Below are 55,710 nucleotides of genomic sequence, written 5' to 3'. Positions count from 1 at the left end.
AATGCAAAGGCGGCGGTTTTCCCGGTCCCGGTCTGGGCTTGTCCCAACAGATCCCGGTTGGCCAGCAGCTCCGGAATGCAGGCAGCCTGGATGGGGGTGGGTGTTTCGTAGCCCTGCTCCTGAATGGCCTTAAGTACAGCTGGCGACAGACCAAATGAGTCGAAACCGGCAACGGCGGGTGCGGAGTCCATAGTGATAACCTCTGGAGGGTGTGGGATCCACCGAAGAAGCTCAATGGAGTCAAGATATGAAGAAGCCGCGGGATTGTACAGGCTTAGCGCCCGGATGTGTACCGCTATTCTCGGTTTGGTCAACGTTGGCAGAGCATATTAATCGCTAAATTACTCGCCCTTGCCTGAAAACAGCGCCTATCCTGAAACGCCTCTGGAGCATGCCGTCCCTGGAATCATGTGCTCCGCGGAATAAGCCCATCGATCACCGACAACACAGGGCAACCACAGGGGGTTGCCCCTACAGCCAACCTAAAATAACCACCCTCCGGCCCCGTAGGGGCAGGCCCCCGTGCCTGCCCACTCCCTGGACAGATCCGCCCCGCACCTCCTCCGGCTCGAGCCTTCTGCTTCGTTCTACCTCCTCCATCCCTGGAGTCGAGTGCTTCGCGGTATAAGTCCGTCCCTGGACAAATCCGCTCCCGCACATCCCTGTGCTTTGCGGTATAAGTCCGTCCCTGGACAAAAAACGGGGCCATCGGCCCCGTCTCATAAGGTTGGATCAACGATGCGATCAGGCATCAAACGGATGACGCACCACCACCGTCTCAACCCGATCCGGGCCGGTGGAGATCACATCGACCGGCACCCCGGTCAACTCCTCGATCTTGGCCAGATAGCGGCGGGCATTCTCCGGCAAGCCACCGACACCGGATACACCGATGGTGGATTCGTTCCATCCGGGCATCTCCATATAGATCGGCTCACACTTCTCAAAACCGTCTGCACCGACCGGCGGCACCTTTACTTCCTTTCCGTCCAGCTTATAAGCGACACAGATCTTCAGGGTTTCCAGCCCGTCCAGTACATCCAGTTTGGTGATGCACATGCCGGTTACGCTGTTGATCTCCAGGGAACGTTTTAGAGCCACCGCATCCAACCAGCCACAGCGACGTTTGCGACCGGTGGTAGCACCAAACTCGTGCCCCTTTTCGCCCAGGCGGTCACCCACGGCATCAAACAACTCTGTGGGGAACGGACCGGCACCTACACGGGTGGTGTAGGCTTTGACAATACCGAGCACGTAGTCGATGTGACAAGGACCGACACCACTGCCGCTGGCAGCCCCACCCGCCGTGGTATTGGATGAGGTGACGTAGGGATACGTACCGTGATCGATATCCAGCAAGGCGCCCTGGGCACCCTCAAACATGACATTACGCCCCTCTGCGCGCATCTGATGCAGGGTACCGGTTACATCCTCAATCAACGGAGTCAGGATCTCCGCCTGGGCCAGTGATTCGTCCAGCACCTTGTGATAATCAACGGCTTCAGCCTTGAAGTAATTGACCAGGGTGAAGTTGTGGTACTCCATCACTTCACGCAACCGCTCCTTGTAAACCTCTACATCACAGAGTTCACCGAAGCGGATTCCGCGGCGGGAGACCTTGTCCTCGTAGGCGGGCCCGATACCGCGACCGGTCGTGCCGATGGCCTTCTTACCACGCGCCGCCTCACGCGCCTGATCCAGGGCAATATGGTAAGGGAGAATCAGTGGACAGGACTCGCTAATGCCCAACCGCTCCAGAACCGGCACACCACTCTGCTTCAACACCTCCATCTCTTCCAGCAAAGCGGTGGGACAGAGCACAACACCGTTGCCAATGAGACAGCGGACGTTCTCCCGCAGAATCCCGGAAGGAATCAGGTGTAAAACCGTCTTCTTACCGTCTATTACCAAGGTATGGCCGGCATTGTGGCCACCCTGAAACCTCACTACAGCTTCAGCTCGATCGGTCAGCAGATCGACGATCTTACCCTTACCCTCATCACCCCATTGGGTGCCGATTACTACTACATTTTTACCCATGTTCGTACTCTTCAATACGTGATTCTACGAGTCTGGCAGCGGCTTTAGAGCGGCTTGACGACCCAGTTATCACCCTGTTTTACCAGGGCCTCCCCACAATTCATCGTGTTCGCGTCACCCGGCTGCCCAGGTAATGCGACGATTACGCGACGCCCTTCGCTACGCAATGTTTCCACGCGCTGGCGGAGGGCCGGATCATTGTCTGCCGGCGCAAAAATTCCGGTTTCAAATTGCTGGACTTCGGCCTGCCCCAAGCGCATCAGCATTTTCAAATCAGCGCTGAAACCGCAGGCCGGGCGCGCCCGACCAAATAGCTGCCCGATATCATCGTATCGTCCGCCGCGGGCAATCTCCTGTCCGAGGGACGGCACAAAGGCGGCGAATACAACCCCGGTATGATAGTGGTAACCGCGCAGTTCGGCCAGATCAAAATGCACCGGCACATCTGGCCGTTGTTCAAGCAAAAGCGCAGCCAGCCGCTCAAGCTGGGCCAGAGCCGACTGTACATCCGGTCCAGCGCCCTTGAGGGACTCCCGTGCCCGGACCAAGGCGTCATCACCACTCAGGCTGGCGAGGGATATCAACCTTTGGTGGGCCGCCGGATCTAACTCGTAACGCTCCAGCAGGGCGTTAATCTCCGGTACCGCCTTACGTTGCAGGGCATCAAACAGTGCCAGTTCCTGCTGTTTGTTCAGCCCGCTCTCTGCCGCCAGGGCACGAAAAATGCCCACATGACCGAGATCGAGATAGACGTTGTCGATTCCGGCCCGTTCCAGGGTCTTCAACATCAGGCAGAGTATTTCGTGTTCACTCTCTGCTCCGGAGTGCCCATAAAGTTCCGCGCCGATCTGTACCGGCGAACGGGAACCGGCAAAACCGTCATTGCGGGTGTTGAGCACCGTTCCGACATAGCAGAGTCGCGTAGGACCTTCCCGGCGTAACTGATGGGCATCGATGCGTGCCGCCTGGGGGGTAATATCGGCACGGATCCCCAAGGTTCGGCCGGTGATCTGGTCCGTCAATTTAAAGGTACGGAGATCCAGATCGCCTCCCGTACCAGTCAACAGCGATTCCAGATATTCAATAAAGGGGGGGAGTACCAGGTCGTATCCCCAGCTATCAAACAGGTCGAGAAGGTCCCGTCGCACCCGTTCCAGCTGGATCGCCTTTGGAGGAAGGAGTTCATCAATCCCCTCCGGCAACAACCAATGCGCATTGTTCATTATTTTCTCAATCTAATTAACCAGATAGAGGGCCAACACACCCAGGACCATACTCACCAATCCGCTGATCCGTAAGGATTTGTCGTCCATCTCGGCAACAGCCAACATCATACCCTTTGTGGCGCCGGGACTGAGGAAAGGGATAATCCCCTCAATCACCATCACCAGCGCCAAGGCAACCCACAAGTCGTGCCACATATCTCTGTCCACATACGCCGCCACAAATGGCGCCGTTCGCGTAGTTAAGTCCGTCCCGGGCAATAAAAAACCGGGGTCATAACCCGGCCAGAATATTCTGATTTGTTTGGACAGGGGGGCTGATTCTGCCAAACCGTGCCCCGATTGTCCATGTCCGACCTGGACCCAACCTGCCTGCGCAAAATAGCAGGCAGGTTGAATCTCGACCTCTATTTCTTACCTTCAGCGCTCTTGAAGTAACGGAAGAACTCCGAATCAGGGTCCAGTACCATCATGTTACCGCTGTTGTTGAATGTCTTTCCATAGGCATTCAGACTACGATAAAAGGCATAAAACTCCTTGTTCTCCTGGAACGCCTTGGCATAGATCTCGGCAGACCGGCCTTCGCCCTCACCGCGTGTCTCCTCGGACTCTTTGTAGGCGTTGGCAACAATCACGACGCGCTGGGCGTCGGCATTGGCACGAATCTTTTCCGCTGCCTCGGCACCTTGCGCCCGCAACTCGGCCGCCACGCGTTCACGTTCCGCACGCATACGATCATAAACAGATTGACTCACCTCTTTCGGCAGATCGATCTGTTTGACCCGTACGTCAAGTACTTCAATACCCAGCTCTGCCGCCTTCTCATCCGCATCCTTGGTCAGCAACGCCATGATCTCCGCACGCTCGCCTGAGATCACTTCCTGAATGGTGCGTTTACCGAACTCATCACGCAAACTGGTATTGATACGTTCAGATAGCAAGCGAGTGGCATTGGCCACATTGTCGCCGGTTGAACGGAAATACTGCGCGGCATTGGTAATGCGCCATTTGGCATAAGAGTTGACGATCACGTCCTTCTTCTCAATGGTCAGGAATCGCTCTGGATTTGAATCCATTGTCTGAATTCGACCATCAAACTTCTTGACGTTCTGAATCAACGGAATCTTGAAGTGAAGACCCGGTTCATAATCCGAATCCACAATCTTTCCGAATTGCAGCTTGATGGCCATCTCCCACTGATTGACAACGAACAGGGATGAGGTCGCCAGCACTATCAGCAGTACGACACCGACAAAATAGACTCCAAACTTACCACTGTTCATTAGCGAACCCTCCTGCCACGACTGTCTTCACGCCGTGAGGTATCCACTGACTCGGTTATGGCCGTCGATTGACTGCTGCTGCCGCTGCTGCGGTTGGCTTCCGGTCGCGCCTCCAATAGTTTGTCGATGGGCAGATACATCAGGCTGTTTCCAGATTTCACATCCATAATCACCTTATTGGTATTACCCATAACCTTTTCCAGCGTCTCCAGGTAGAGTCGTTGCCGAGTCACTTCAGGCGCCTTTTCATACTCTTTCATCACAGCCAGAAAACGAGACGTCTCACCTTCGGCTTCTGCGATCACCTGTTCTTTGTATGCCCTCGCTGCCGCCGTTATCCGGGAAGCGGCACCACGCGCTCTCGGCACCACGTCATTGGCGTAAGCTTCCGCCTGATTCTCCTGCCTGGCTTTATCCTCACGCGCCTTGATCGCATCATCAAACGCGCTCTTCACCGCCTCGGGTGGCTTGGCCGGCTGGGTATTGACACTGGTCACTTCGAGCCCGGTTTTGTAAAAGCTGATCAATTCCTGAATACGTCGTTTGATATCGCTGGCGATCGAACCACGCCCTTCGGTCAGAATGAAATCGAGTTTGCTTTTACCGATGGTTTCGCGCAACGCCGTCTCCGTTGCATCCCGGATGGTCTTATCCGGATTTCTATCCTGGAACAGGTAGTCCACCGGATCCTGCACCCTGAATTGAACCGTCAATTCGATATCAACAATATTCTCGTCCTTGGTCAGCATGGTCTCCTTTGACGGAAACGATGAGATCTGATCCACATTGACCTTGATCACATCATCCACAACCGGGATGAGAAAGTTAAGTCCGGGCTGGGTCACTTCATGATAGGCACCAAAACGCAGCACGACACCCCGCTCAGCAGGCGCCACGGTATAAAAACTCTTGAATGCCAGCAGCACGATCAGGCCTACAACTACCAGAGACACAATCCCTTTAGTGCCGGCGGGTCCGCCAACCGGGCCGCCCCCGGAACGGTTGCCGCCATTGCCGCCCTTGCCGCCAAACAGCCCCCCCAGCCTGTCCTGCATCTTCTTGACGACTTCATCCAGATCAGGCGGGCCTTGATCACCACCCTTGCCACTCCAGGGATCTTTATTGTCTCCCCCGGGTTCATTCCAGGCCATCGATAACTCCAGTGTTTTCTCGTATTGAATGTATACCCGGAGGATACTTCACAAACATCCGGGCAGCTAATTTTTCTTAACTTAACATCACTATGTCCAAGGTGACAGTCCATCCACTATCAGACTTGCCTGACCACCAAGCGACTTTCCAGGGCCGCTTCCTGCTGTAGCAGACGATCATAGGCAACTTTTGGCAGGTCAATCTCCATATCCCAGCCCCCTGTATCCGTTACCTTTTCCGAAATAACGCCGCCCAATTCAAAAAGCCGCGCCCGCAGGCGGCCGTCGGCTGGCTGCAGTTGCAGCAGTTTATGGACATGTTCCTGATGATAGAATTCAGCCAATGCCTCTTTCAGCAGTTCAATGCCTTGATGATTTAGCGCTGACAACCAAATGCGTTTGACCAGTCCATCCTCGCCTCGTTCAATCCGGGGACTTTCGGAATCGGTCAAATCGATTTTATTGTAGATCTCAATTTGAGGGATTTTATCCGCCCCAATCTGTTTCAACACATCATTAACTTCTGCCACACAGACAGCCCGCTGTGTGCTGGCAGAATCGATCACATGCAGCAGCAGCGACGCCTCAGTAGTCTCTTGCAGGGTCGACTTGAATGCCGCCACCAATTCATGGGGAAGATGAGAGATAAACCCGACCGTATCCGCCAGAATACAAGCCCCCTCTCCCGGCAATTCCAGTCGTCGTAGCGTTGGATCCAACGTAGCAAACAGTTGGTCCTGTGCATAAACTTCAGCATCCGTCAGCGTATTGAATAGCGTCGATTTGCCAGCATTGGTATAGCCCACCAATGAAACCGTGGGAATTTCGGCCTTGCTGCGCGCTTTGCGTCCCTGGTTTCGCTGACTGTCCACTTTCTCAAGGCGTCGACGAATCTGTGCAATGCGATGATTCAGTAACCGTCGATCTGTTTCCAACTGGGTTTCACCCGGCCCACGCAGGCCGATACCACCTTTTTGACGTTCAAGATGTGTCCAGCCTCTGACCAATCGGGTCGAGAGGTGTCTTAACTGCGCCAGCTCTACTTGCAACTTACCCTCAAACGACCGAGCACGTTGAGCAAAAATATCCAGAATCAGCCCTGTCCTATCGACCACCCGGCATTTAAATTCCCGTTCGAGGTTTCGCTCCTGACTGGGTGACAGCGCATGATTGAAAATCACCAGTTCAGCCTCTTCCGCCTGAATCAGATCACGCACTTCCTCGGCTTTTCCGCTTCCAATAAAAAAACGCGGGTCTGGCGAACGACGGCTTCCGGTCACTAGGCAGACCGGTGTCGCGCCGGCCGAGACAACCAGCTCACGAAACTCTTCAAGCTCTTCAGGATCCGCTTTGCTATCCCTATCCAGGTGAACCAAAACGGCCTTTTCACCTACTTTTGGACGTTCAAACACGGCACACCTCGTGCGACGGATGAGTCATCGACCGATAGGCATGTAAATCGGCACAAAAGCCACCTAAACCTGTAGTACGAATAGTCAGAGGCATAGTATCTGTTTAGATAGAGACAATGGATGAACGTGTTCTTGAAGGTATTGTGTCAGCATCTGTTCTGAAGAAATCCGCAAACAGTACGACCCCGGTCACAGAACGAAATGGAAAATAAGGTGTTCTGGATTATAAACCGAAACCCTAGACAGCGTTATATTCGGCAAATAGACACAATGACGCCTGCCGTTGCCACCACCACTATAACGGCAGGTCGTCGTTACTCTACCGTAATGATCAGCTGTTACCAGGCTCTGCAGGATCATCTCCAGTGGGCATTTGTAAACGCACATTCCGAGCGGGAACCACCGTCGAGATGGCGTGCTTGTATACCATTTGACTTACCGTGTTTTTTAACAACACGACAAATTGGTCAAATGATTCGATCTGCCCTTGTAACTTGATTCCATTCACCAGGAAGATCGACACGGGTATACGCTCTTTTCGTAGCGTGTTGAGGAAAGGGTCTTGTAGACTTTGCCCCTTAGACATCGGAGTTCTCCTTATTGTAGTATCGCGTCGGTAATTAAAAAATAGCTTATGGTACAAGCTTGTACCAGAAAAAAGTCCAATAATTCGCTAAAATTTTAGCACACAGCTCACACTGTCATTTCAAACTGAGGCCGGTGCGGAGTATTTTCAAGGCTTGCTGCAAAATATTACCTGCCTCTTCGTCCAGCCAATGCACATCCGGATAGGATCTGAGCCAGGTAAATTGCCGTTTTGCCAGTTGACGGGTGGCAATAATACCCCTTTCGATCATAGTTTCCCGATCCCACTCTCCTTGCAGATAGCGAATCATCTGACGATACCCCACCGAGCGCATGGCCGGCGTATCCGGGTGTAGATCAGGTCGTTGCAATAGACGACGCACCTCCTCTTCAAAACCCAATTCGAGCATTTTGTAAAATCGATCGGCTATGCGTTGATGCAACACGGCCCTATCGCTGGGAGCCCTGGCAAGTCTGACCAAATGATAAGGCAGGGCATCCTGTTCTTCTTGTCCATGCAGCCTGGATAAGGGTTGTCCGGTAAGCCGGTACACCTCCAGAGCACGTTGAATTCTCTGTGGATCATTGGGGTGAATCCGGGCCGCTGCCTCCGGATCGACGGATTCCAACTGCCGGTGCATCGTTTCCCACCCCAGGTCCGCTGCCTCCCGCTCCAATTCGGCACGTATCTCGGGATCGGCCTCCGGCAGTGGCGACAGCCCAAATTCCAGCGCCCTGAAGTAGAGCATGGTACCGCCAACCAATAGCGGGATACGTCCCTTAGCGCTGATATCGGCCATTTCACTTAGGGCATCTTGCCTGAAACGAGCCGCCGAATAGGCCTCGGAGGGATCACAAATGTCGATCAGTCGATGAGGCGCCTGGGACAGTTCTGCCGCATCCGGCTTGGCGGTCCCGATGTCCATACCGCGATACACCAACGCCGAATCGACGCTGATAATGTCGCAAGGCAGGTGTTGGACCAGCTCGATGGCCAGCGCCGTCTTGCCGGATGCCGTCGGTCCCATCAGAAAGATGGCAGGCGGCCCCCGCCTTTCTCTATCTTGCCAGGACACTATTGACCCCGCAAAAACAGCTTGTCGAGATTCGCCAAATCGAGTTGCACCCAGGTCGGGCGCCCATGATTACACTGGTCACTGCGTTCGGTCCGCTCCATATCCCGCAGCAGGGCATTCATCTCTTCATTTGTCAGCCGCCTGTTGGCCCGTACCGATCCGTGGCACGCCATGGTCGCCAACACCTCATTAATCTCATCTCTAAGGCGCTCACTGCTGCCATGCACCACGATGTCAGACAGGATATCCCGCAGCAATTTCTCGGCATCGGCTCCCTGCAACAGTACCGGTATGGCACGCACCAGCAGGGTCTCGGCGCCGAGCCGGTCGACTTCCATCCCCAGGTCGGTGAACAGCGACTGATGTCGCTCTGCCAAATCCGCTTCTCGGGCACTAACAGAGACGGAAACCGGTACCAGCAACGGCTGACGACTAACGCCACCCTCTGCGACGGCCCGCTTGAAGCGTTCATAGGTGATCCGTTCGTGAGCGGCATGCATATCCACCAGCACCAAACCGGCGCGGTTTTCGGAAAGAATATAGATCCCTTTCAATTGCGCCAGGGCAAAACCGAGTGGCGGCACCTCCTGTTCCGCCTCCTGTGTCACCGGTGCCGCCCCCGGTCCGGGTCGCTGCATGTCAAAACTGGGTTGATATGCCGCCGGCGATGACTCCTGTATCCGTAACCCCAGAGCGCGCTGATAGGGATCATAGGGAGCCGCTACCGCCGGCGTCGGAGACGCCACATCCACTGGACGGATTTCCCCGGTCGTACGATCGATCTCCTGGCCAGGACGGGTGTCCGCCAACACCAGGTGCAATGTGCGGTAGATAAAACCGTGCACCATCCTTCCGTCGCGAAACCTCACCTCATGTTTGGCGGGGTGGACATTGACATCCACTTGTAGCGGATCCAAGTCCAGATAGAGCACATAGGCTGGATGACGGCCATGAAACAGTACATCCTGAAACGCCTGACGTACGGCATGGGTCACCAATTTATCCCGCACCATGCGTCCGTTGACATAAAAATACTGCATGTCGGCCTGGCTACGGGAGAAGACCGGCCGAGCCACCCAACCACGCAGGGCGAGTCCGGCCTGGTCCCGCTCGAGATGAATCACCTGCTCCAGGAATGCCGAGCCGAGTAACCCGGCAATACGCCGTTCCTGCTCTATCAACTCATCGGCCAAAGGCAGGGTGAACACCTCTTTACGGTTATGGGAGAGACTGAATGAGACGTCGAAACGACTTAAGGCCAGCCGCTTAAGCTGCGTTTCGATATGCCCGAATTCGGTTTTTTCGGTACGCATAAACTTGCGCCGCGCCGGCGTATTGTAAAAGAGATCCCTGACTTCTACGGTGGTGCCCCGCGGGTGGGCACTGGGCGCCGGCTCGCTTATCTGATCGCCGCCGTCGCCGCTGACACACCAACCATTTTCCTGGCCGCTGGCCTGGGAAGAGATGCTCAACCGGGATACAGAGGAGATGCTCGGCAACGCCTCACCGCGAAACCCCATGCTGCTAACCCGCTCCAGCTCTTCCAGGCTACCGACCTTGCTGGTGGCATGGCGCGACAACGCCAGCCTCAAATCCTCAGGGTGGATACCGGAACCATTGTCACGCACCCGTATCAGCTTCGCCCCACCCTGCTCGATATCAACCTCAATCCTTGTGGCACCCGCATCCAGGCTATTTTCCACCAACTCCTTAATCACCGAAGCCGGGCGTTCCACCACCTCTCCGGCGGCGATCTGGTTGATCAATTGAGCGGGAAGTGCCTGTATTCGCATGAAACCTTACCCTGGGCCAAAGCGCCCTTTACCGGGCCACTGTATCGCGGATGAAAGGTGGGATTATAACCGGGATTGCAAGGCAGGCGTGAAGTAAGGCGTGATGATTGTAAAGCCGCTTCACGCTTTGATAGACGAGAAAGGCCAAAACAGAAACAGCGGGGCGCGTACGCTTATTTGAGTGTCTACATTTAAAGGCTGAATCAAATACCGCTACGGATTGGATTCGGAACAGACCTGCGACAGATTATTACGCTATCAGCGCGCTGCCGGCCCCATCAGGTCCCGGGAATCACCAGCACTTGACCGACATGGATAACATCACCGGATATTCCGTTGGCAGACTTAAGACTGGCCAAACTGATGTTGTAGCGATCGGCTATAGCGCCCAGGGTGTCACCCCGTGAAATAGTATGCTGCTTGGATTTCAACTGCGCCATCAGCGTCCCGGGTGGGGGGCTATTGCGGAAGTAGCTGCGTAAGCCGGTCATAATGGCCCCCGCTACTTTCTGTTGATGCCGCGGATCCCGCAATTTACGCTCCTCTTCAGGGTTGGAGATGAATGCGGTTTCCACCAGGATCGAAGGTACATCGGGCGATTTCAGCACGGCGAACCCCGCCTGCTGTACCGACCGTTTGTGGGTTCTGCCCACCCGTTTAAGCTGCCCCAACACCTTGTTGGCCACGTCATGACTGGCCTGACTGGTGCCGGTCTGCGAAAGATCCAACAGCACGGAGGCGAGCACATCATCCTTATCTTCCAGCTTGACGCCGCCAATCAAATCCGAAGCGTTCTCGCTCTCCGCCAACCAACGTGCCGCTTCGCTTGAAGCTCCGCGCTTGGAGAGGGTATAGACCGACGAGCCTCGGGCCCGGGAGTCGCGAAATGAATCGGCATGAATGGAGACAAACAGATCGGCACGCTCGGATCGCGCCATATCCATCCGTTTACGCAACCCCAGGTAATAGTCCCCATCCCGTATCAGCACCGCTTTCATGCCGCGCTCTTTTTTGATCAAAGCCGCCAATTTACGGGCAATGGCCAGCACCACATTTTTTTCGTAGGTGCCACGTCGCCCCTTGGCCCCCGGATCTTCACCACCGTGTCCCGCATCAATGGCAACTACCACATCCCGCATACCGTTCTTATCGATCTGCTTGACCGGTTGCTGCGCGGTGGGTCCCGAAGTGCCTTCCGCCTGGCCAAACAGGTCCACCACCAGACGATGGCCATATTGACTATTCGGCTTTAGGACGAAACTTTTCGGGTGGGTCTGGGTATTGAGATCGAGAACCACCCTTAACGTCCCATCTTTGCGCTGAGCGCTACGCACCCGCTTTATTAGGGGACTGTCACTGACGGTTGGCATGGCACCGGTGAGCTTGGCGTCATTGATATCGATGACGAGGCGGTCGGGTTGTTTGAGCGTGAAAAGTTTGTGACTGACCGGCTGGCTGGTGTCGAACACCAGTCGGGTATGATCCGGTGCCGCCCAGATGCGGAGATTGTCGACCACAGTAGTCTGGCCGGCTAACAGCGGCCAGCAGACCAACATCAGCAGGATTGTGGCTATCTTCCTCATAACAGTGTCGCTTTGTTGCCGGACTCGGTAATCTGATGCAGTTAAAAGATAGCATGTGGATTGAATAAATTCCAGTAATATCTATAAGATAGCAAACGAACCTACATTCAACTCTTAACTTTCTGGCGCCTGGCATCAGGAAATTGCTTCAGCAGGCGCTCACCTGACTCGGTCCCGGCCTCAAGTTGCAGCTCCCGTCCCCCATCCTGATAAAGGATACGCACCAACAGGTCAGGTGGTGGTAGCGCTCCCTGCCCCTGTTCCGGCCACTCCACCAACATCACGGCCTCTTCTTGCAGCATATCCCGTAAACCGAGAAACTCGATTTCATCCGGATCGGCAAGTCGATAGAGATCCAGGTGGTAGCAGCGGCGATGACCTATCTCATAGGGCTCGATCAAGGTATAGGTCGGGCTTTTGACCGATCCCTGGTAGCCCATGCCACGCAGAAACCCCCTGGCCAGGGTGGTCTTTCCCGCTCCCAAATCCCCGGTCAGGTAGATCAGGCAGCGTGCAGGCACCACCTGGGACAACCGTTGTCCGATCTGCTCCTGTTCCCGTTCGGAATTCGCTATTATCACCCGCATTCAAACAAGCTCCGGATTCATCAGATGACGGATCGGCATTAACAGATCGGTTGCCATCATTCCGCGCTCGCCATCTTTCGCCGCCAGATCAGCGGCCGCGCCGTGCAGACAGGCGCCCATTTCGGCCGCGATCCCGATTGGCTCACCCTGTACCATCAAACCGCCGATAACGCCGGTCAGCATATCCCCCATACCACCGCTCGCCATGCCCGGATTCCCCTCGCAGCAGAGCCCTATCGGTACGTCCGCACCAGAGGATATTAAGGTTCCCGCCCCCTTCAACAACACCACACCGCCATAGCGTTGCTGAAGCCGTGAGACGGCACGAAATCGGTCAGCCTGGACCTGGGCGACCGAACCGTCGAGCAGCCGCGCCGCCTCACCCGGGTGGGGCGTCAATACCCAATCGTCACGCCTCTCAGGTTCCTGGGCCAACAGATTGAGGGCATCCGCATCCATCACCAGCGGCCGATCACTCTGTAAAACCTGGCGCAGCATACCCTGCCCCCAGCTAGCCTGACCCAGTCCAGGACCGATCGCTACCGCATCCGCTCGGGCAATCAGTGGCAACAAGTCGCGAGGTTGTTCGATCCCGTGACACATCAGCTCCGGCCTCTGACTGACGATCAATGTTGCATGCTCACTCCGGGTGGCGATCGTCACCAGACCGGCCCCGGTTCGGGCGGCCGCCTCTCCCGCCATACGGATTGCCCCGAGGAAGCCCTTATCGCCCCCCACCAAGAGCAGATGGCCACACTTTCCCTTATGCAGTGTGCGTGCACGTGGCTTGAGATGCTCCCGGTATCCCGACCACTGCAGCAAACGGGCGTTGGCGGGTACAGGTTCATACGCCGTCGCCGGTACATCCAGATCATCCAGGGCAATCACACCACAGCAGGCGGGCCCCTCCCCGGTAAACATCCCCTGTTTGAGGCCAATGAAGCTTAGGGTGGCAGCCGCCACGATGGCATCCCCCATGATCGCACCCGTGTCCGAATGCAGGCCGGAGGGGATATCCAGCGACAATATCGGCGCCGGGTGTTGATTGGCGGCCCGTATGGCGTCAAGCCAGGCACCCGTAACCGGGCGCTCCAACCCGGTACCTAACAATCCGTCAACAATCAGGTCGGTATCAAAATCAAACCCGTTGTATGGGGTGATCTGACCGCCTGTCTGTCGGAATTTTTCGGCACTCGCCAAGGCATCACCACGCCGTTTGCTACCGTCCCCCAACTGCAGCAAGCGCACCGACAGGCCAGCCTGCAGTGCCCTTCGTGCCACCACAAAGCCGTCGCCGCCATTATTGCCTATGCCGCACAGCAGCGTGATTGAACCCGCCTGCGGCCAGCGCTTTTGTAACAGATCAAAAGCGGCGTCCCCCGCCCGCTCCATCAGCGTTAATCCGGGAATGCCGTGTTCTTCGATGGCGCAGCGATCCAGGGCACGAACCTGTTCAGCCAGGTAGAGTTGTTTCGGTAACTGTGATCGATCGGTAATGAGCATATTTACACTCTATTCGGGGCGGGTATTTTTCCTATTGTAGGGTTTTAACCGCGCTTTTGTCTCATCCAAGCGGTGCTGTCGCACTCGGGCAGGAGTGGTATCATCGCTGCGCATTATGTCAACACTGAGCCCAACAGATTACCGAGCCCTGGCCGATCAAATCCGGCACTGGGGCGCTGCGCTCGGTTTTCAGCAGATCGGCATTGCCGATACCGACTTGACCCTGGCGGAACAGCATCTCCACCAATGGCTCGAACGCGGCATGCACGGCGACATGGCCTACATGGCCAGCCACGGCCTAAAACGGTCACGCCCACAAGAGCTGGTACCGGGGACGCTACGCATTATCTCTGTACGCATGGATTACCTGCCGCCCGACGACGATGGCGAGGCCGTCCTGGCCGATCCCTTGCTCGCCTTCATCTCCCGCTACGCCCTCGGTCGCGACTATCACAAATTGATGCGCCACCGCTTACAGAAGCTGGCCAGCCAGATCGAGGCGGAGGTGGGCCCCTTCGGGTATCGCGCCTTTGTCGACTCGGCGCCGGTATTGGAACGGGCGCTGGCGGAGAAAGCAGGCTTGGGCTGGACCGGCAAGCACAGCAATATCGTCAATCGTCGCGCCGGCTCCTGGTTTTTTCTTGGCGAGCTCTACACGACACTGCCCCTGCCGACGGACCAGGCAGAAGCCGACCACTGCGGCCGCTGCACCGCCTGCATCGATATCTGCCCCACCGAGGCCATTGTCGCCCCTTATCAGGTGGATGCACGCCGCTGCATCTCCTATCTGACCATCGAACTGGACGGCCCCATACCTGAACCCCTGCGGCCACTCATGGGCAATCGTATTTACGGTTGCGACGATTGCCTGATGGTTTGCCCCTGGAACCGCTTCGCCAGCCCGACGGCCGAAGCGGATTTCAGCCCGCGTAACGGCCTGGATAATGCCACCCTCTGTTCACTATTTGCCTGGGATGAAGCCACCTTCCTGAAACGTCTCGAAGGATCACCCATTCGCCGCATCGGCCATGAACGCTGGTTACGCAATATCGCCATTGCCCTGGGTAATGCGCTGACCACCCCCGCAATCCTTACCGCCCTCGAGAGTCGTCGTGACGACCCTTCGGAACTGGTCAGGGAACACGTCCTCTGGGCCCTTGAGCGGCACCAACCTTAAGGCGTCCCCCTGCACGTCCCGGTTTTTGGTCTAAAATTCAGTTCACAAGCGCTTATTGCCCATACAGGAGTTAAGGCAGCGTCTTATGGAGATTCAAGCGACCCAGAACAGCTACCGCTATCCGCCCCCCTCCCGCCAGGCGGTGGACAAGGGCGAGCATGCCGTCGAAAACCGTTCAACCGAACAGAGCCCGTCCGCCGAGGACAACAAGCCGGCCACAGAACAGGTTAGCCAAACCACGGAATACGACAGCGCAGAGTATCAGGCACTACGAGCATTGCAGGCCCGGGACCGGGAAGTCCGTGCCCATGAACAGGCCCATCTCTCGGCGGCCGGTCGGTTTGCCATCAGTGGCGCCAACTTCACCTATCAGCGCGGACCAGACGGGCAACTCTACGCTGTCGGTGGTGATGTACAAATCGATCTGAGCCCGGTGCCGGGTGATCCCCAGGCCACTGAACAGAAAGCCGAAGCCATCCGCCGTGCCGCCTTGGCACCGAGCGACCCGTCACCCCAGGATCGAAAAGTGGCCGCCCAGGCGGGTCGTTTGGCTGATGCCGCCAGGGCAGAGATCCAGCGTGTGGAAGCCCAGTCAACAGGCTCTTCTGATGACGACAACGGCGCGGCCCGTTTGGCGCGTCGTCTGGCCAACAGCGGTGCGGTCACCTTGCAATCGGAAACGATCGAGCAACTCGATCTACTGATTTGATTGGTGTCCTAGGACTCCGGCTGGTTGGCGACAACCGGTATCCGGAGAAAATGTTCGCGATAATGCCGTAATTCGTTGATCGAATCCTTGATATCGTCCATCGCCAAATGCTTGCCGCTCTTTACCACCCCTTTGGCAATGCCGGGTGCCCAACGATTGGCCAACTCCTTCAGGGTGCTCACATCCAGATTCCGATAGTGGAAATACGCTTCCAACTCCGGCATGGCGCGCGCCAGAAAACGACGATCCTGGCAGATGCTGTTACCACAAATAGGCGATGCCCCTTGGGGCACATACTGATGTAAAAAAGCCAAAGTCTCCTGCTCCGCCTGCGCCTCGCTGTAACCACTGGCGAGCACCCGCTCCGTCAAGCCAGACTTGGCGTGCTGGTTGGTGTTCCACTCATCCATCGCCGCCATCACTTGCGCCGGTTGATGAATCGCAATCATCGGTCCTTCCGCCAAGATATTGAGATCGGCATCGGTGACGATAGTGGCGATCTCGATAATACGGTCATTCTGGGTATCCAGACCGGTCATCTCAAGATCAATCCAGATCAAATTTGTCGAATCCTGCACCCTCTCATCTCCTGCGGTTATTATCGGTTGAGCTGCGGCATTCTAGCAGAAGCGTTGCTATCTCTGTATCCTGTAGGGATGCATTCATTCACACTCTTTTTCATCTTTGCCATCGCGCTTGGGCTGACCCTGCAACTCTGGTTGATGCAGCGGCAACGCCGGCACGTGGCCGCCCATCGCAACCAGGTGCCGCCGGCCTTTGCCGATAAGGTGACCCTGGAAGAGCACCAAAAAGCCGCCGATTATACCCGGGCGAAACTCTCTGTCGGACACATCAGCCTGTGGATCGGGACCGGCCTGCTGTTACTCTGGACCCTGGGGGGTGGCATCGACGTATTGAATCTGCAGTGGCAAACGTGGGAGATCGATCCGGTGTGGCGTGGCATCGGCCTGATTTTTTCCGTCTCCCTGATCTCGGCGATCGTGGAGTTACCCCTGGGCCTCTGGAATACTTTTGTGCTGGAAGCACGCTTCGGCTTCAACCGCACTACGGCAAAACGTTTCGTTATCGACTTACTGTTGCAACTGTTGTTGGCATTGCTGCTCGGCACCCCCCTGCTCTGGATAATCCTCTGGCTGATGGAGCGGGCCGGCGACAACTGGTGGCTCGCCGCCTGGGCGGTGTGGATGAGCTTCATGTTATTGATGATCTGGCTCTATCCCACGGTGATCGCGCCGCTGTTCAATAAATTTACCCCGTTGGATGAGGGGCCGCTGAAGCAGCGTATCCAGGGGCTGCTGGAGCGCTGCGGTTTTACCAGCAAAGGCATCTTTATCATGGACGGGTCAAAACGTTCGGGACACGGCAACGCGTACTTCACCGGATTCGGCAAAAATAAACGGATCGTCTTCTATGACACCCTGGCGGAGAGTCTGGACGGTGACGAGATGGAAGCGGTACTGGCCCATGAGCTGGGTCATTTCAAACGACGCCATATCCTGAAACATCTGCTGCTTTCAACCGCCCTTTCCCTGGTTGGTTTTGCGCTGTTGGGCTGGCTCGCCGCCCAACCCTGGTTCTATCAAGCACTGGGTGTGAGCGGCCGCAGCAACGCGCTGGCACTGCTGCTGTTCATGCTCGCCCTGCCGGTATTCACACAATTCCTGCAACCGGTGATGGCTATCCTGTCACGGCGTCACGAATTCGAGGCCGATGATTTCGCGGTAGAACAGGCCGGGGCGGAGCCGATGATTCGGGCATTGGTCAAACTGTACCGGGAAAACGCCAACACGCTGACCCCCGATTCACTCTACTCGGCGTTCCACGACAGTCACCCGCCTGCTCCGGTACGGGTCGCCCATTTATCGTCTAAAATTTCATCTGTTTCCACAGAGAATGAGGCCACCGTATGAGATTGAAGTTTGCATTGATCGGCACTGCCCTTCTGCTGGGATTACCCTTAAGCCAGGCGGCAGCTTTCGACCTGGCCGCCGGCCAGGAACAGTACGAGGAAAACTGCACATCCTGCCACGGCAGTGAAGTCTATACCCGCAAGGATCGACGAGTGACCAGCCGCAAAGGGCTTTCGGCACAGGTACAACGCTGCCAACTCGCCCTTAATCTCAACTGGTTTGATGACGAAGTGGAAAATACCGCTGAATTCCTGAACCGAAATTTCTATCACTTCAGCCAGTAACCAGGAGCGGTAGCGTTCGCATGGCAAAACGGCGATTGACCCGGCAACAGCGCGAACGCATCAAGGCGATACAGCAGCGGCGTAGAAACAGACTGGAGGAGCAAGCGGACCAAGCGCTTAGCGACGTGACGGATCCGCAGCCGTCCCGCGAAGGCCTGGTCATCACGCGCCACGGCCAGAATCTGGTGATCACCGACGACGCCGGCCACTACCTACACTGTCTATCCAGACAGAATATCGGCCAGGTGGTTTGTGGCGACCGAGTCGTCTGGCAACCCACCGGTGACAACCAAGGCGTGGTCACTGCCATTATCCCGCGCGACACGGCGCTGATCCGCCCCAATTACAGCGGTGAAGCACGCGCCCTGGCAGCCAACATCAGCCAACTGGTTATCGTCCTCGCCCCCGAGCCCGCACCAACCCCCTATTTGGTAGACCAATACCTGGTCGCTGCAGAACAGATCGGCGTACGTACCCTGATCGCATTGAACAAAAAAGATCTGATGGACCGGGAGGCGCTATCCGCTTTTAACCGGCAATTCGGCCATTACCCGCAGATCGGTTATCCATTAATCGAAATCAGTGCCAAATACGAGCACGGACTGGACCCTCTGATTGAACAGCTGAAAGACCAGACCAGTATACTGGTGGGACAATCCGGGGTAGGCAAGTCATCATTGGTAAAAGCGTTGCTACCGGATATAGAGATCCAGATCGGCCGTCTGTCCGAGGCATCCGGCCAAGGCTGTCACACCACCTCTGCCACCACGTTGTATCAGCTACCCAGCGGCGGTCACCTCATCGACTCCCCCGGGGTACGGAGTTTCAGGCTGGGACAGTTAAGCCTGGACGCCCTGGCCAACGGTTTCATCGAATTCCGCGACTATCTGGGCCACTGTAAATTCAGCAATTGCAGCCATCAGCATGAACCGGGCTGTGCCCTGCGCGCGGCGGTGCAGAGTGGCAAGATTACCCAACAGCGCCTGACCAACTACCTGCATATGGCGGAGGGGATGACCGCCGCCCACAATTAGCCTGAACGGTCGCAGCCACTCAGCGCATGGTCACCAACTCTTCTGCGCCGGTAGGATGAATGGCGATGGTGTCATCAAAGTCCTGCTTGGTAGCGCCCATACGAATCGCCACGGCGAAGCCCTGCAGCATCTCGTCCGCCCCAAATCCGATAACATGACAGCCGACAATCTTCTCCTGTGCCCCCACGCAGACCAGCTTCATCGCCACCTTGCTCTGACGTTCGGTAAACGCGTGATACATGGGGGTAAAGCGTGTCTGATACACTTTGACCGCTTCACCGTGTGAAGCCCGCGCCTCATCCTCAGTTAAACCGACCGTGGCAATCGGGGGATGGGAGAACACCACACTGGGAACCAGCGAATAATCGAGTCGGCGATCCAGCATGCCGCCAAACAGGCGATCGGAGAGACGCCGTGCCGCCGCAATCGCCACCGGTGTCAACTGTGGTGCACGCGTCACATCGCCCAGGGCGTAGAGTCCGGATACGGCGGTATTCTGGAAGGCATCCACGGGAATATAGCCTCCATCGTCGCATTCAATGCCGGTATTTTCCAAACCCAGGCCGGCCGCGGCCGGTTTGCGTCCAATCGCCCAAATGAGTTGATCGAATCCACTCTGCACCTGGCCGCTCTGGGCGCAATAGAGGCTGAGGGTGCCGTCATCCGCGCGCTCCACCCTATCGATACTCGATGATGAAATGATATTGACGCCATCGTTCAACATCTCTTCCATCAGGCTCTCCCGCAGCATGTCATCGAAGCGGCGTAACAGATGCTCCCCACGCAGAAACATACTCACTTCACAGCCAACCGCATTCAGCATGCCGGCCAGCTCCACCGCAATGTAACCACTGCCTACCACGGCGACTCGCCGTGGCTGTTCCGTCAGCGCAAAAAAACCGTCCGAGGTAATGCCCAACTCGGCCCCCTCGATATCCGGCACCACGGGATAGGAGCCTGGCGCGATGACAATATGGTCGGCCTGGTAGCGCTCACCATTCACCTCCAGGGTGTGATCATCCACAAACCGTGCATAACCGCTGATCTCATCGATATTGGAATCGGCCAGGTAGGTGTGATACCAACTGTTGATATTGGACACATAGCGGTTACGTTCACTAATCAGCCGTCCCCAGTCGAAGCCCTCCTGCCGCACCGAGAATCCGTAGGCCTCCGCGTCGTGCAGGGTGTGGGCAATAGAGGCGCCATACCACATAATTTTCTTCGGTACGCAGCCCAGGTTGACACAGGTCCCACCCAACTTGCCGGCTTCCACAACCGCTGTACGTGCCCCATATTTGGCTGCCCGCTCGGCGGCTGAAAGCCCACCGCTTCCGCCACCGATTGCGATCAGATCATAGGTTTTGGTCATACATCACTCCTTCAAATATGGGATACTCTTGCCAGCTATCGGTTTAAACCGATCAACCGCAGTCAGTGCAAACTGGACTTATTGTCCCAATTCAGACCGTCATTGGACAATCATTTATAGGGAACTATAACAAGTGAATAATTTTCTGACCTCCCTGGGAAAGAGACTGAGTAACCTGGTTCGTCGTATTACCCTGCTCTACCATCCGCAGACCCTGCGGGAAAAAGGCTGGCTCTGGACCAGCGGCCTGGCCGCAGTCACGCTACTGGTTGTCATGTATGTGCTCAGTGTCTATTGGAGCCTGGAACCGGATGCATTCGATATCCAGGAAAATACCCGCCAAGAGTTGGCCGGAGCCGAAACGGTCACCGGTGCGCATACCACCGCCGCGCTGATTCATGTCATGGAGACACTGCTGGATAAACCGGGCGGTTACCTGAGCAATGACGTCATGCCTCCCGGCGTCTTGCTGGATAACATACCCAACTGGGAGTTCGGTGCGCTGGTCCAATCCCGGGACTTGGCCCGGGCCTTGCGCAATGACATCAGCCGTTCCCAGTCCCAGTCTACGGAGAACAAGGACCTGTCGGTGGCCGAACCACAGTTCAATTTCAGCAACGATTCCTGGATCCTACCCTCCACCGAAGGTGAGTACCGCGAGGGTTTGAAAGCGCTGCGCCACTATCTGGCTGAATTGTCAGCAAGTAACGCCCAGAACACCCAGTTCTACGCACGCGCCGATAACCTGCGCGACTGGCTGTCGGTGGTGGAAAAGCGTCTCGGCAGCCTCTCCCAACGACTCAGCGCCAGTGTCGGGCAAGAGCGCATCAATACCGATCTGGCGGGCGATCCCAATGCGGCCCAATCCACCCAGGCCCCGACCCAGGTCGAGGTGCATACCCCCTGGCTGGAGATCGACGATGTCTTCTTCGAAGCCAGAGGATCAACCTGGGCACTGGTCCATTTCCTGCGTGCCGTGGAACTGGATTTCCGTGACATCCTGGTCAAGAAAAATGCGCTGGTAAGTTTGCGTCAAATCGTGCGCGAATTGGAAGCAACCCAACAACCGGTGATGAGTCCGATGGTACTCAACGGCGGCGGCTTTGGCCTGGTGACCAACTATTCGCTGGTCATGGCTTCCTATATCTCACGTGCCAATGCCGCCGTGATCGATCTACGCAATCTGCTGAGCGAAGGTTAATCCGACCAGGACACCGAATAAACAGATTACATATCAATAAGTTGTATCCACTGTCGTAATCCTGTCACCCGGCTGTCGTGGTAGCGGCAGCCGAATCGGTGCACAGTCTGGCCTGACAACGAAGGTGACCTCAATGACCGTTGCGGAAAACTGGCTGAAAACAGAGCGTTTGAACCGGGCCTGGTCGCAAGACCAACTGGCCGAGATCAGTGGATTAAGTACTCGAACCATCCAACGACTGGAACAGGGTGGCAGCGCTTCCCTGGAAACGCTAAAGGCCCTCGCCTCCGCTTTCGATACGGAAGTCGCCCGGCTGCAGCAACGGCGTGAAGGTGGTGGTGCCGCTGCAGCTTTCCAAGAGACAGCACCCCTGGAACAGCGCCCAATGCCGTCGAATCAGCAACCGATAAATAAGCCGAAAGCCAAATTTCAACGCCACCTGCTGACCTACCTGATGGTCAATCTGGGGCTGTTTCTGATCGATATTATTACCAGCAGTGACCATCTGTGGTTTTACTACCCGTTGATCTTCTGGGGCATCCCGGTCGCCTGGCGCGGCTTGCAGATCTACGGACTGCCGGGAAATCGTTTCGGTAAGACGGCTTAGCGCCGTTCACAGCTCCTAGCGTTTGTGTACCGCCGAGGAGAGATCCCACATCGGCAGGAAGACCCCCAATGCCAGGATCAAGACCATGACGCCGATGATGACAATGATTACCGGCTCGATGGCATCCGAGAGTCGGGCCAGATCGTATTTCACTTCCCGCTCGTAATGTTCTGCGGTCTCCAGCAATAGATCGTCAACCGCTCCGGACTCTTCGCCGATGGCGATCATCTGCAACACCATGGGGGTAAACATACCGGTGGCGGCGGCAGTTCGGGCGATACTGTCGCCACTCTCGATGCCATCGCGCATGCTCAGAATACGCTCGCTGATAAAGGCGTTATTCACCACGCCGGAGATCACTGACAACGCCTGCACCAGCGGTACGCCGGAGCGCATCGCCAACGCCAGCGAACGACAAAAACGGCCGAGTATCGCCTTTTTGAGAATATGTCCGATCAACGGGGTTCGTAAAATCGTTCGTGACCAGACATAGCCGCCCTCTTCGGTGCGTATCCAGAAGCTCAACGCCAACAACGACCCGGTGATACCTGCCAGTAGATAGGGCCACCAGTTCAGGGTGAACTGAGAAACCCCAAGGAGGATGCGCGTGGCCAGCGGCAGTTCAGCATCGAAACGGGCAAAGGCGTCGGCGAAAGCGGGAATCACCCAGATATTGATAATCACCACCGCCAGGACAATCGCCAGCAACACCGTCAGGGGGTAGCGAGTGGCCGTTTTGATGCGATTGCGGGTCTCCTTTTCCAACTCCAGATAACCGGCCAATTGCAGGAAGGTGTCATCCAGTCGACCGGTACTTTCACCCACTTTGATCATACTGATAAACAGCGGCGAAAAGATGGCCGGATATCGGGCCAATGCCATATGCAATTCACGTCCCGATTGGATATCCTCAACGATACCTTTCAAAGCTACCGCCAGCGTTGGGTTACGAGTCGTTTCGATAAGGCTGGCCAAGCCACGCAAGATCGGTACACCGGCTTTTTGCAGGGTGTAGAGTTGGCGGCAGAGCAGCACCAGTTCATCCAGTTTGACTTCGGGACTGAACCAGCTCAGCTTGATCTCCTTGCTGATCCCGCGCCGTTCAACCGGAGTGATATCGATGGGAGTGAGATTGGAACGAAACAGTTGTTCGGCAATCGCCTCCGGGGTTTCCCCCTCCAGAGTGCCGGTCATCGCTTCGCCGCGACGGTTACGCGCCTTGTATTGATATGCCCGCATTAGCTTTTATGTACCTGGATGTGCGAATTCATACTCAATCCGCTACGTCCACATCGCCCGAAATCCGAATCGCTTCGCTCAACGACGTCACCCCCTGAGAAGCAAAACGCAATACCGCTTGCCAAAGCGGTTCGAACTGTTTGCTGTTGAGCGCGACACGACTAAAAGCTTCGTGGTCGTCGCGGCGCAACGCCGAGGCCATTTCACCGTTCAGCTCCAACAGTTCATAGACTCCGATGCGCCCCTTATATCCCGTGTTGCCACAGCGATTACAGCCGCGACCGATACGCAGGCCACTGAGATCATGTGTGTGTGATACCCCGTCCAGCCAAGCCTGTTCGATCGGATTGGGTTCATAGGGAACGGCACAGTGGCTACAGATACGCCTGACCAGGCGCTGCGCCACAATGGCCAGCAACGAAGAGGCCATCAGGTATCCGGGCGCTCCCATATCCAGCAGTCGGCTGACGGTAGCAATCGCACTGTTGGTGTGCACAGTTGAGAGCACGAAGTGGCCGGTAATCGCCGCGCGCAAGCCGATCTGTGCCGTCTCCAGGTCCCGCATCTCACCCACCAACAGGATATCCGGATCCTGACGCATGGCGGTGCGCAGCACCCGTGCGAAACTTAACCCGATCTGATCGTGAACCTGAACCTGATTGATACGCGGCAAACGGTATTCAACCGGGTCTTCCACAGTGATGACTTTCTTTTCAGCGGTATTGAGCTCATTCAAGGCGGAATAGAGCGTGGTGGTTTTGCCACTGCCGGTAGGGCCGGTAACCAGTACCATGCCATGCGGCTTTTGGATCAGCATCCGCAGGCGTTGCAGCATTTCTGCTTCGAAACCCAGATCATCCAGGCTGAGGATACCCGAACTCTGATCCAGCAATCGCATCACCACCGCCTCGCCATGCTGCACCGGCATAGTGGAGAGACGGACATCGATGGAGCGCCGTTTCACTTTAATCTGGAAACGGCCATCCTGGGGCAGACGTTTTTCCGAGATATCCAAACTGGCCAGCAACTTCAAACGCTGCACCAACGCCGGGGCGATACGCCGTTCATTCATCACCTGTTCGTGTAGCACGCCGTCGATCCGCTGACGTATACGCAGCACATCCTCATCCGGTTCGATATGGATATCGGAAGCCTTGGCTTGCAGCGCATCTTCAAACAGCGTCTGCAGCAGGCGAATTACCGGGGCATCCCCCGCTTCGACTGTTTGCATCAACTGACCGAGATCGAAATCTCCCTGGGTCAAATCTTCATGTAGCTCGCCCGCCAGAGAGGTCAATTCTTCGGAGCGCCGGTACATGCGATCCAGCGCCTCCAGCAGATCACTCTCCCGAACAACCGCCTGACGCACCCGCTTCTTCAGCACATGGCCCAGTTCATCATAGGCAAACAGGTCTGTGGGATCGGCCATGCCCACCAGTACATCCTTGTCACGCACCTCGAGCACAATCACCCGGTAGCGTCGTGCCAGGGTTTCTTGAATCTGCTTAACCATTTCCGGCTGCAACGGATAAGAGGTGAGATCGATATAGGGGATCTGCAATTGCTGAGAGAGGAAATCGAGCAATCGTTGTTCATCGATAAAGCCCAGTTCGATGAGGGTATAGCCAAGTTTGTGACCCGAACGTTTTTGCTCCGCCAAGGCAGCCTGCAACTGACCTTCCGAGATCACCTTGTTTTCAACCAGCAGATCACCAATACGGATCCGTTTGCGACTGCGCGTTACCTCTGTCGGATTGGCGGTTGTCAGTTCTTCACTCATGCTGTTATCGCTCCACCGATAATACCGAGACCCGTTGCCGGGCATACTCATTCACTTCCGACGGAAGGCTGTCGGCAGCCAACGCCTCGCGGTAGCGGCTCAACGCCTCGCTATAGGCTCCCGTGGCATCCAGCGAGATTGCCAGCCCGGCAAGGGCCCGGGCGTTGCCCGGCTGTTGCACAACAATCTGCCGATACAGGGCGGCCGCTTCGCCAAATTGACGTGTCTGCTGATAGGCCGAGGCCAGCAGCGACAGTAATTCATTGTCATCACCGCTGGCCGCGCGTTGCCGCTCAAGCAGCCGGACAGCAGTCGAATAATCCTCTCTCTCCAGCGCCAACCGGCCACGCAAGATAACCAGGGGAACAGCATCGGGAACCAGCCTCAAACCCTCATCCAGCAGGAGAGCAGCCTCGCTCTGTTCACCCTTATTGAGCAACAGCATGGCCAGCAGCCGTCGGGCCTCGATGTGCGAGCGATCCAGTGTCAGGGTATGACGTAACGACGCTTCGGCCTCCTGCAGTTGTCCTTCATTCAACTGCATCAGTGCCGTCCGATAAACCGTGTCCGCTGAATCACGCACCGCCTCGGGTGTCACCTTGGTCACTTGAACCACATTAGTCGGCACGGCGTTCCCGGAGATTGATGGCCCGGCATTCGGTTTAACCTGCGGGCGGAGTTCGCTGGCTGCAGTCCGCTCAGACAGGGTGTTGTCCGGCGCCATCGGTTGCGGTGGCATCGGCAGATTGACCGGGCTTGTCGGTTTCGGCAAGCGGGTCTCAGACGGTCCTGCCGGCAACGTTTTATGTGGTGGACTGACCGGTTCGACCGAGACTACAGGCATCGCTATATCAGACTCAACAACATGCGGCTGTTTCTCAGTCACCTCGACTGAGGCGACCACCGGCTCCGTTTTACCCGGCGACGGCTGCAGCACTGCCTCCACCTGTGGCGAGCCTTGCGCAACCGACACGACGGATTCCGCAACGGGGATTTCACGGCTAGCACTAGCCCTTACAATAGGCACGCTATCCGGCACGGCAGAGACATCCGTAACCACCGATGCCGATGGCTCAAGTGGCCACTGGAAATAGCCCACGACAGCCACTGCCGCCAGGACTGGCAGTAGTAGCCAAATCAACCGACGCCTTCCACCGTCTGTAGAGTGAGATAAAGGGACCGGTTCGGGTGTAATGATCGGCCGCGCCTGCCCGTTCGCATCCCGCTTATCCAGGTCACGCAGCATTTGATTGATCAGGCTCACCCCCTACTCCGCACAGCCACCACCGCTTGACGCCTGAATAGCGATTGATAGAGGCGTGCTACCCCCCGCTGCCGATAAGCGGCCCCCTCGGTATCATCGATCGCCCTTCTGACATGGCCCTTTTCCACCTTCGATTTACCCTCGCCGTAGGCGGCCAACATCGATTTATGCGCCAGAATATTGATCAGCCGGGGAATACCCCGGCTTCCCTTACAGAGCCAGTCCAGTGCTTTGTCCTTAAACAGGGCATCACCCTGATGCCCCGCTACCCGGGTGCGATGCTGAACATAGCCACGGCACCCTTCGGTATTCAATGGATGAATGGCGTAGGTAAAGGTTATGCGCTGTTTCAGTTGACGTATGGAAGGTCTCTCCAGATGGTCATCCAGTTCCGGTTGACCAAACAGCACCACCTGCAGCAGCTTGCTCTTCTCCGTTTCCAGATTGGTCAGCAGCCGTATCGCTTCCAGTGTCTCTTCCGGCAGCGCCTGGGCTTCATCCAGTAGCAGGATCACTTGCCGTCCCTCGGCCTTCAACGTCATCAGTCGCTTATTGATCCGCTGCAGGGCGCGATGGCTGCCGATATTCATCGGATAGTCCACGCCCAGCTCCTCCGCCAGTGAGTGGCGAAGTGCCGACGGCGTCAGGTAAGGGTTGGGTATGTAGGCGGTGACCATGCCCTCATCGGCAAGGGTATTGAGTAACTTGCGGCAGATCAGGGTTTTTCCCGTGCCGACTTCACCGGTGATCTTGATGAAGCCTTCGCCCATCCGCAGTGCCACCAGCAGGACGTTCAACGCCTCCTGGTGGTCGGCATAAGAGAAGAAATACTCCGTATCCGGCGTCAGACTAAAGGGGAGTGCTTTGAGTCCAAAGTGTGCTTCGTACATGAGTCACTCAGTCTTTTCACCGAGATTGCCAAATACCTCCGGTTGACTACCATAGTGGAAACCGCGATCCAGCCGTTGGAACCGGTTGGCGGCATCGGACACCCTGGCGCGCCAGGTCTCGGCACTCTCCACCACGGTGGGCCGTAACACGATGACCAGTTCACTCTTCTTCGCCGCCTGTCGGGTATGCCTGAACAGCTGTCCCAAAAAAGGCAGATCACCCAGCACAGGCGTAGAGGCCACCTCCTCACCGCGGGTATCCTGCATCAGGCCACCGATCACCACCAGCTGACCACTCTGGGCATACACCAAACTGTCCGATTCGCGCACGGTACTCTTGGCCAGCGGCAGGTTCTGAGTCTCATTGCCGACCTGAATCACCTTCTGTTGATCGGTAACTTGACTGACCGAAGGATGGATATGCAGCGTGACCCTACCCTGCCGGTCGATCTGTGGCGTCACATCCAGGGCGATACCGGAAAAGAACGGGGTCAGGGTAATATCCGGTGTCGTAGTCGTCGAGGTACCGGTGGTAGTGGTGCTGGAGACATCCGTGACAAAGAACTCATCGCTGCCCACCTTGATGACGGCCTTCTGGTTATTCAGGGTCGCTATCCGGGGGCTGGAGAGAACCTGCACATTGCCTTGTGACTCCAGCAGCTCGATAAAGGCCATAAAACTGCCGGTATTCAACGCGGCACCAAACAGGCCACCAAAAGCGGAAAAACTGGTGAAACTGACCGGTGATGCTTCCGTAGGCGACGTGATACCGCCGGAAAGCAGGGTAACCTTTTCATCGCCGGGATTGGTGAACAGCGACGAACCGCCGGTCTGACCAATACTGAAACTGTTACCGTCAACCTTCATCATCTTGGCCCAGTTAATGCCGGCCTGGTAGCCGTCACTCAGTTCCACCTCAATCACCTTGGCTTCCAGAACCACCTGGCGATGCATCGCTTCATTGGTTGTCTGCAGGTAGGCTTCCACCTCACGCAATTCATGGGGCATGGCGCGTACTACGACGATGCCAGACTGGGGCGACACCACCACCGACCGGTCGGCTCCCGTACCCACGATGGATTGAATGGCGCCGGACAACTCGGTCCAGAAGTCCGCCTCCGAAGTGGTATTGATTTCGCTGCCCGAGGTCACACCACTGGCTGTCGAGTCGCTACCGGAATCTTCACTGTCACTGCTGCCGGATGAGGTAACCTGTCCCGAACTGACCCGGGTTTGCGAACTGCCGCTACGCTTTAGGTTGAGATAGTTGACCTGAAAAATGCGTGACTGCAGCCTGGCCGGCAACACCTGAAAGCCGCTACGAACCCGTTGAAACTCGTAACCGTATACATCCCGAAGTATCTCCATCACCTCCGGTATGGTGACCTGTTTGAGGCTGAGCGACAGGTTCCCTTCAACCTGTGGATGGACCACCATGTTATAGGGTGTACCCTCCACCAGCCCCATCAGAAAAGCGCGTACCGGCACTTCACTGACATTGACGTCAAAGCGTGCCTCTTGGGCACGTTTGCCGGCCTTGGGAAGCGACATATCCACCGGCGGTAGCAGCGCCGCCGTAACCGCTGGAGGCGGTATCGGCGCGGGTTTCGCCTTGGTTACCGGGGCGGTTTTCAGATCTTGCTGAATTTTGCCCATGGTGCCGCCATCTTGCGGAGCCATGCTCTGACAGCCTACCAATAACAGTAGGGATCCGAGCAGCAAAGATGACTTGACCACACAAGGAAACAGACTCATTCTCCCCCTCCGGAAACAGCCATTGCCGGCGTTTTGACACGGATCGGCAACAGTTCGATTTTGATTATATCTCCCGCCATGTCGAGCTCGATGGCGTGCGAATGTATGGCGACCAGCCGGGCACCGTCGATCTGATCGCCAACCCGCAGGCGATGACCATTGATGACCGCGCTCTTCCCGTTCGGCCCTGAGAATATACCTGAAAGGCGTAAGGAATTCGCATCCAAAGCGGACGGGGCCGTGGTATCGGATTGCGCATGACCTGCCTGCTGGAAACCATAGGGTCGCATGGGATCACGCAGCTCCCCCCAAGTTGGCGCATGGGTAAACAGTAGCGTACCCAATACCCCATAGTGGATGAACTTATACACCTATCCACCCCTCCGACAGACTCAATGTGTGCAACTGTAATTTGACCCGGGCAGTCGGATAATCGCTGGTCACCAGCTCAATGCCGTCCCAGAAAAAACGCCCGGGCAAGCTTTCCAGCGCCTTGAGATAGTTAAGCACTGCCAGATAGCTGCCTTCAAATTCGATAGTAAAGGGATGACGGTAGATATTGTTTTCGGCTACTTTGGCCGAATCACCTTTTTTCGCCTTGTCTCCAACAGACGGCTCACCTTGGCCCATCAACGGCTCCGTTTTCAACGTACTGAGCCGCAACAACTGGAGGGATTGGTTGCTGAGCAACATACTCTCCAGCATTTGCGCCATCTCCCTGGGCTCGATCAATGCCGCCGTCGTGCCTTTGATCTGTTGCTCCATTTCGGCAACAAAACGCCTCAGCTCAGCCAGTTCCTGCTTGATCTTTACGTTAGGATCTTGCTCCGCCCGCTTCACCATCCCGGCCAATTGGCCATCAAGTTGCCGAATCTGCTCATCCAGTTGGTTAAGGTTACTTTTAAGCTGTCCCTGAAGCACCGTTTGCGGATACCAGAGCAGGTTAAACCAGACACCCGCCACCATGGCCAGTACCAGGATCAAAATCATAATCCGCTCACGGCTACTAAGCCTGTCAAAACGCTCTGGCAGTTGCAGCGCCTTTTCCAACAGAGCGTTCATGGTTCGACACTCCTGCTGGCGGTCATCAGGCTAAAATCCAGAGCCTGTGCCAGATCATCCTCGCGCACCATCTCCACCACCTGGAAACTCTTTCCCGCAAAGGCCGGTTCTTGCTGCAAATTTTTCAATAGTAGCGGTACCCATTCGGGTTGCAGCGACTTCCCTTTTAACAAGAGAAAATCGCCAGCCTGGGTGATCTCAATATGGGTAAACCAGAGTTCAGGGAAGGATTGCCTAGCCAGCCCTTCAAACACACTTGAAAAACCGGTCTGGTTGGCGGATAGCCGACTCTTCAGCATAGTTAGCACGCTCAATCCGGCTTTGCGCTTCTCTGTCAACTGCTGCCGTTCACTCTCCAGCATCTTATTGACGGTGGGTTTGGGAAGCCGTTCCGCCATCTGCGTCAAACCATCCTGTAACTTATCACGTCGAGCCTCAGCCGATTTGAACTGGTCATTCAACTGCGCGCCCTGCCAGGCTCCCAGTCCGGATAACGCCGCCATAGCCGAAACCGATAACAACACCGTTTTCAACAATGTGTTGAACGAAAACGCCGCCGGCTGTTTACGAAACAGCGGCTGATAGAGATTGATCTGCTGCTTGCGCATCCTCAATCGCTCCTTAAGGCAGCGCCGATAGCGGGTAGACTACGGTAAAGCACCGTCGGATCCACCGCATCCAGGCCGTCCAACGCTGTCGACAGGTCGAACAGTTTGACTTTCGCCGCCAGACTCTCGTCCGCCAGTACCTGCAATTGATCCTTTCTCGATTCAGGGGCAATAACAGAGATCGTCGGTACCGCGCCCAGAACAAATTGGCTTTCGTGATAATCCAGGGAACGTTGCAGCTCGAGCACCAGGGTATCGAGCTGTTCCTGCAGCCCAAAACCGCCCTGCTCCTCGAGGTCATTGCCGCTGATCTCGATCCGCCGATTGAGATAGAGCGTATCGCCCTGCACAATCTCAATCAGTCCATAGCTGGGCGGGAGATAAAGTAGCGCCTGGAAACCCTCCGGTTCACCGGTCAGCGCCAATACGTTACGCAATGCCAATTCGGTAATGTCTATGGCGTTGATGGCCAGGCCAAGCGACTCCAACTGATCGACATACTGCTGGATCATCGATTTCTTGGTGACAACCACATACATCATCCGCGGACCGCTTCTGCGCTGGGAGACCGGTAGATCGAAGATATCCAGAACCGCATCGTCGATGTGATAATCCAGCAGATCCTTGATCCGCCAGCGGATAGCACTTTTCAACTCTTCGTGCTCGACTTCCGGGGCTTCCAACTGGAACAGCGAGTAGCTGTTCGGTGGCAGCACGGCCACCACCGGGACACCCCGTAGTCCTTGCGCTTTGATCGCCTGGTTCAGCTCAACCGGGATTTCGCCGTCGAAGGCATAGAACTGGCAACTCGCAAGACGACGTTTGTCGCCTGCCTGATCGATGGTAACCAGGGAGAGGCCATCGGCATGAAAGCCCATCCCTACCTGGAGCGTTGTTTTCGCTCTCTTCTTGCTCAATAACATCGAATTCTCGACCCCATTCGTGACACAGACAGGCCCTGAACTGTCCCGCAGTGCGTACAATCCGATATAACGGCTGAAATATCAATGGGTTTAGCGTTTTTTTTACTATTTTAGATCAACTTAGTGTTCCAACGGCTGACCGGGCATCCTCAACCTGATCACGGCACCGCCCCAATCGCTCTCCCCAATCTCCAACTCCCCACCATAGAGTCGCACAATCTCGCTGGCAACGGAAAGCCCTATCCCCTGCCCGGGCAACTGCTGATCCCCACGCTCACCCCGCCGTAGCACACGCTCTCTGACAGATGCCGGAATCCCGGGACCATCATCCGCAACGCAGAGACAGATCGCCGCAGTCTCTCCCCCATTCGCATCGTGATCCAGCGAGACAGTCACGCGATTGCGGGCATATTTGAAGGCATTTTCCAGGATATTGCCCAGGCACTCCATCAAATCTCCCGACTCACCGGGGAAAAGCGTACCGGCCGTCACCTCACAACGACACTGGATCGCTTTATCCTGGTAAACCTTCTGCAGGGTTTTGATCAAACGATCCAGGATGGGACGCAGCGCAGTCGCCTGCGCGAGTCCCGCCCCGCGGCCGGCGGCCGCCGCCGATTTCAGCTGGTACTGAACAATGTCATTCATGCGCGCCACCTGTTCCGACACAGCCTCGCGCAGCAGTGCCGTATCCTCACCCTCGGCGGCCCCCTGCAGTACCGCCAGCGGTGTTTTCAAGCTGTGGGCCAAGTCACCCAGGCTGTTTCGGTAGCGATCCCGACTGGCGGCACTATGCCGAATCATGGAGTTGATGCCGTCGGTCAGGCGACGCAGCTCCCGTGGATAATCCCCCTCCAGCCGCCCCCGTTCACCGGTCTCGATCATTCGCAGATCGGCCGCCACCTGGCGTAATGGCTTCAACCCCCAACGCAACACGGCTCCCTGTACCAGCAGCAAAATCAGCGCCGCGCCGCCCAGCCAGATCAGTATTGATTTCCTGAAGGCGGCAACCCGGGCTTGCAACGGTGCGGCATTCTCCGCCACCACGAACAGGTAAGCCAACTCCGCACCGCTATCATCCTCCCAAAGCAGTGCGTAACTGAGGAGATAGAGCGGTTCACTGGAGGGGAGGTAACGGAATTGAGGTTGACCGGGAGGGATACCATTCGGCATCGGAAGCTGCCGGCCGACAGCGGACGGTGAGTGCCAGTGATAGCCACCCTTTTCTCCGCTGACTTGAGCAAGCAGTCCGGATGCGGGGTTGGAAAAACGGGGATCGGGCAAGGATTGGGGCAGGCGCATTCGCCCCTGGCTGTCGGCATCGGCGGCACCAAGCAGGGCATACACTTGGCCCATCAGTTGGGTCTGCATGGCATTTTCAGCACTGTCCCGATAGGCGTCGTCCAACGCCAAGGCACCGAGCCCCAGAAAGGCGGCCAGCACCACCGACGCGGCCAATAACAGTCTGCTATGGATAGACCGCATTAGCCGGCGGGAAGCTTCTGGGCAAAACGATACCCCCGACCGCGCAACGTTTCTATCGGCTGCAGTTGGCCTTCCGGATCAAACTTCTTCCTCAACCGGCGTATGAAGACCTCCAGCACATTGGAGTCCCGGTCAAAATCCTGATCGTAAATATGCTCCGTCAACTCACTCTTTGACACTACCTTCCCCGCATGCAGCATCAGGTACTCCAGTACCTTGTATTCATAAGCCGTCAGGGACACTTCCTGCCCATTCAGGGTGGCGATTTGCTGCATAGTATTCAGCGCAATCGGTCCCCATTCGATCTGCGGCGAGGCAAAACCGGCCGAGCGCCTCAACAGGGCATTGAGTCGTGCCAGCAACTCCGCCATGTTAAACGGCTTGACCAAATAGTCGTCCGCTCCCACCTCTAGCCCCTCTACCTTGTCCTGCCAATTATCGCGCGCGGTCAGGATCAGGATCGGGAAGGCAATCTGCTGTTGCCGCAGGCTACGTATCAACTCGATACCGGACAACTTCGGCAGTCCCAGGTCGATAATCGCCAGATCAAAGGGAAATTCCAATCCAAAATAGCGCCCCTCTTCACCGTCCGCAGCGACCTCTACCGCATATCCCTCAGTATTCAGACGCTGATGCAACTGGTTTCTCAGACCGGGTTCATCTTCCACGACCAACACGCGCATAGTGACTCCTCAGCGCCGATTGTGACCGGGCGAAACATCCTCCCCGGAACCCGCATCCACCCGATAGCGCTTTACCGTTCCGCGATCGGTAATAATCCTCACATGGTGTTCCCGGTTACCCTGGTTATTCAAGGTTTCGGCATGCAGGACGCGACCACCTGTCTGCTTGCGGATCCGTTCCACGGTCGTATCCAGGTCCACGCCACCGCGACCCTTCTGACTGTCGGCCCTGACACCGGTATGGTTGTATTGCTGAACCATCACGGGCAGACAGAACAGCAGACAGCTCCACAATACACCTGCCAACAATCGGCGCCGACTTACTAAAACCATACGAGCCTCCCTTGGGAGCGGTTAATCTTCCGACTTTCAGTCATACTCCCGAAAGTCATACCCTTCGGCAGGCACCACGGATACCCGTACATTGATAAACCTTCCCGGTTCCCGGTCCGTACGCGTGTGGAATACCTGGCCCTGATATTTATATTTTACATCATAACCCACCAGCTCCTCATGCTCTCGGTAGTGATCCACCAGTTCGCAACGGCGTTCGCTGGTTACATAGCCGCGAGTCGGCCGCTTACCGAGATCGTTACCTACTGACGCGCCCAATATGGCCCCCGCCACCGTCATGGCATCCTTGCCCTTACCCTTTCCAAACTGATTGCCTACGACACCACCAACGATGGCTCCGGCAATGGTTGGGGTATAGGATTCACTGCGTGATCCGCCACGGTGACGCACCTGCTCATTCCAGCAGCGCTCTTCCGGTTGATTCACACGCACCGTCTCATAGAGAGGCTGGCTGCTTAGCACCCGTGCTTTATCGTGAAAGTCATTGTCCGCCAGCCCAAGGCCGGGTACCGCCAGTATGCTCATAGCCAGTATTAGAGTTTGCTTTTTCATGATGGCTTCCTTTTTTCGCTTGTGGTGAGAGCCCATTCCCTCACCGTTGATGTCAGTCTAAGCACCCCATCCTGAACCAAACCTGAACACAAAATTCGGTTGACATTGGTCCATACCGGCAATAAGTTGTCACAACAACTAAAGCCGATTTTATCTTATGCCATATACCCTTAGAGACGGTCCGGGATTTCAGTTATTACGGACAGCCGCACTATTCAAGCACGCCTTTGCCAAGGCGCTGCGTCCCTATGACATCACCCCGGTTCAATTTGCCCTACTGGGTTTACTCTGGGAACGCGACGGCCTGAATCAACATGAAATCGCCACGTTACTGGGCAAGGATCGACCCAACATCACGCGCATCCTGGAAAAACTGGAGCTTAAAGGGATGGTAGTGAGGGAGCGAGATCCCGAAGACCGTCGTTCCACACGGGTCTTTCTCTCCCCATTGGCCCTGCAGCAACGCCGCGAGCTGGAATCGGTGGCGCTGGATTTTCGCGCCCATGCATTGGAAGGCCTGGCTGAATCCGAACGAACAATATTGCAGCAACTGTTGTTACGCTTGATGGAAAACTTGCGATGAAACTGACCCAACCATTTCTGTACCTGCTGTCGTTTGTAGCTAGCCAGACCGCTCTGGCCGCCGATCTGCCGCCATCACGTGTGGTGGTCACAACGGTTCAGGAACAGGAGATCGCCACTACCAGCGCACACACCGGAGTCGTCGACTTCGATCGCATTTCCGCCGTATCGGGAGAAGTATCCGGACAGGTGATTCATCAGTATGCCGTCGAGGGGACATTGATCAAGGCCGGAGAGCCGCTGATTGAGCTCAACACCGACCTGATACTGAAAGACATGGACATCAAGCAGAAGCAGCGTGCTCAAGTCTCTGCCGACATAGAAAAGTTGAACCGGACCTTGAAACGGCTGGAGAGCCTGTTGGCGACGAATTCCGCCAGCCGACAAGCCTATGAAGACGCGCTCTATGACCACCGGTCACTACAGAAAAAGCGCGAAACGCTGGATGAAGAGATGGAGCGGCTCAAACTACAGCTGAATAAGAGTACGGTACGCGCCCCATTCGACGGTGTAGTCCTGGAAAAGCTGAAAGAGAGCGGTGAATGGATCGATCCCGGTGTTCCGGTCTGTCGGATTGCCTCGACCCAGGATCTGCTGGTCCGGGTGGCCGTCTCCGAGAATCTGGCCCGTTACCAGCAACCCGGGGCCACCGTGCCGGTAACCATTCCGGCTATGAATCTGCAATTGGAAGGAAAAATACGCGGCCTGGTTCCGGTGGCAAACCTGCGCAGTAAAAGCGTTACGCTCAAGATCGGCATACCCTATCGCACGGGAATGATCCAGAACATGACCGCCAGTGTCGACATAGCCACCAGCCAGAGACAGCGTTTGCTGATGGTCCCACGGGATGCCCTGGTCAATTTCAAGGGCAAGGACTTTGTCTACAGCATTCAGGATGGCAAGGCAAAACTGATGCCGATCGATATCGTCACACGTACCGGTAATCTTCTGGGCGTAACCCGTTCTCCCTTGGCGGCGGGTATGCAGGTGGTGGTGGATGGCAATGACCGGCTGCGGCCGGACCAGTCGGTGCAGATTGTGAGTAACAATAGGTAAGTTATGGACATCGTCAAACACTCGATCGACCAGCCGGTATCGACCTTTGCCGTCGTCATCCTGGTGATACTTTTCGGCCTGATCGGACTCGACCGGCTCCCCGTACAACTCACCCCCGACGTGGAAGCGCCGAAGATCAGCGTTCGCACCACCTGGCCGGGAGCCAGCCCCTATGAAATAGAAAAAGAGATTATCGAGGAACAGGAAGAGGTACTGAAGAGCGTGCCGGGCCTGGCCGTGATGGAGAGCTCCAGTTTTAATGACTATGGGACTATCAGCCTCACATTCAAGGTCGGCACCGAGCTGAACGACGCCATGGTGCAGGTTTCAAACAAACTCAATGAGGTGACGGACTATCCGGAAAATGCGCAAAAGCCGGTCGCCAGCACCTCCAGTGAAGAGAATTCACCGGTTATCTGGATGATGCTGAAAACCAAGTCCGGCGATCCGACCCTGATCACCACTTACCGCACTTTTTTCAATAACGAGGTCAGGCACTTGCTGGAGCGCGTCCCGGGCGTGGGCTCTCTGTTCATTTTTGGCGGCAGTGACAAACGACTGGAAATCACCGTTGATCCACAGCGTCTGGCGACGCATCAAATCACCCTGGGACAGGTGATCAATCGCATCCAGTCCGCCAACAGTGACACCTCCGCTGGCGTACTCGGCCTGTCCAAACGTAACTACCGGATCCGCACCACCAGTCAGTTCCAGACCCCTGATGAAGTGGGCGAGACACTGCTGTTGGATGACGGACTCAACCGCCTCTATCTCAAGGATGTCGCCAGCGCCGGTTTCGGCTATTCCGCCAACCCACCGGCCGTTTTGCACAATGGTCAGGCGATGATCGTGGTGGGTATCAGGAAAGAAGCCGGCGCCAATGTTTTAGCCTTGACCAACCAGATGCGGCAGGTGGTTGAACAGTTGAACGAGACCCTGCTGGCCGAAAACAATCTCTATTTCGACTGGGTATACGATCAGACGCCCTACATCAATACCGCCATCGATACCGTCAAAATAAACCTCATGATCGGCGGTGCACTGGCCATTATCGTGCTGCTGCTGTTCCTGCGCTCCGTCAGCTCCACGCTGACCGTCGCCATCGCCATCCCCATCTCAGTAATGGGGACCTTCTTCTTCATGTATCTGTTCGACCGCAACATCAATGTGATGAGTCTGGCCGGCATCACCTTTGCCGTAGGGATGTTGGTGGATAATTCAATTGTGGTGCTGGAAAATATTGACCGTCATCGCCGTATGGGCAAAAGCCCTTTTGCCGCCTCCTATGACGGCACCCGTGAAGTATGGGGGGCGGTACTCGCCTCCACCCTGACGACGGTTGCGGTTTTCCTTCCGGTACTTTTCATTGAGGAAGAGGCTGGCCAACTGTTTCGGGACATCGCGATCGCCATCACCGCCTCGATCACCATCAGCCTGTTTGTCTCTATCTCAGTCATACCGGCGGTAACCAATAAACTGTATGGATTGGCCAAGCGGCCCGTTGCCGAACGTTATGCCACGACCGACAATGGCAATCTGTTTGTCCGCACGGTGATGTATTTCTCCCGCTTCACGCTGAAGAACAGCTTTACGCGGCTGTTGACCGTCGGTTTTTTCACCAGCGTATCCATCGTGGCGGTGATCTATCTCACTCCCAAAGCGGAATACCTGCCGCAGGGCAATCGCAATCTAATTCTCAACATACTGGTGCCGCCGCCGGGATATTCGGAACAGAAGCGACACGAGATAGGCGAATATATCCACAATCAGCTATCGCCCTATCTGAACGAAGACTGGAAGGATGGTATCCCCCAGATCAGTAATATTTTCTATGTCGCATCGGACGCCGTTACCCTGTTCGGCGGCACCAGTGCCCACGTCGACGAGGCGCGCCTGATGATGCCGCTGTTCACCCGGGTGATGAATGCCATCCCCGGCATGTTTGGCGTCAGTATCCAACGCGGTATTTTCGAGTCCGGTATCGGCGAGGGAAGAACCGTGGACGTCAATGTATCCGGCGTCGACAGCGACCAGATTGTGGCCGCATCGCGCGCCCTGTTTGGCGCCATCAAACAAGCCATCCCCCAGGCCCAGGTGCGTCCGGTACCGTCGCTGGAGATCAGTTATCCGGAAGCCAATCTGATACCCGATCGTTCCCGTGTGCTCGCCAACGGGCTCACTGAACAGGAGCTGGGGATCTATGTGGACATATTGATGGATGGCCGGAAGATCGGCGAATACAAACCCGACGGCAAAAAAGTGATGGACTTGGTGATCAAGAGCGACGACGCCGTTGAGTCGACCCCCGAAGACCTGTTGGAGAAGACTATCGCCAATCGCTACGGGGAGCTGGTCAGGGTCGGCGACCTGGCACACCTTACCTATGGTCAGGGGATGACCCAAATCAACCACCTGGAGCGTAAACGAAACATCCGGCTGCAGGTAACACCGCCGGACGACATGCCGTTGCAGGCGGCAATGGAGACCATTTCCGACCAGCTAGTTCCCAACTTGGAAAAGGGCCAAAAACTGACGGGGGTCAAAGTGGCTGTCGGCGGCAACGCCGATAAGCTGACCGAGACACGGATCGCCCTGCAGTGGAATCTGCTGATGGCAGTGGTGATCACTTATCTACTCATGTCGGCACTGTTTGGCCACTATCTCTATCCGTTGATCATTTTGCTCTCGGTACCACTGGCGGCGGCTGGAGGGTTTATCGGATTGAGGCTGGTCGATCTGTTTATCGCCCCGCAGCCGTTCGACATCCTGGTGATGCTTGGTTTTATCATCCTGGTTGGCACGGTGGTGAATAATGCCATCCTGATCGTGCACCAAACGCTCAACAATGTGCGCTATGAGGGAATCCAGGGAGTGGAAGCCATCACCAATGCGGTCCGGACCCGTATCAGACCCATCTTCATGAGTACCACAACCAGTCTGTTTGGTCTCTTGCCACTGGTTATCGCCCAAGGCTCGGGCACGGAGCTGTACCGTGGCCTGGGAGCCGTCATCTTGGGCGGGCTGGCTCTCTCCACCCTCTTGACACTCTTTGTGGTACCGGCACTCCTGGCCTTTTTTATCCGCCTGGCGAAAGCGGATGGGCAGGCACAACCCGCACTCTCACCTATCGGTTAACGCAACGAGACTTCCCTTATATTCCTAACCGGGCAGATATCTGTCTTGGCTCGGCACTACACGCTTACAGGCACTATATTTACCAAAGGATTCCAGCAATTTCTGGTCTATAGCTTGCCAGAAAAACGGAATATGGGTAAAGATGGTCGGCGGGCGGTATAACTAAAGCACTCTATGACTTGGCCGCTATTTCTGTAAGCTCAGGCAGCCGTTTTAGAGTCAAGGAAGTCATATATGGAAGAGTTGTCACAACAACCTCACACCACTCAATCGGGAAAAAAACATCAACAGCTACTGAGTGAGTGTCGCGATATGGTGATGGTCTACCTCACCACCCAGCTAAATGAACTGTTTGAGCAGATCGAACCGGTTTTTCTCGACTTTGCCAAAAAAGCCGAAACCAACGCACTACAGGTACGTTTCTTTGACGCCATCAACCATATTCTGTCACTGCGTGATGTAATTGAGCATGACTTTCGGGAATCTATCGAGCAAGGCTTCAGGGCTTTCGTACAAGGAAGGCCCATCAACTACCCAGACTCCCCGGTAGAGGAGACCGGGCATATCGAACTGAAAGTGGTCGATAATGAAGCGCTGGAGAAACATATCGCCATCCAGAGCCTGATCTCCAAAACGCAATCAAATTGCTATCAAGAACTATACGCCCTGGGCAAACGAATGGCGGTGTTGCGTGGTGGAAAAAAACTGGCCGAAGAGGATATCCCCGCCTGCCCGGCTCACACGGCAACCGCTTTCCAATTGGCCGCGGAGGCGCTGGATCTGGATAAACAGATCCTGCTGATTGTCTATTTCCTGTTTGGTAAATTTGTCTTGGGTGACGCCGTCACAATCTATCAGAGCCTGAATGACAAACTGATCGAAGCCGGCATCTTTCCCAATATGACATTCAAAGCGGTTACACCTCCTGCCTCGCCAAGCGACCCAAAGTCCGCCCCGAGCGCCCCCCTCCCCGTCGAACAACCACGTACCGCCCATGCCGAATCGAGACAATCTTCCGCCACCCCGGATTCGGCTCCACCCAGACACAGCGGTCTGGGTACGCCTTCCGGAACGGGAAACAGCGTTGCCTTGGGTGAAGAGCTATTCCAGTCGATTCATGACCTGCTCACCGCCCGCCGGGCGGCCGATCCCAATTTCAGCAATCACCCCGAGATCTCACCCGACGGCAATACCGCGCAGCTGAAACGCACACCGGAAATTGTCCAGGTCATTGAACAGATTCAGCCGCAGACTCAGGCTGACTATCTACCAGACCCGGAGAGCAATGAAGGGATTCCGCAATCGATCGAGTTGGACACCAACCTGATCCAGAATGTGCGAAAAACCCTGGAGACGGAAAGAAGTAAACTACTCAAGGAGCTGGATAAAAACACCGTCCCCACCGCCGATCTGGACACCATCGAATTGGTAGGGATGCTTTTTGAACAAGTCCTCAACGAAGAGGGATTGGCCAATATCGCCAAGGCCTTGATCAGCCACCTGCACACGCCTTACCTGAAAGTGGCGATTCTGGATCGAACATTCCTCACTGACGAGCAACATATTGCCAGACGGCTGCTAAACATGATGGTCGAGGCCGGTAAACGCTGGATCGATGAAGAGGACCTGCGTCGTGGCATCTACTACCCGATGCAAGAGAGCGTGAAAACCGTACTGGCTGAATTCAAAAGCGAACTCTCTATCTTCGACGAAATGTTCTATCGACTGCAAAAGCAGGCGGAAGAGCTGGAATCACGTGCCAAAATCTTGGAGGAGCGCAACCAGGAAGCGGCCAAGGGGCGTGAAAGACTGGAATCGGCCAGACAGCGCGCCCGGGAAGTGATTGACGAAAAGACCCAAGGTCGAAATCTACACCCGGTGCTTGAACGCTTCCTCAATCATGCTTGGCTGGATCGGATGATACTGATGCTCCTGCGTGATCCGGAAGTGGAAAGCGGAAAGGAGTGGGCGTCTGCCCTTGCGGTGATTGACAGCCTGGTCAAAGTGGTCGATGCAAGGCATAACCCCAAGGCAAAGGAGTGGCTGAAAAAGAACCAGAAAAACCTCATTCAACACATCAGGGCTGGTCTCGACTCACTGGGTAATTACCACCACCCCGATAGTAACGCCCTCTATAAACTGCTCGATGCCGTCATCACGGAACAGCCGACCAAGGTCAAAGAGCAGCCTCCGGCCGCGGCCGAGGTTTCCAAGCCGGTGATAAAACCCATCGAGGAGAATGAACCTGTCACGCCAACAAAGCCGACCGGATCTGAACAGTCACCAGAGGAAAAGGAGATGCTGCTGAAGTTGCGTGACATCAAATTCGGCACCTGGTTTGAGCTGATTGACGACAACCATAAGTTGCGCCGTTTGAAGCTGTCCTGGTTCAGCCCAATCACGCATAAATACATGTTTGTGGACCGCTTTGGCATACAAGCTTACATCACCCCTTCCGAAGAGTTGGCGAAACAACTCTGCACAGGCAAGGCAAGTATAATAAAATCCTCTGGGATACCTTTTGTAACTCAGGCCCTGAAAACCATACAGGCGATTCTGCAAAAATCCATTGGCATGAATCCCGCGCGTTAGACTCAAACAAGGAAATCCGTAATGCCCGAAAAACGCTCCCATCCAAGAAAAAGCTGTGATACCAGGATTGATATCCTCGACGCTGAGTCAAAAAAGCTTATAGGTACGCTGGTCAATCTATCCGTCAGCGGTTTTATGATGATTTCGGAGCAGTCCCTACCCGAAAATTATGTATTTCAGTTTGATGTGGTTTTCGCCCCGGGGGCCACGGATTCAATCACGCTGCAGATCGGCGCTGAAAGCCTGTGGATACAGGAAGTGGAGGGGTCGAATCAGCGCTGGATAGGGTTCCACATTATTGATATATCGGAACAGGACAGGGCAACCATCAACCGATTAATCAGTAATTGGCGGGATTAAGCACACACTGCCTTCTAATTCAGGGAAGCGAATCTGCCTGATGACTGATATTCACGATAGTTAGTCATTACCCGTGCCACATAAGCCTCGGTTTCCGGATAGGGTGGAATCCGGTTGCCGAATTTTTTCACGGCATTTTCACCCGCGTTATAGGCGGCTAACGCCAAGCGTAAATCGTTGTTAAACATAATCAGCAAATCGCGCAGATAGGTAGCCCCCCCGGTCAAATTGGACTTAGGGTCCCAGCTATCATAAATGCCATAGCGCTGTGCCGTGCCGGGCATCAATTGCATCAAACCCTTGGCCCCGGTGCGTGAAAGTGCACGCGGATCATAAGCGGATTCGACACTAATCACCGCATGCAACAAGGCTGGCTTAAGACGCACTTTATTGGCAACTTCCTCAATCATCGGAGAGTAACGGTGGCGATTTCTCTCGCTGGAGGCCGTATCTATTCTTGAACCACTAGGCTTTTTTTGCCCGGCCGCCGAATGCCAGAGCAATCGATAACCGTTCCCCTCCATTGGTCGGTCGGTAAAATAGAGCTTGCCACTACGATCCTCATATTTATAGATATCGGCCACGGTTGCCGTAGACAGACACAGCAATCCCACGATGGCGAACATCCTCACCTTGAATCCGACGGTTACAGCCAATTTATACCCCTTCGTTTTGCGATGCAGACCAAAGCCCGAGAATCGGCTATCTATACTCATTTTCTTGAATGGCCTACCGTTTCAATCATAGCTTGTATCACCGGTACGTGACAGTCCCGTACAAATTAACCTGCAAACCGGCCCGTCAAACGAGAAAATTGCGGGCGGGCTTCCGCTTTCACCGTGCAGGGCGCACAAATCCTGTTGAGCTGTAGCAGATCAGAAAGCTATCTGTGCTTTTTGTGAACGTCTCCACAACCCGCAACACCACACTCAGCCACTATTGATACCGAAGATTGATGACAACGGCCACCCTCCCGCAAAATTCTTAACCCGGGCCGTTGTCGTTAATCCTCACCATCCCTCTATTCATCATCACGGTGAAATATTCAACCTGGTCAGGCATCCATCGGCCAACAGCAGCAAAACTTAAGTCCTATCACCAGTCCCATTTCAGGTTGTCCACCTGCTCCTCTATACTAGTTAAGAAGCATTCGCCATATCCGGGTAATCGTACATGTCAAAACAAAACTTTACCGTTAACCAGGCTCACTGGGACGAGAGCAAACCCCTTCTCCGCGCCATACGTGAAGCGGTTTTTATTTTGGAGCAACAGGTACCCAAAAAGCTGGAGTGGGACGACAAGGACGAGTCCGCACTGCATGTAATCGCTGTTAATAGCGACGGTCATGCGATAGGCACCGGCCGAATCTCCGTGACAGGACAGATTGGACGGATGGCCGTTCTCAAGGAGTGGCGTAACGCCGGTGTCGGTAGCGCACTGCTCAAACAGTTGCTAAAGCTAGCGGAGAGGGAAATCCCTGCCCCACTCTTTCTCAATGCCCAAACAGGTGCTATTCCTTTCTATGTTAGACATGGATTTCACTGTGTGGGGAGTGAATTTGTGGAGGCCGGAATCGTCCACCAAAGGATGGAGCTGGAGCAAGCTCCCTCCCCACCCGGCAGGAGTTAGCATGAATCAGCGAACCGACAATGCCATCGAATCGCAGATACTCGGCGAAAGCAGGGAGCGTATTATCCTGCAGGGTCGCGCCCAATTTATGCAGGCCTGTGAAAGCATGGCGGAGCAGGCACAACACCAATTGGATCTGTTCACCTATGACTTAGATAAACCGCTCTATGATCAAAACGGTTTTCTTGACGCATTAAAGCACTTGGCCATCGCTTCCAGGGGTATCTGCGTTCGCGTTTTACTGCAAGACAGCGAACGAGCCAGGAGAGAGGGACACCGACTGGTAGACCTGTCCCGGCGACTCACCAGCAAGATTGAAATCAGACGGCCGCATCCTGACTACATCGATCACCCGGAAAACTTCATCATCGCTGACAGAATGGGCTATATCAGACGCAGAGTGGCTGAACGCTATGAAGGTGAAGCCTATTTCTATCACCCGATTGAGGCAAAATTACTGACCGAATTCTTTAATGAGGTGTGGGAGCGCAGTGAGCAGGACAGCACACTGCGCAGACTCTATCTCTGACCCGGAAAAAATCACTATGAAACGGCTTTTATTCCTGTTGATCTTAATTACCTGGTTCGCCCAAGCCGTCGCCGATTATCCCCTGGAGATCATTCAACTTAACAGCCGTCCCGTGGCCGAGGTAATCCCGGTACTAAAGCCCTTCATTGATAAAGACGGCTCCATTGCCGGCATGAACAATCAACTTATTATCCGCACCTCTCCAGACAATCTGGTGGAGATCAAACAGATTTTGCGGCGCATCGATCAACCACCCAGGATGCTGCAGATCTCAGTCAGACAGTCTGCCGGCAACCAAATATCCCAAAGGGCAACACAGGCTGACGTAAACACCCTACTGGGGAAACATGCCAAGGTCATCGTCGGACGACCACAAGATAACGATCTACGACTACAGATGAAGCAGGCGCGAACCCAAAGCGCCCAAGATGCCACCCACACCCTGCAAGTCCTGGAGGGGCATGCTGCCTTTATCGACACTGGGCAATCCGTGCCGGTTCCTGAGCAGACCACCATCGTCCAAAACAACACGATCCACCAACAGATTACCACCCGCTACAAAAACGTAACCAGCGGTTTCTATGTCATTCCCAGAGTGAACGGATCCATAGTAACACTGGAGATCACTCCCCACATGAGTCGCACCGGTACGATCCAGGGTCAGTATGAAGTGCAGCAGGCACATAGCGTCGTGTCCGGGAAACTGGGTGAATGGATAACCCTCGGCGGCACATCCCAAAGCGTAAACCGCCAGGGCGATGGAATACTCAAAAATACACACACCGTCAGCAGCGAGGAGCGATCGATAGAGCTAAGGGTGGACGAGCTCAAACCATAGGTGTCAGACGACTTATTTTACTTTTATTGACATTTTTCAGTTGGGAGAATCTGATAATTGTCTGCTATATTTGCTGGGTTTATAACTTAACCACAATAACCTCAATCGGAGTGAGACATGCCTGACTTCATGGATCTCGACAAGCTGGTTTCTACTTTTGTAATTCCTTGGGGTATCAACATTATCCTGGCGTTGGTCACCTTTATCGTCGGTCGCTGGGTAGCGAACATTCTGCTCAAGATCGTCAAGAAGCTTCTGACCAAGAGCAAGATGGATATCATCCTTATCAACTTTGTTGTCTCCATTCTGCACGCCATCCTGCTGCTGTTCATCGTCATTGCCGCCATGGACCAGTTGGGTGTGGATACCACCTCACTGATCGCACTGCTCGGTGCTGCCGGTCTGGCCGTCGGCCTGGCGCTGCAAAATTCACTGCAGAATTTTGCAGCCGGTGTCATGCTGATCATCTTCCGCCCGTTCAAAACCGGCGATTTTGTCGAAGCCGGCGGCACAGCGGGGGTGGTCGAAACCATCAGTATTTTCAGCACGATTATGCGCACCGGTGACAACCGGGAAGTCATTGTCCCGAATGGCTCCATTTATAACGGCACGATCACCAATTTTTCGGCCCGTGAGACGCGACGCATCGATATGGTGTTCGGTATCGGTTATGGCGACGATATTCGCAAAGCAAAGCAACTGCTTACCGAGATACTGGCTGCCGACGAACGTGTCCTGAAAGACCCGGAGCCTTTGGTCGCTGTAGGTGAGCTGGCAGACAGCAGTGTCAATTTCAACGTCAGACCCTGGGTGAAGAGTGGTGACTACTGGGGAGTCCGGTTCGATCTGACAGAAAAGATAAAGCTCGCTTTCGATGACAACGGCATCTCCATTCCCTACCCTCAGATGGATGTTCACCTAAACAAGGCAGACTGATCCACGCCTGTGCCCGCTCTGTAGCGGGCACAGGCGGCGAGGTGTGAACCGGCTCTATTATTAAATAATTATTTATATTATAATTTAATTATTTTATAGACACGTAGAGCCGTTGTTAGCCGTGAAGCCTATCCCGTTGTTCGTGCTTCTTACTCTTCTTGCCATGTTACCTTTCCGGCTGAATGGCGCACCACTCCCCCTCCCCAAGGTCACAGACTGGTCAGTTGAGGCCGCCAGCGCCCACAACAAAGCGACTCCGTTGATGGTAATATTCAGTTCAGAAAACTGCAGTTATTGCCAGGCGCTGAATCGGGAAATCCTCGCCCCCCTGCTCAAAAAGGGTACGCTGCAGCGGCGTGTGCACTTGCGGGAATTTTCGATCGATCGAGGAGGAAAGGTGATTGATTTCGATGGTACCCCGATAAGAGCCCATCTCTTTGTCGATCGCTACCATGTATTCGCCACCCCAACCCTCATTTTGCTAGATCAATCTGGAAAGATACTGGGTGAGCCTATCGTTGGCTACAATGGTGCAGACAGTTACCCACATTTGCTCGACCAAGCCGTTCAACATGCCAATGGCCTCACCGCACTCGTTGCCCGTCACCGTGACTCGACCCGGTAGAGCCCTGACTACAGGGTATTGGAAATGTAAACAAGATCCTTAGCGATCCCTTCTAACAGGCACCTGATTACACTAGAATGGCTGCCTAATTTACTCGAGATAACAGCATGAAACTTAATCTAAAACATCTCCTTGGTGCGGTATTGGCTGCCTTGGTCTCTGGACCACTCCATGCCGATCTTGAAGCGGGTCTCACCGCGTACGCCAACGGCGACTATGTCGAGGCATTCAGCCAATACAAGCAAGCGGCTGAAGCGGGTGATGTGGATGCCTATGGCAAATTGGCTGGCTTGTATCTGTATGGCGTTGGCACAAAGAAAGATTACACCAACGCCTACATCTGGTTCGGACTGGCCGAATACGGCGGAGACAAATACGCCGAGAAATTCAAGTTGGCCGCCTCTTCTTCCATGACGCTGGAGCAGGTCAAAGAGGCAGAAGAGATTCTGGCGGATCACATCAAACGACTTGAAGGACAGTAAGTAGTTCCGGCCACAACTTACCGATGGCCTGGTAACAGACCATAAATACCTGATGCCGACACTTTTGGTAAAAACGGTGGACGACCCTCAGCCGCCCACCGGTTGCAGACTTAGCGAGAGGCTGCCAACGCTTGCTCGAGATCGGCGATGATATCGTCGATATGCTCGATACCAATCGACAGGCGAACCAAGTCTTCACTCACCCCAGCCTTGGCCAACTCTTCCGGACTCAGCTGCCGGTGGGTAGTCGTCGACGGGTGGCAGGCCAGGGTTTTGGCATCCCCGATATTCACTAGGCGAACTGCCAACTTCAATGCATCGATAAACCGCGCGCCCGCCTCCTTGCCACCGGTGATACCGAAGGAGAGAATGCTCGACGCTCTGCCCCCCATATACTTATCCACCAGGGGTTTATCCGGACTGCCCTCCAATCCTGCATAGCGCACCCACTCAACCTGTGGGTGAGACTGTAGGTAGTTGGCGACAGCCAAGGCATTTTCGCAGTGACGATCCATACGCACGGGCAGTGTTTCAAGGCCTTGCAGCACCAGGAAGCTATTAAACGGGGAGATGGCGGCGCCCATATTGCGTAGCGGCACAACCCGTGCTCGACCGATAAAGGCCGCCGGCCCCAAAGCCTCGGTGTAGACCACACCGTGGTAAGAGACATCCGGCTGGTTCAGGCGCGGAAAGCGGGCCGCATATTCCGCCCAGGGGAAGTTCCCTGAATCTACGATCACGCCACCAATAGTCGTCCCGTGGCCGCCCATATACTTGGTCAAGGCGTGTACCACAATATCTGCCCCATGCTCGAATGGGCGACAAAGATAGGGGGAGGGAACTGTATTGTCTACCACCAGCGGCACCCCGTGAGCGTGGGCCATATCCGCCGCGGCACCGATATCCACCACGTTACCGGCCGGATTCCCGATCGATTCGCAAAACACCAACTTGGTCCGATCATCAATCAAGGCCGCCATGCCATCAATATCCTTTGGATCGGCAAAACGCGCCTCTATGCCCAATTGAGGCAGCGTATGTGCAAACAGATTGTAAGTACCGCCGTAGAGAGTGGTAGTCGTAACAATATTGTCACCCGCTTCACACAGGGTAAAAACGGTGTTGGTTATCGCGGCCATACCGGAAGCCAGCGCCAATGAACCGATCCCCCCCTCCATCGCAGCCACCCGTTTCTCCAACACATCGGAGGTGGGATTCATGATCCGCGTATAAATATTTCCCTGGACTTTCAAGTCAAACAGGTCGGCCCCGTGTTGCGTATCGTCGAAGGCATAAGAGGTGGTTTGATAGATCGGCACAGCGACCGCTTTAGTAGTGGGGTCTGGCTCATACCCCCCATGTATCGCGATGGTTTCAATTTTCATCCAAGCACTCCTCCATTGTTATTAGGTATTTCACAGCCAAACGAATGACCTGCATCTTACCTGCTGCACGAACAGACTGTCGAATAAGGATAATCTGATTAAGGTAGGCGGCAAGGATGAAGCGATTCGACGTGGAGCGGTAAAAAAGTGTGGACCGTCTATCCGGTAACAGGTTTGATAAGCACACTTTGATCGGGCCCACTATCGAATCGGCGTCAGTTCACACTTGGCGAACCCACCACATTATCGGCTGGCCGACGCCAGTCCCAGACCAAAGCACATAAAGGTTCCACCACCTAAACGGTTTACCAAACGGCCACCCCGTTCCGAAGCAAACCAAAAGCGCGCGGTTTTCGCCAACTGGGCATAAAGCAGATGAATCAATATCACCAGCACACTGTAAGTCGTCACCAGAAGGATAAACTGGGCAGTGTAATGTGTTTTGAGGTCAATAAATTGCGGGAACACCGACATAAAAAAGAACACAGCTTTAGGATTGGTCAGCTGCAGCGTAAGCCCTTCCAGAAACTGCAAGCGGCGACTCTTTTTTATCGTGGGGCCAGAATCGAGCGCCATCACGGGCGAACGCCACAACTTGAGTCCCAGATAAATCAGGTAGGCGGCCCCTATATACTTTAACAAGGTAAAAGCGATTGACGAGGTAGCGAGGAGGATCCCGAGACTGGTCGCCGACAGGGCGGCGACGACGAAGGTACCAAAAGCGATACCCAGAATCCCTCCCAGTGCGCCGGATACACCAAACCTTATTGCGTTACTGAGCGTTAAGACCACACCTGGTCCAGGGCTGAATACTGTCGCAATAGCGATAATGAGAAATAGCCAATAACCGTGCACTGCCCTCTCCGACCACATCCGTTGTTAAGGGCATAAAGAGTATCAGAGAGCGATAAACCTGGGAATAAACTTTCGCTGTGGGGAGAGTGGAAGGGAGGAACCGATGAACCGCCGGTTTCCGTGTTCGGAAAGCCTGAGTTACCGGGTGTTAGATTCCCCTCTGACGCTTCGGCGTCAGAGGGGAGGAGCTATCAGCTCAGCGACTGATAGTAATTCATCAGGATCTCAGCCACCTCGGGGCGGGAGAATTCAGGTGGGGGAGCCATGCCCTGCCCCAGCATCTCACGCACCTTGGTGCCGGAGAGCAGCACAAAGTCCTCTTTGCTGTGATCAGGCGCATCACGCATCATCACCACTCGGTTGAGTTTCTTCGAATAAGCGGTGTGATCAGCCTTGAAGATCTCGATATCCAATGCATCGGCCGGCACTTCGTTATCGAAAATGGTCTGGGCATCAAACGCACCGTAATAATCACCTACACCGGCATGATCACGCCCGATAATAAAGTGGGTCGCCCCCATGTTTTGACGGAAGTAGGCATGTAATACCGCTTCACGGGGCCCGGCATAGAGCATGTCAAAACCGTACCCGGTGATGCAGACCGAGTTGGGTGGGAAATAGAGCTCAGCCATCTTGCGAATGGCCGCGTCCCTCACCGGTGCCGGAATATCACCGGGTTTCAGCTTGCCCAGCAACATATGAATGACCACGCCGTCGGCGTCGACTGCATCCATGGCCATCTTGCACAACTCTTCATGGGCGCGGTGCATCGGATTGCGGGTCTGGAAGGCGACGATCTTTTTCCAGCCACGCTCTTGGATCTCGTTTCGAATCTCAACCGCGGTGCGGAATGTATCCGGGAAGTCGTTTTGGAAATAGCTGAAGTTCAACACCTGGATGGGCCCGGAGATGGCGGTGCGCCCCTGGCTGTTGAAAGCGGCCACACCGGGGTGCTCCGGGTCGGTGGTGCCATAAACCCGGCTGGTCATGACTTCCATTTGCTCATCAGAGACCTGCTCGACAGCACTGATGTCCATTACCGCCAGGACCGGGCTGCCTTCCACGTTCGGGTCGCGCAGGGCAATACGCTTGGCTCCCTGGATAGCATCGACACTCTCCAGCAAACAGAGTACCGGAACCGGGAAGAAGCTGCCGTCCGACATCTTCATGTTCTCGGCACAACCCATGGCGTCACCGACGGTCATGTAACCTTGGAGAGGATTGAAATAGCCGGCACCCAGCATGACGGCGTTGCCGGCAGCCTGTGAACTGATGACAACCGAGGGTAAAGACTCAGCTTCATGCATCAGGGCGTGGTGCTTATCAGTGTCATAGACAAAAAGCGGCTGAAGGGTATCGGATCCAACAGGCTTGATCATCTCTCTTGATCTCCTTAGAACAAATTTATCGTTAAATATTTTCTTCACCCGCGTACAAAAAATATGCAGCCAGGTAGTTTTTGTAATCAACAGGATGCCAGGTTGAATCGCGTCATATTGCTAAATAAGTGGCCATAGAGCAGGACATGCATCGAATGCAAAACGGCATGGCATCCAGTGTAAATTCAGGGCATACCCTACCACATGGATGAATGGGTTAACCCAAATTTATATTTATAAGGGCAGCAAAAAAAATACTGTGTTGTTTTAAATAGGAAAATTGCCATGGTCAAAAACCTGGCATTGAAAACGGCTACCCGAGGAATATCAGGAGATGGCGACGCTTTTCGCTTCGGGCTGCCAATCCGGCAGACCTGGAAACTTCGGGGTTTGCAGCGGATCCTTGCAGGGAATCGTCTCATGCAGCCAACTAATGATGGGTTGCCACTGCTTCCGGTCTTTGGTCGAAACGCCGGTTTTCATTTCGCAAATGCCCATGCCGGATTCCATGGCAATGGCGTAATTATGGGAATCACGCAGCGAACCAATAAGAGGGACATTCATCCGCGCAGACAGCGCTTCGATTTTTTCATAGGTGGGAGTTTTAAAACGCACACGATTGACCACCATGGCGATGCGCTTGCCATGCAGCCTGTTCTTGGCAAATCGCATCAGTTCGTTGAGAAACCCCTCGACGGCGTTCAGGTCGATTATGCTGGGCATAACTGGAATAAGAATCGTATCGGCTTTATTAAACAGTTCCACCAATTGGCCACCGGTGACGCCTGCCGGTGTATCGATCACCACCACTTCTGTCTCAACACCGGTATGGAGCTGCCAGGAGCGGGTTACGCCCGTGCGGGAACGGGCTGCATCGATTGAGCGGATGGGGGGTTGGCTGGGTTTTCGCATATCCAGCCAGTGGTGGCTGGAATTCTGTGGATCATAATCCATGAGTGCCGTCTTATAGCCCTGACCCGCAAAATAACAGGCCAGTGTAGTGGATATTGTTGTTTTGCCACAGCCACCTTTTGCGTTGAGCACCATGATATTGTGCATCGAACCCTATCCCCGTTTATGCAAATTCAGAGACAGCCATTCCCTTGACACATGCCCCCTACTGTTCAGCCACCTGGATTCTCCGATCCATCCCGCATTCTGTGGCCTTTGAAAATCATCTATACCGGCAGGACTCGGCGGACTACTGCCCTTGGATCCTTGCCTGAAAGTTATAACTTTCTTAAATAGACGCATGAGTATCTTCCGAATTAAAGTGAAAGGCAAGTAATCAGGAGCTGATAGTTGATTTTTAGACAGTTTTTGCTTTTTTTGCGGTGATTGGACTCACAAATTCACCTATGTGCTCAGTTTCTTTCCAGTTATTGGTGATTAACATCACATTCACCGTCTCCACTCCGGCCCCGCCCCCACAGTTTTTCCTGCAATCCGGATGCCCGGGTAGTGCGTTTGGCAATCGCCGGAGCAAGCAATCCCTGCGGGTCTGACAGGAGAAATTCACGCCGACTGCGGGTAAGCCCGGTGTAGATCAGTTCACGGGAAAGCAGCGGGCTCTCGTGCTCAGGCAGAACCAGCAGCACCCGGTCAAATTCCGATCCCTGACTCTTGTGCACCGTCATGGCAAAGGCTGTCTCATGCGGCGGCAGACGGGAGGGGTTTACCCGCCGTATTCCGTCGGCAGTCTGAAAGCAGACCTGTAGTTCACCCGATTCATCTGGTACAAAAATACCCACATCTCCGTTGTAGAGACGCAGATTATGGTCGTTGCGGGTAATCATTACCGGTCGTCCCGGATACCCGAGCGTGCTGCCATCAGGAATCCACCCTTCATTGACCAGCTGTCGGCGAATCTGCTGATTCAGCATCACTACCCCGGTGGGCCCTGAACGTAGGACGCAGAGAACCCGGAAGGCATCAAAATCGGCAAACACCGTCTCAACCGCCACCCCCTCGGCTATCCGCTTCAGATAGAGACGATACGCCGCGACGGCAACCGCGACCGGATCCTCTGATTTTCCCAATAAGCGAATATCGGTCAAATCCTCCCGTCGCAACAGCTGCCCCGCTGCTTCACTCTCCCCGCTATTCACCAACTCCGCGAGCCGACCGATACCACTGTGAGCGCCAAAGCGGTAGCTATGACGCAATTGCACAACGGTATCCGCCAGCGGATTGACTGCCCCCTCCTCCAGAGGCAAAGAGAGTGCGGTCAGTTGTTCCAGCGTCTGTCGAAATACCGGGGTGAAGCCGAGAGTATCGCCACAGATATCACCCAGTACCGCACCCGCCTCCACGGACGCCAATTGATTGCGGTCACCCAATAAAATCAGCCGTGCACCTGCAGGCAAGGCATCCACCACCTTGGCCATTAATGCCACATCCACCATGGAGGCTTCGTCGATAACCAGAAGATCGACCGGCAAGGGATTGGCGGCATCATGTCTGAACTGCACGCTACCCTGGCGGTTGCCCATCAATCGATGCAGCGTCATGGCCTGTGTCGGAATGGTCGTGAGCAACTCAGGATCCACAGGCAGGTCTGTCCGCGCCCGCTGGATAGCATCTTGTAGTCGAGCGGCGGCCTTACCGGTCGGTGCCGCCAGGGCAATCACCAGCGGATGATCATCCGCCTGCTCCTGCAACAGCGCCAATATCCGCACCACCGTGCTGGTTTTGCCGGTGCCCGGCCCACCGGAAATCACACTACACTGTTTCTGAACCGCCACCGCCGCCGCGACCTTTTGCCAATCGATCGTCACTTCGGGCTGTGGCGGAAACAGCAAATCCAACCCCTGTCGCAGTCGATCCTGATCAATTGATACCGTACCACGACTGCGTACCAGTAGTTGATCGGCCAACCGCTCTTCATAGGCCCAATAGCGCTGCAGGTAGAGCCGTCCCGCCTGATCCAGGATCAACGGTCGGTAGTCACCGGGGCCACCGACCACGGAACTCTCTCGCAGCAGGCGCATCCAGGCCTCTAAATCGGGGAGCTGAATGTGACCCTCCGAAGCGCCGATGCGGCGTCCGCACCATTCGGAAAGCGGTAGGCAAACATCGCCCGCGTTGGAGCGATGACAGGTCTGTGCGGCAGCGAACAGCAATTCAGGGCGCTGATCATCGGCCAAGCGGCCCATCAATGCCGCGAACTGAAGATCCAGATCAGTCAGTAGCGCTAGTGCTTTCAGTCCCTTCAGGAGCTCCATCGACTGGCTCATCGCGATGTCTCCAATCCAGCGAAGTAGCTGTCCAGCACCTCAATCAGCTGCTGGCTCGGACGATCCCGGAAAACGCCGTACTCCGCACCGGATTCCGGAGACATACCGCGAAGAAACAGATAGTAGACCGAGCCAAAGTGAGATTCATAGTCGTAATCGGCCAACCGCTGCGACAGGTAGCGGTGCAACGCGACGCTATAGAGCAGGTACTGCAGGAAATAGCCATCACGTGCCATGGCAGAAGCGAGCGGACCTTGTGCGTAATCGGAAGCCCGGTCACCCAACCAGTTGGATTTGTAATCGAGCAGATGATAGCGACCCTGGTCAACAAATATCAGATCGATAAAGCCCTTTAGATAGCCCTTGATATCCGAAAAATCGAGCCGTTTGATAGCTTGCTCCAGAGTCTCCGACAAGGCGAAGCCCTGTTCGATCAACAGAGAGGCCAAATGCGGCGCATGCAGCTGGGAGACCGGATAGTTAAACTCCATCTCCACTAGGCAGTGCTCCTTGGCAAGCGTTCTCAGGCGACGTCCGGAACCCGGCTCAAGTGGTGTATCCAGCACGTCGTTGACCCAGTCACACACCACATCCTGCCATACCGGATCAATGCCGTAGCCGACCAGTTGCTGCTGCACCAACCGGCGAAGCGCTTCGGGGCTATGCTGGCTGAAATCGAGACGTTCAAAGATGGCATGCAGACAGCTACCGGGATTGGCGCCGCGTGGAAAGCTGAAGCGGGAGCGATCGGTTGCCGGCTCCACCGGTATTTCAATCGGCTGAGGGATTTCATCATGGTCGGGTCGATCGAAATGGTCATTACCGGCGGTCAGGGCCGAGAAGCTGGTCACGGCAGCCCCGCGACCCAGCTGCCAGGTGAATATCGCCGCCTGCAGCCTATCCACCTCTGGTCGATCCCGATCGAACAACGCGGACTCGCGCGGT

The 55,710-nt window shown here is 55.2% G+C and carries 53 protein-coding genes (1 of these 53 running past the window's edge); 18 read left to right on the top strand and 35 right to left on the bottom strand.

The genetic code is table 11. From position 1 onward, the window contains the following. The 13 genes from ACQY5R_RS07145 to ACQY5R_RS07085 all read right to left on the bottom strand — a co-directional run. Positions 1-191, bottom strand: a 191-nt coding sequence (locus ACQY5R_RS07145) for a DEAD/DEAH box helicase (RefSeq protein WP_428606299.1), incomplete at its 3' end; no start/stop codon positions are given. Between the two features lie 553 nt (positions 192-744). Continuing rightward, on the bottom strand, positions 745-2,040 hold the full coding sequence (locus tag ACQY5R_RS07140) for an adenylosuccinate synthase (RefSeq protein WP_428606297.1): 1,296 nt from the start codon (positions 2,038-2,040) through the stop codon (positions 745-747). A gap of 44 nt (positions 2,041-2,084) precedes the next feature. Next, positions 2,085-3,266, bottom strand: coding sequence for an ATP phosphoribosyltransferase regulatory subunit (locus ACQY5R_RS07135; protein WP_428606307.1), 1,182 nt, complete (start codon positions 3,264-3,266; stop codon positions 2,085-2,087). Positions 3,267-3,275: 9 nt separating this feature from the next. Next, complete coding sequence (locus ACQY5R_RS07130) at positions 3,276-3,461, bottom strand: DUF2065 domain-containing protein (protein ID WP_428606294.1); 186 nt, start codon at positions 3,459-3,461, stop codon at positions 3,276-3,278. Between the two features lie 209 nt (positions 3,462-3,670). After that, positions 3,671-4,546, bottom strand: coding sequence for a protease modulator HflC (hflC, locus tag ACQY5R_RS07125; RefSeq protein WP_428606291.1), 876 nt, complete (start codon positions 4,544-4,546; stop codon positions 3,671-3,673). Beyond that, positions 4,546-5,697 (bottom strand): FtsH protease activity modulator HflK, encoded by a 1,152-nt coding sequence (gene hflK / locus ACQY5R_RS07120; RefSeq protein WP_428606288.1) that lies wholly within the window; start codon positions 5,695-5,697, stop codon positions 4,546-4,548. The genes hflC and hflK overlap by 1 nt, the downstream gene beginning before the upstream one ends. 119 nt (positions 5,698-5,816) lie before the next feature. After that, on the bottom strand, positions 5,817-7,109 hold the full coding sequence (hflX, locus tag ACQY5R_RS07115; RefSeq protein ID WP_428606286.1) for a ribosome rescue GTPase HflX: 1,293 nt from the start codon (positions 7,107-7,109) through the stop codon (positions 5,817-5,819). Positions 7,110-7,440: 331 nt separating this feature from the next. Beyond that, a complete protein-coding gene (hfq, locus tag ACQY5R_RS07110) occupies positions 7,441-7,695 on the bottom strand; it encodes an RNA chaperone Hfq (RefSeq protein ID WP_428606284.1) in 255 nt (84 codons plus the stop codon). A 115-nt stretch (positions 7,696-7,810) separates the two neighbouring features. After that, entirely contained in the window at positions 7,811-8,722 is a 912-nt protein-coding gene (gene miaA, locus ACQY5R_RS07105; RefSeq protein WP_428606304.1) for a tRNA (adenosine(37)-N6)-dimethylallyltransferase MiaA, read from the bottom strand. Between the two features lie 47 nt (positions 8,723-8,769). Continuing rightward, positions 8,770-10,563, bottom strand: coding sequence for a DNA mismatch repair endonuclease MutL (mutL, locus tag ACQY5R_RS07100; RefSeq protein ID WP_428606282.1), 1,794 nt, complete (start codon positions 10,561-10,563; stop codon positions 8,770-8,772). 278 nt (positions 10,564-10,841) lie between these two features. Continuing rightward, positions 10,842-12,146, bottom strand: coding sequence for an N-acetylmuramoyl-L-alanine amidase (locus tag ACQY5R_RS07095; protein WP_428606280.1), 1,305 nt, complete (start codon positions 12,144-12,146; stop codon positions 10,842-10,844). A gap of 107 nt (positions 12,147-12,253) precedes the next feature. Beyond that, complete coding sequence (gene tsaE, locus ACQY5R_RS07090) at positions 12,254-12,733, bottom strand: tRNA (adenosine(37)-N6)-threonylcarbamoyltransferase complex ATPase subunit type 1 TsaE (protein WP_428606277.1); 480 nt, start codon at positions 12,731-12,733, stop codon at positions 12,254-12,256. After that, positions 12,734-14,236 carry an NAD(P)H-hydrate dehydratase gene (locus ACQY5R_RS07085; RefSeq protein ID WP_428606275.1) on the bottom strand — a complete coding sequence of 501 codons (1,503 nt, stop codon included), beginning with the start codon at positions 14,234-14,236 and terminating at the stop codon, positions 12,734-12,736. It lies immediately after the preceding gene. Between the two features lie 115 nt (positions 14,237-14,351). Between ACQY5R_RS07085 and queG the strand changes: the two genes are divergently transcribed. Next, the gene (gene queG / locus ACQY5R_RS07080) at positions 14,352-15,413 is read left to right on the top strand and encodes a tRNA epoxyqueuosine(34) reductase QueG (protein WP_428606273.1); all 1,062 of its coding nucleotides are present in this window, start codon (positions 14,352-14,354) and stop codon (positions 15,411-15,413) included. Between the two features lie 85 nt (positions 15,414-15,498). Then, the gene (locus tag ACQY5R_RS07075; protein ID WP_428606270.1) at positions 15,499-16,122 is read left to right on the top strand and encodes a putative metalloprotease CJM1_0395 family protein; all 624 of its coding nucleotides are present in this window, start codon (positions 15,499-15,501) and stop codon (positions 16,120-16,122) included. A gap of 8 nt (positions 16,123-16,130) precedes the next feature. On the opposite strand, the gene orn is transcribed toward ACQY5R_RS07075, so the two are convergent. After that, positions 16,131-16,700, bottom strand: a complete 570-nt coding sequence (gene orn / locus ACQY5R_RS07070; protein ID WP_428606267.1) for an oligoribonuclease — start codon at positions 16,698-16,700, stop codon at positions 16,131-16,133. A 78-nt stretch (positions 16,701-16,778) separates the two neighbouring features. Here orn and ACQY5R_RS07065 point away from each other — a divergent pair, with 78 nt between their 5' ends. The 3 genes from ACQY5R_RS07065 to rsgA are packed head-to-tail and all read left to right on the top strand — an operon-like array spanning position 16,779 to position 19,371. Continuing rightward, entirely contained in the window at positions 16,779-18,053 is a 1,275-nt protein-coding gene (locus tag ACQY5R_RS07065; protein ID WP_428606265.1) for a M48 family metallopeptidase, read from the top strand. After that, positions 18,050-18,337, top strand: coding sequence for a cytochrome c (locus ACQY5R_RS07060; RefSeq protein ID WP_428606262.1), 288 nt, complete (start codon positions 18,050-18,052; stop codon positions 18,335-18,337). The genes ACQY5R_RS07065 and ACQY5R_RS07060 overlap by 4 nt, the downstream gene beginning before the upstream one ends. Before the next feature lie 20 nt (positions 18,338-18,357). Beyond that, complete coding sequence (gene rsgA / locus ACQY5R_RS07055) at positions 18,358-19,371, top strand: small ribosomal subunit biogenesis GTPase RsgA (protein WP_428606259.1); 1,014 nt, start codon at positions 18,358-18,360, stop codon at positions 19,369-19,371. A gap of 19 nt (positions 19,372-19,390) precedes the next feature. Here rsgA and gorA read toward each other — a convergent pair whose 3' ends face one another. Beyond that, positions 19,391-20,743: a glutathione-disulfide reductase gene (gene gorA, locus ACQY5R_RS07050; protein ID WP_428606257.1), complete on the bottom strand. Its 1,353-nt coding sequence runs from the start codon at positions 20,741-20,743 to the stop codon at positions 19,391-19,393. 133 nt (positions 20,744-20,876) lie between these two features. On the opposite strand from gorA, the gene ACQY5R_RS07045 reads away from it, so the two are divergent. Together ACQY5R_RS07045 and ACQY5R_RS07040 are read left to right on the top strand one after the other, a co-directional pair. Continuing rightward, positions 20,877-21,944 carry a DUF2333 family protein gene (locus tag ACQY5R_RS07045; protein WP_428606254.1) on the top strand — a complete coding sequence of 356 codons (1,068 nt, stop codon included), beginning with the start codon at positions 20,877-20,879 and terminating at the stop codon, positions 21,942-21,944. A 133-nt stretch (positions 21,945-22,077) separates the two neighbouring features. Next, a complete protein-coding gene (locus tag ACQY5R_RS07040) occupies positions 22,078-22,551 on the top strand; it encodes a 2TM domain-containing protein (protein ID WP_428606252.1) in 474 nt (157 codons plus the stop codon). Positions 22,552-22,566: 15 nt separating this feature from the next. Here ACQY5R_RS07040 and ACQY5R_RS07035 read toward each other — a convergent pair whose 3' ends face one another. The 13 genes from ACQY5R_RS07035 to ACQY5R_RS06975 all read right to left on the bottom strand — a co-directional run bounded on the left by ACQY5R_RS07035 (position 22,567) and on the right by ACQY5R_RS06975 (position 35,146). Continuing rightward, the gene (locus tag ACQY5R_RS07035; RefSeq protein ID WP_428606249.1) at positions 22,567-23,790 is read right to left on the bottom strand and encodes a type II secretion system F family protein; all 1,224 of its coding nucleotides are present in this window, start codon (positions 23,788-23,790) and stop codon (positions 22,567-22,569) included. A 34-nt stretch (positions 23,791-23,824) separates the two neighbouring features. Further along, positions 23,825-25,570, bottom strand: a complete 1,746-nt coding sequence (locus tag ACQY5R_RS07030; RefSeq protein WP_428606246.1) for a GspE/PulE family protein — start codon at positions 25,568-25,570, stop codon at positions 23,825-23,827. Between the two features lie 4 nt (positions 25,571-25,574). Further along, positions 25,575-26,834, bottom strand: a complete 1,260-nt coding sequence (locus ACQY5R_RS07025; RefSeq protein WP_428606244.1) for a tetratricopeptide repeat protein — start codon at positions 26,832-26,834, stop codon at positions 25,575-25,577. Beyond that, on the bottom strand, positions 26,831-27,724 hold the full coding sequence (locus ACQY5R_RS07020) for an ExeA family protein (protein ID WP_428606241.1): 894 nt from the start codon (positions 27,722-27,724) through the stop codon (positions 26,831-26,833). Before ACQY5R_RS07020 ends, ACQY5R_RS07025 begins: the two co-directional genes overlap by 4 nt. Before the next feature lie 3 nt (positions 27,725-27,727). Continuing rightward, positions 27,728-29,479: a pilus (MSHA type) biogenesis protein MshL gene (gene mshL / locus ACQY5R_RS07015; protein ID WP_428606239.1), complete on the bottom strand. Its 1,752-nt coding sequence runs from the start codon at positions 29,477-29,479 to the stop codon at positions 27,728-27,730. Continuing rightward, complete coding sequence (locus tag ACQY5R_RS07010; protein WP_428606237.1) at positions 29,476-29,850, bottom strand: hypothetical protein; 375 nt, start codon at positions 29,848-29,850, stop codon at positions 29,476-29,478. Before ACQY5R_RS07010 ends, mshL begins: the two co-directional genes overlap by 4 nt. Beyond that, positions 29,843-30,541, bottom strand: coding sequence for a type II secretion system protein GspM (gspM, locus tag ACQY5R_RS07005; RefSeq protein WP_428606236.1), 699 nt, complete (start codon positions 30,539-30,541; stop codon positions 29,843-29,845). Before gspM ends, ACQY5R_RS07010 begins: the two co-directional genes overlap by 8 nt. Then, entirely contained in the window at positions 30,538-31,149 is a 612-nt protein-coding gene (locus ACQY5R_RS07000; RefSeq protein WP_428606234.1) for a PilN domain-containing protein, read from the bottom strand. The genes gspM and ACQY5R_RS07000 overlap by 4 nt, the downstream gene beginning before the upstream one ends. Positions 31,150-31,151: 2 nt before the next feature. Beyond that, a complete protein-coding gene (locus ACQY5R_RS06995) occupies positions 31,152-32,072 on the bottom strand; it encodes a hypothetical protein (RefSeq protein ID WP_428606232.1) in 921 nt (306 codons plus the stop codon). A 120-nt stretch (positions 32,073-32,192) separates the two neighbouring features. Beyond that, positions 32,193-33,530 (bottom strand): ATP-binding protein, encoded by a 1,338-nt coding sequence (locus tag ACQY5R_RS06990; protein WP_428606230.1) that lies wholly within the window; start codon positions 33,528-33,530, stop codon positions 32,193-32,195. Positions 33,531-33,556: 26 nt separating this feature from the next. Further along, positions 33,557-34,240 (bottom strand): response regulator transcription factor, encoded by a 684-nt coding sequence (locus ACQY5R_RS06985; protein ID WP_428606228.1) that lies wholly within the window; start codon positions 34,238-34,240, stop codon positions 33,557-33,559. Between the two features lie 9 nt (positions 34,241-34,249). Beyond that, a complete protein-coding gene (locus ACQY5R_RS06980; protein ID WP_428606226.1) occupies positions 34,250-34,573 on the bottom strand; it encodes a PepSY domain-containing protein in 324 nt (107 codons plus the stop codon). Between the two features lie 36 nt (positions 34,574-34,609). Next, positions 34,610-35,146, bottom strand: coding sequence for a glycine zipper 2TM domain-containing protein (locus ACQY5R_RS06975; protein ID WP_428606224.1), 537 nt, complete (start codon positions 35,144-35,146; stop codon positions 34,610-34,612). Positions 35,147-35,303: 157 nt separating this feature from the next. Here ACQY5R_RS06975 and ACQY5R_RS06970 point away from each other — a divergent pair, with 157 nt between their 5' ends. The 5 genes from ACQY5R_RS06970 to ACQY5R_RS06950 all read left to right on the top strand — a co-directional run bounded on the left by ACQY5R_RS06970 (position 35,304) and on the right by ACQY5R_RS06950 (position 42,871). Continuing rightward, positions 35,304-35,729, top strand: coding sequence for a MarR family winged helix-turn-helix transcriptional regulator (locus ACQY5R_RS06970; RefSeq protein WP_428606222.1), 426 nt, complete (start codon positions 35,304-35,306; stop codon positions 35,727-35,729). Further along, positions 35,726-36,784, top strand: a complete 1,059-nt coding sequence (locus tag ACQY5R_RS06965; RefSeq protein WP_428606219.1) for an efflux RND transporter periplasmic adaptor subunit — start codon at positions 35,726-35,728, stop codon at positions 36,782-36,784. The genes ACQY5R_RS06970 and ACQY5R_RS06965 overlap by 4 nt, the downstream gene beginning before the upstream one ends. Before the next feature lie 3 nt (positions 36,785-36,787). Further along, positions 36,788-39,919 carry an efflux RND transporter permease subunit gene (locus ACQY5R_RS06960; RefSeq protein WP_428606216.1) on the top strand — a complete coding sequence of 1,044 codons (3,132 nt, stop codon included), beginning with the start codon at positions 36,788-36,790 and terminating at the stop codon, positions 39,917-39,919. A gap of 234 nt (positions 39,920-40,153) precedes the next feature. Further along, entirely contained in the window at positions 40,154-42,511 is a 2,358-nt protein-coding gene (locus ACQY5R_RS06955) for a DUF1631 domain-containing protein (RefSeq protein WP_428606213.1), read from the top strand. A gap of 21 nt (positions 42,512-42,532) precedes the next feature. Next, entirely contained in the window at positions 42,533-42,871 is a 339-nt protein-coding gene (locus ACQY5R_RS06950; RefSeq protein ID WP_428606211.1) for a PilZ domain-containing protein, read from the top strand. Between the two features lie 14 nt (positions 42,872-42,885). Here ACQY5R_RS06950 and ACQY5R_RS06945 read toward each other — a convergent pair whose 3' ends face one another. After that, on the bottom strand, positions 42,886-43,587 hold the full coding sequence (locus ACQY5R_RS06945; protein WP_428606209.1) for a lytic transglycosylase domain-containing protein: 702 nt from the start codon (positions 43,585-43,587) through the stop codon (positions 42,886-42,888). Between the two features lie 457 nt (positions 43,588-44,044). Between ACQY5R_RS06945 and ACQY5R_RS06940 the strand changes: the two genes are divergently transcribed. The 6 genes from ACQY5R_RS06940 to ACQY5R_RS06915 all read left to right on the top strand — a co-directional run bounded on the left by ACQY5R_RS06940 (position 44,045) and on the right by ACQY5R_RS06915 (position 47,910). Beyond that, the gene (locus tag ACQY5R_RS06940; RefSeq protein ID WP_428606207.1) at positions 44,045-44,500 is read left to right on the top strand and encodes a GNAT family N-acetyltransferase; all 456 of its coding nucleotides are present in this window, start codon (positions 44,045-44,047) and stop codon (positions 44,498-44,500) included. Between the two features lies 1 nt (position 44,501). Continuing rightward, complete coding sequence (locus ACQY5R_RS06935; protein WP_428606205.1) at positions 44,502-45,029, top strand: acyltransferase; 528 nt, start codon at positions 44,502-44,504, stop codon at positions 45,027-45,029. Positions 45,030-45,045: 16 nt separating this feature from the next. Beyond that, a complete protein-coding gene (locus tag ACQY5R_RS06930; RefSeq protein WP_428606203.1) occupies positions 45,046-45,867 on the top strand; it encodes a secretin N-terminal domain-containing protein in 822 nt (273 codons plus the stop codon). Between the two features lie 117 nt (positions 45,868-45,984). After that, positions 45,985-46,803 carry a mechanosensitive ion channel family protein gene (locus ACQY5R_RS06925; RefSeq protein WP_428606200.1) on the top strand — a complete coding sequence of 273 codons (819 nt, stop codon included), beginning with the start codon at positions 45,985-45,987 and terminating at the stop codon, positions 46,801-46,803. A gap of 121 nt (positions 46,804-46,924) precedes the next feature. Continuing rightward, complete coding sequence (locus ACQY5R_RS06920) at positions 46,925-47,428, top strand: thioredoxin family protein (protein ID WP_428606198.1); 504 nt, start codon at positions 46,925-46,927, stop codon at positions 47,426-47,428. 107 nt (positions 47,429-47,535) lie between these two features. Beyond that, complete coding sequence (locus ACQY5R_RS06915) at positions 47,536-47,910, top strand: hypothetical protein (protein ID WP_428606195.1); 375 nt, start codon at positions 47,536-47,538, stop codon at positions 47,908-47,910. 110 nt (positions 47,911-48,020) lie between these two features. Here ACQY5R_RS06915 and ACQY5R_RS06910 read toward each other — a convergent pair whose 3' ends face one another. From ACQY5R_RS06910 to recB, 6 genes are all read right to left on the bottom strand, one after another. Next, a complete protein-coding gene (locus ACQY5R_RS06910; protein WP_428606193.1) occupies positions 48,021-49,295 on the bottom strand; it encodes an O-acetylhomoserine aminocarboxypropyltransferase/cysteine synthase family protein in 1,275 nt (424 codons plus the stop codon). 243 nt (positions 49,296-49,538) lie between these two features. Further along, complete coding sequence (locus ACQY5R_RS06905; RefSeq protein ID WP_428606190.1) at positions 49,539-50,150, bottom strand: LysE family translocator; 612 nt, start codon at positions 50,148-50,150, stop codon at positions 49,539-49,541. A 191-nt stretch (positions 50,151-50,341) separates the two neighbouring features. Then, complete coding sequence (gene sat, locus ACQY5R_RS06900; protein ID WP_428606187.1) at positions 50,342-51,529, bottom strand: sulfate adenylyltransferase; 1,188 nt, start codon at positions 51,527-51,529, stop codon at positions 50,342-50,344. Positions 51,530-51,856: 327 nt separating this feature from the next. Beyond that, entirely contained in the window at positions 51,857-52,588 is a 732-nt protein-coding gene (locus tag ACQY5R_RS06895; protein ID WP_428606184.1) for an AAA family ATPase, read from the bottom strand. A 320-nt stretch (positions 52,589-52,908) separates the two neighbouring features. Further along, positions 52,909-54,765 carry an exodeoxyribonuclease V subunit alpha gene (gene recD / locus ACQY5R_RS06890; protein ID WP_428606182.1) on the bottom strand — a complete coding sequence of 619 codons (1,857 nt, stop codon included), beginning with the start codon at positions 54,763-54,765 and terminating at the stop codon, positions 52,909-52,911. Further along, positions 54,762-55,710: the 3' end of an exodeoxyribonuclease V subunit beta gene (gene recB, locus ACQY5R_RS06885; protein ID WP_428606180.1), read on the bottom strand. Its footprint extends 2,645 nt past the window's final position; only the last 949 of its 3,594 coding nucleotides appear in the window; its start codon lies beyond the right edge, outside the window — the gene reads right to left on this strand; the stop codon is at positions 54,762-54,764. Before recB ends, recD begins: the two co-directional genes overlap by 4 nt.

It is taken from the genome of Sedimenticola sp., from assembly GCF_050289425.1.
Taxonomy (GTDB): Bacteria; Pseudomonadota; Gammaproteobacteria; order Chromatiales; family Chromatiaceae; genus Sedimenticola.
The sequence above is the reverse complement of the archived record's forward strand: the minus strand, read 5'-3'. Positions and strand labels throughout refer to the sequence as shown.

Coding starts and splice junctions, on each gene's coding strand:
- ACQY5R_RS07140 (WP_428606297.1), bottom strand. CDS start 2,040: ATGGGTAAAAATGTAGTAGTAATCGGCACCCAATGGGGTGATGAGGGT.
- ACQY5R_RS07130 (WP_428606294.1), bottom strand. CDS start 3,461: ATGTGGCACGACTTGTGGGTTGCCTTGGCGCTGGTGATGGTGATTGAG.
- hflC (WP_428606291.1), bottom strand. CDS start 4,546: ATGAACAGTGGTAAGTTTGGAGTCTATTTTGTCGGTGTCGTACTGCTG.
- hflK (WP_428606288.1), bottom strand. CDS start 5,697: ATGGCCTGGAATGAACCCGGGGGAGACAATAAAGATCCCTGGAGTGGC.
- hfq (WP_428606284.1), bottom strand. CDS start 7,695: ATGTCTAAGGGGCAAAGTCTACAAGACCCTTTCCTCAACACGCTACGA.
- miaA (WP_428606304.1), bottom strand. CDS start 8,722: ATGGGACCGACGGCATCCGGCAAGACGGCGCTGGCCATCGAGCTGGTC.
- mutL (WP_428606282.1), bottom strand. CDS start 10,563: ATGCGAATACAGGCACTTCCCGCTCAATTGATCAACCAGATCGCCGCC.
- ACQY5R_RS07095 (WP_428606280.1), bottom strand. CDS start 12,146: ATGAGGAAGATAGCCACAATCCTGCTGATGTTGGTCTGCTGGCCGCTG.
- tsaE (WP_428606277.1), bottom strand. CDS start 12,733: ATGCGGGTGATAATAGCGAATTCCGAACGGGAACAGGAGCAGATCGGA.
- ACQY5R_RS07085 (WP_428606275.1), bottom strand. CDS start 14,236: ATGCTCATTACCGATCGATCACAGTTACCGAAACAACTCTACCTGGCT.
- queG (WP_428606273.1), top strand. CDS start 14,352: ATGTCAACACTGAGCCCAACAGATTACCGAGCCCTGGCCGATCAAATC.
- ACQY5R_RS07075 (WP_428606270.1), top strand. CDS start 15,499: ATGGAGATTCAAGCGACCCAGAACAGCTACCGCTATCCGCCCCCCTCC.
- ACQY5R_RS07065 (WP_428606265.1), top strand. CDS start 16,779: ATGCATTCATTCACACTCTTTTTCATCTTTGCCATCGCGCTTGGGCTG.
- ACQY5R_RS07060 (WP_428606262.1), top strand. CDS start 18,050: ATGAGATTGAAGTTTGCATTGATCGGCACTGCCCTTCTGCTGGGATTA.
- rsgA (WP_428606259.1), top strand. CDS start 18,358: ATGGCAAAACGGCGATTGACCCGGCAACAGCGCGAACGCATCAAGGCG.
- gorA (WP_428606257.1), bottom strand. CDS start 20,743: ATGACCAAAACCTATGATCTGATCGCAATCGGTGGCGGAAGCGGTGGG.
- ACQY5R_RS07040 (WP_428606252.1), top strand. CDS start 22,078: ATGACCGTTGCGGAAAACTGGCTGAAAACAGAGCGTTTGAACCGGGCC.
- ACQY5R_RS07035 (WP_428606249.1), bottom strand. CDS start 23,790: ATGCGGGCATATCAATACAAGGCGCGTAACCGTCGCGGCGAAGCGATG.
- ACQY5R_RS07030 (WP_428606246.1), bottom strand. CDS start 25,570: ATGAGTGAAGAACTGACAACCGCCAATCCGACAGAGGTAACGCGCAGT.
- ACQY5R_RS07020 (WP_428606241.1), bottom strand. CDS start 27,724: ATGTACGAAGCACACTTTGGACTCAAAGCACTCCCCTTTAGTCTGACG.
- mshL (WP_428606239.1), bottom strand. CDS start 29,479: ATGAGTCTGTTTCCTTGTGTGGTCAAGTCATCTTTGCTGCTCGGATCC.
- gspM (WP_428606236.1), bottom strand. CDS start 30,541: ATGAACGCTCTGTTGGAAAAGGCGCTGCAACTGCCAGAGCGTTTTGAC.
- ACQY5R_RS07000 (WP_428606234.1), bottom strand. CDS start 31,149: ATGCGCAAGCAGCAGATCAATCTCTATCAGCCGCTGTTTCGTAAACAG.
- ACQY5R_RS06995 (WP_428606232.1), bottom strand. CDS start 32,072: ATGTTATTGAGCAAGAAGAGAGCGAAAACAACGCTCCAGGTAGGGATG.
- ACQY5R_RS06985 (WP_428606228.1), bottom strand. CDS start 34,240: ATGCGCGTGTTGGTCGTGGAAGATGAACCCGGTCTGAGAAACCAGTTG.
- ACQY5R_RS06980 (WP_428606226.1), bottom strand. CDS start 34,573: ATGGTTTTAGTAAGTCGGCGCCGATTGTTGGCAGGTGTATTGTGGAGC.
- ACQY5R_RS06975 (WP_428606224.1), bottom strand. CDS start 35,146: ATGAAAAAGCAAACTCTAATACTGGCTATGAGCATACTGGCGGTACCC.
- ACQY5R_RS06970 (WP_428606222.1), top strand. CDS start 35,304: ATGCCATATACCCTTAGAGACGGTCCGGGATTTCAGTTATTACGGACA.
- ACQY5R_RS06965 (WP_428606219.1), top strand. CDS start 35,726: ATGAAACTGACCCAACCATTTCTGTACCTGCTGTCGTTTGTAGCTAGC.
- ACQY5R_RS06960 (WP_428606216.1), top strand. CDS start 36,788: ATGGACATCGTCAAACACTCGATCGACCAGCCGGTATCGACCTTTGCC.
- ACQY5R_RS06955 (WP_428606213.1), top strand. CDS start 40,154: ATGGAAGAGTTGTCACAACAACCTCACACCACTCAATCGGGAAAAAAA.
- ACQY5R_RS06950 (WP_428606211.1), top strand. CDS start 42,533: ATGCCCGAAAAACGCTCCCATCCAAGAAAAAGCTGTGATACCAGGATT.
- ACQY5R_RS06945 (WP_428606209.1), bottom strand. CDS start 43,587: ATGAGTATAGATAGCCGATTCTCGGGCTTTGGTCTGCATCGCAAAACG.
- ACQY5R_RS06940 (WP_428606207.1), top strand. CDS start 44,045: ATGTCAAAACAAAACTTTACCGTTAACCAGGCTCACTGGGACGAGAGC.
- ACQY5R_RS06935 (WP_428606205.1), top strand. CDS start 44,502: ATGAATCAGCGAACCGACAATGCCATCGAATCGCAGATACTCGGCGAA.
- ACQY5R_RS06930 (WP_428606203.1), top strand. CDS start 45,046: ATGAAACGGCTTTTATTCCTGTTGATCTTAATTACCTGGTTCGCCCAA.
- ACQY5R_RS06925 (WP_428606200.1), top strand. CDS start 45,985: ATGCCTGACTTCATGGATCTCGACAAGCTGGTTTCTACTTTTGTAATT.
- ACQY5R_RS06915 (WP_428606195.1), top strand. CDS start 47,536: ATGAAACTTAATCTAAAACATCTCCTTGGTGCGGTATTGGCTGCCTTG.
- ACQY5R_RS06910 (WP_428606193.1), bottom strand. CDS start 49,295: ATGAAAATTGAAACCATCGCGATACATGGGGGGTATGAGCCAGACCCC.
- sat (WP_428606187.1), bottom strand. CDS start 51,529: ATGATCAAGCCTGTTGGATCCGATACCCTTCAGCCGCTTTTTGTCTAT.
- ACQY5R_RS06895 (WP_428606184.1), bottom strand. CDS start 52,588: ATGCACAATATCATGGTGCTCAACGCAAAAGGTGGCTGTGGCAAAACA.
- recD (WP_428606182.1), bottom strand. CDS start 54,765: ATGAGCCAGTCGATGGAGCTCCTGAAGGGACTGAAAGCACTAGCGCTA.